Consider the following 57,671-nt stretch of genomic DNA (forward strand, 5'->3'; position numbering starts at 1 on the left):
CGAGTCGTACATCGTCAGCAGGAATCCTTCGATCTCCAGACCGGGGTTCAGACCGGCTTTGACCATCTTGATGGTATTGAGCAGTTTGCCAAGTCCTTCGAGGGCGAAGTATTCGCACTGGACGGGGATGATGACGCTGTCGGCGGCGATCAGCGCGTTGAGGGTGAGCATCCCCAGCGAGGGCGAGCAGTCGATGACGATATAGTCGTAGTCGCCCCGGACGGTGTCGAGCAGGCTTTTCATCCGGAACTGGCCGCCTTCCATGCCGGCGAGCTCGGTCTCGGCTCCCACGAGGTTGATGTTCGAGGGGAGCAGGTGGAGGTTGGCGATTTCGGGCGAGGGGAGGATCGAGGGGATCAGTTCGGCCTGACCGGTCAGCACGGTGTAGGTGTTGAACTCGCCGGGCTCGAAACCGAGACCGGAGGTGGAGTTGGCCTGCGGGTCGGCGTCGACCAGCAGCACGCGTTTCTCCAGTACGGCCAGCGAGGCGGCCAGGTTGATGGAGGTGGTGGTCTTTCCGACACCTCCTTTCTGGTTGGCAAGGGCAACGATTTTTCCCATATCTCTTCTCTTTCCTCTGAATGCAACTAAACGAATGTTCTGACGCGGACGGCGCGGGGGGGCCGATCTTTGTGCTGTGCCGGTTCTCTGTGCTGTGCCGGTGCTCAGCGGGGCGGTTCTCTGCGGGGACGGTGCCCATAAGGGGACGCTCACTCGACGGGGCATCGGCTTCTGTCTCACGGGTTTGAATCCGATACCCGTTCGAACGGCCTGCGGCTCTTTTGGGGGTGTCCGGAGACCTTTTGTGTGCCCGTTCGGGCACTTTCCCAATGCTCTGTTCGCGTTTTCGGGGCACGAAATCGAACGGCTGGCGCGTCGTTGAAAGAACATTTTATTTCAAATTACAAAAATAGCTTTTTTCCCGGACTTCGCGTCTATGCTTTTTTCGTTGGCGGCGAATATGCGTTCCGAACGTTCGGTTTTACAGGGAGATCGGCGTTCGAATGATTTTGTGGAGAGCAGAGCTGAAGACGGAGAGGGTGTAACGGAAGTTGGATTGAGAATTCTTCAACCTCGAGAAACGAGGCTGCGGTTGAAATTTGGGGTGGGGCAGCTCGTCGGGCGATTGTACGGCTTTCTGGACTGCATGGGAAACTTGGGCGCACAACGCAACCAAAACAGAAACAGAACATGACGAAAGAATTTGGGCATGATTGTGTATGGGGGCATAGTCGAGTGTATTGGGATGCTGAAAATTTGTGGGTTTTGTCTCGAGGCGCGTGGCGAAAAGTTACGGTGTCGGATTATCGGACCCCAAAAATATGGGGGGTGAAAAATCAAATTTTTTCGGAGCGGCGTCGGCTGCTCTGATGAATGGCCGCAGGACTTGGAAAATCGGACTGTTTCGGGATTGCGGTGTCGTTCCGGGGGCTTGGAATATTTCCGTTTTTGTGTGCCGTGAAAGGTGAAAGACCTGAATTTTGGTCGAAAAGTCCGGACAGGTTTTCGTACTTTTGCGACAGCAAGCAAAAAACGAAGATGCCGATGAGTTTCGACCTATCGCAACGGTGGGCGGCAATTGTCAACCCCGTGGCCGGCAGCGGCCGGGGACTGACCGACTGGCCGCAGATCAGCGGTCTGCTCCGCGACGAGGGGATCGCCGTGGATGCCATGTTCACGCTGCACAAGTACCACGCCACCGAACTGACCGTAACGGCCATTCGGCAGGGCTACCGTCGTATTATCGTCGTGGGCGGCGACGGGACGATACACGAGACGGTCAACGGCATTTTCATTCAGCAGGAGTGCCCCACGACCGACGTACTGATCGCCGTGATCGCCGTCGGTACCGGTAACGACTGGATCCGGATGTTCGGCATTCCGCGCAACTACCGTGATGCCATTCGCTCGATCAAGGCCGGTCACGCTTTCCTGCAGGATGTCGGTCGCGTGAGCTACTACGAATCGAAGGTGCACCAGGTCCGCTATCAGGCCAATGTGGCCGGCGTGGGCTACGACGCCGCCGTCTGTCGGGGATTCAACCGGCTGAAGGAGAAAGGGTGTCGGGGCAAGTGGATATACGTCTTCAGCGCGTTTCGCGAAGCGGTGCGTTACCGCACGCGCCGGGTGCGGATCGAGGTGGACGGCGAGGAGGTCTTTAATGGAAAACTTTTCACCGGCACGATCGGTATCTGCAAATACACCGCCGGCGGGTTGACCCAAACCCCCAACGCCGTGGCCGACGACGGGCTGTTCGACCTGACTGTGATTCCGGCCATGAACCGGGTGCGGCTCTTCAGCCGTTTCCGCGTGGTCTACACCGGTGACATCTACGATATTCCGCGCATTTCGCTCTTCCGCGGGGGAAACATCCGGATTCATGCCGATCGTCCCATCCGGCTGGAGATTGACGGCGAGATTCTGGGGTATTCCGATTTTGAATTTCAGATCGTGGAACGGGCCGTGCGTGTGGTCGTAAGCGAGAAGTTTATTCGCGATCAGTTGTAAACCCGACCGGGGCGTTGCGGGGCTGTGCGTTTTGCGGAGCCCCGCCGGTGAAAGAGATAGAGGAGAACAACTGGGCGGGGAGAATGCTTGCAGCAGGGGATTCTGAAAGGAGCTTGCGCAACGGGGTAGTGAAGACGCTCTTCGGGGCGTTGTGGGTGGGGAAACTGCCGGTGGTAATACAGTGAGGCTGGTGTGTCTCAACCGTTGTATGTCGAAAACTCGGCGGCTCTTTAATGAGCGGCCCCCCAATGATTAGTCCCCAAGATAATAGTTTGGGATATAGAATAACGCGAACCGGATATGAAAAAGATCGTATGGAGCCTCTGTCTGTTGCTGTCGGCGTGGAGCATGGCGCTTTGTGCCGCCGAGAAGGTGCGCTTTGTGCTTTACACCGATCTGCACCAGGATCTGATTCCGGGGCGAGCCGAGGCGTTGCGCGAGATTGTTCGTGTGGCGGAAAAAAACAGAGCCGATTTTTTGATCGATCTAGGCGATCTGGCCTTTCCGCAGCCTGCGAACCGAGTGATTCGCGAGATTCTCGACTCATCGTCCGTCCCGGTCTATCACGTACTGGGCAACCACGATATGGATCGTTCCGACAAACAGACCTATATGGACTTTTTCAGCATGAGCGCCGCGAATTATGCCTTCGACATCGGTTCGTTCCGCTTCATTGTGCTCGATACCAACTATTTCCTCGACAGCGAGGGACGGGAACACCCCTATGCCAACAGTAACTATTACGGTCAACCGAAACTCGGCCTGGTAGGAGGCGGACAACTGGAGTGGCTGCGCGGCTTGTTGGCCGATACCTCCAAGATTGTCATGATCTTCAGCCACACGCCGCTTAACGACCGTTATGATCATGTCGAGCAGTACGCATTCATCCATCGGATGCTGCTCGAGGCCCGCGACCGGGGGGTGCGGATTGCAGCCGTGGTCGGCGGACACAACCACAGTGACAACCATTTTGAGATCGACGGAATCCACTACCTGCAGATGAACAGCGTCAGCTACATTTGGGGTGGAGAAGCCTTCGCCAGTCGGGAACACTATCCCGATTCGGTCTATCGAAAATACTCCAATCTGCAATATTGTGTGCCGTATGCCGTTCCTTTATATGCGATTTTCACGATCGATACGCGCGGGCGTCTGACGATCGAAGGCGTCGAGGGACGCTACCTGCCCCCGCTGCCCGATACCGCGAAGCTGGCCGAACAGCCCTACTACTATTCGCCCTCGCAAGATGATCGCAAACTGAGATTCTGACCCCCAAAAAAAAGATTTGCCGAACCCCCTGAACCCCATGAGTCACCGTCCCGTATACAAACCCTATCCGCCTCGAGCTTCCTATACGCCACCCGGTCCTGCACCGATCAATCAGCCGGCCGGTCCCGGAGCCGGTCCGCACCGTCCCAGACCGTCGAAGCGGAAAAAAAGAAGACTGAAAAAGAGTGTCAAACGCTTCTTTTGGATTGCCGGGACATTGATTCTAATTCTGATCGTTCGTCCGTGGCGCTGGTTGGCTTCCGAAGAACGGCAGCAGGTGGCCGCGACGCCCCAACCCGTACAGGTCGATCCGGTGCCGTTGAACAAGATTCTCAGCAACGCTGACAGCGAGTTGCCCGAAGCGGTGAAGTTCGACCGGGCCGTGATGGCCTTCCTGCGTAAATGGGATCTGACCGGCGCATCGCTGGCCATCATGAAGGACGGCAACCTGATTTATGCCAAAGGTTACGGGTGGGCCGACCGCGAGGATGGCGAACCGATGGAGGTGCGACACATCCTGCGCGTGGCGTCGATTTCGAAACTGATCACGGCCACGGCGGTCATGAAGCTCTGGGAACAGGGAAAGCTGCAACTTGAAGGGCAGGTGTTTGGCCCGAACGGAATTCTGAATGACGAGCGTTTCAGCCACTATACGGACAAACGGATGGAACAGGTGACGGTCGAGCAGTTGTTGAGGCATCGGGGCGGGTTCTCGGTACGTGCCGGCGATCCGATGTTCAACTGGCAGCTCGTGGAGCGGGTGTTGAAACGCCAGCCCCCATACGATATGAATGATTACGTGGAGTATGCCACCCGCAGCGGGTTGGGTTACCGGCCCGGTGGGCGTACCTATTATTCGAACCTGGGGTATGTGGTGCTGTCGAAGGTGATCGAGAAGGTGTCGGGCGTGCCTTATGAACGGTATGTGCAGGACAGCATTCTTGCGCCGGCCGGTTGCTACGATATGCACATCGGGCGGAGTCGCCACGAGGATAAGTTCCCCAACGAGGTCCGTTATTACGAGACGAAGGAGGCCGAACCGGTGCCTGCCTGCGACGGCTCGGGCCAGATGGTGGCCAAGAGTAACGGCGGCAACGATATTTCGGGGCTGAGCGGTGCCGGTGGATGGGTTGCTTCGCCGACCGAATTGCTGCGTTTTGTGGCGGCCATTGACGGAGACCCGTCGCGGAAGGATATTCTCAAACCGGAGACCGTTCGCCGCATGACGCAGGAGACGAAAGGGATGTTGCCGATCGGGTGGATGCACGCGAAGGCCGACGGAACGTGGTCGCGCACGGGCTCGATGTCGGGAACGAACGCCCTTTTGCGCAAGCAGAGCAACGGGTATGTTTGGGTGTTCGTAACCAATACGAGCAGTTGGAAAGGATCGCGTTTCCACGGTTATATCAGTTCGATGTTGCGTCAGGCATTCGGCAAAGTGGAGGAGTGGCCCGAAAAGGATATGTTCGAGGCCGACAGTCTGATGGGGTCGGAAAACGAGATGCCGTAATTCGAGGGGGTAGTCGGATAGCCTGAAACGGATAGTTCGGAACGGATGGCTTGCGTCAGATGGCTCGCGTCGGATTGTTTGAAAGTGGCGAGGCCGAATTGCTGGCGGAGGGTCCGGAATTGGCTGGCTCGAATGGTTGGAGCGGATAGTCTGGGAATGGCTGGCCTGAATTGATCCTCTGCGCTCTGTTACCGAGAAAAATGAGGAATGTTCTCTACTCCTGATTTGCTAATCTGATTCAGTTTGCTGACGCGGGCTTGTTTTTCCCGGACTTCGCAGTTCTCTTTTAGATAAGTTTTACAATAACGGAGTCGGTGTCCTGTAAACCGCCCGGTGAAAGTGCTTTTTGTCGGTGCAGCTTCAGATCCTGCTACCCGATGACCGGAGAACAATAATATGAGATTATACCTTACGTGAGTGAGGTGAATGATGCGTGAGGTGAATGAAACGAGAGCCCCGAAAGGAATGGTTCCTTTCGGGGCTCTCGTTTTGAATTAAGCTGTTGGTCGTGAAAACAGGCCGCGGCAGGTTATCGTACCGTTTCGACCGGGGTGTAGGTGATGGTCTCGCCGAACGACTCGTTTCGGATGGCCTTCATCAACCGGTCGATCCCGCCTGTCACCATGGCTTCGAAATCCTGCCGGATGGCGGCGCAATGGGGACGGGTCTGTACAAACGAGATGATCTCGTCGGAGGTGTCGAAAAAGACGGCGGCTGCGGCGGCTCCTTCGTTGTCGGTCGTCGGGCGGCAGAGGCTATCGAGGCGTTCGATCGAGCCGGGACCGTTGACCACGGTGCTGCTGGAGAGAAATACGACGCCATTCACGGGCAGCGTCGCGTTCTCGGTCAGGAAATCGGTCACCTGTGTCGCGCCGGTCGAGACGACGTCGCCGGACCACACGAGGGCTGCGGTGTCGGGAATTACGGTGAGAAAATTCTTCAGCCGTGCCTGCATGGCGGTATCGCCGGCAACGCCTCCAAACAGACCGATTCCGGTGGCGGGGCGTCCGGCTTCGTCACAGAGCGACTGGAGGGTCGTGGCGGCCAGCGTACCGGCCGCTTCGTTGTCGGACCCGATATAGAAGCTGCGGCTGCTTTCGGGACAGTCGGAGTCGAAGGTCCCCACCTTGACGCCGGCCTGAACGGCCTTGTCGATGGCAGCACGAACGCCGTCGGCATCGATACAGCTGATGAGAATTCCGTCGACCCCGGCGCTTACCAGCTTCTCGATCAGCTCGATCTGCGATTCGGCAGTGGGGTTGCGCGATACGTCCCAGCGCACCTGGATGTCGTAGGTGTCGCTGGCGGCCAGCGCGACGGCTTTGGCTGCGGCGACCGAGGCGTCGTCCACTTTGGGGACTACGGCGATGGTCGTCTTCTCTTTCGTCCCCTGGAGGCAGGAGACGTTGCCGAGCAGGCATCCTGCCGCAAACAGGCCGACGGTTAGGGCACGGAATCTCATGACGGTATCTCTCTCTTCTATGCTTGCAGTTTGGTGCGGATGATCTCCTGAGCGGCAGCCATGGCGGCTTCGAGACCCTGGCTGTTTTTACCTCCGGCCGTTGCGTAGTGGGGTTGTCCGCCCCCGCCGCCCTGGATCTGTTTGGCGGCTTCGCGGACGATGGCACCGGCGTTGAGTCCCTGGGCCACGGCCGAGTCGCTGAGGGCTACGGTCAGGGTCGGTTTGCCGCCGAAGTTGCTGCCGAATACCACGGCCACGTTTTCGATGCGGTTACGCAACTCGAAGGCGATGTTTTTGACCGATTCGGGTACGATGTCGAGCTGGCGCGAAATCAGACGGAAGTCGCCGACCTGTTCGCCGAAGTCCATCAGTTTTTCGATCATGAAGCTGTCGCGGGCCTGGCGAACCTGTACCATCTGTTTGGCCATTTCGGCGTTTTCGTCGGCGAGCTTCTTGATGGCCGTTACGACCTGGTTGGTGCGCAGGGCGGCCATCATCTCTTTGATGATGTCGTCCTGTTGTTCACTGTACTCTTCGGCGGTGCGGCCGGTGATGGCTTCGATGCGTCGGATGCCGGCTGCGCTCGACTCTTCGGCCACGATACGGAACTGGCCGATGTTGCCGGTGGCGGGAACGTGCAGACCCCCGCAGAGCTCAACCGACTGGCCGTATTTGACTACGCGCACGGTGTCGCCGTATTTTTCACCGAAGAGCATCATGGCGCCCATCTCTTTGGCCTGATCCATGGTGCAGTGGCGGTTCTCTTCGAGCGGGAAGTTGGCGCGGATGGCGGCGTTGACTTTGCGTTCGACCTGTCGGAGTTCTTCGTTGGTGAGCTTCTGGAAGTGCGAGAAGTCGAAACGAAGGTAGTCGGGGGTTACGAGCGAACCTTTCTGTTCGACGTGGGTGCCGAGCACTTCGCGCAGCGCCTGGTGCATCAGGTGGGTGGCGGTGTGGTTGGCTGCCGAGGCCATGCGGCGTTCGGCGTTCACGACGGCTTCGAAGGGTGCCTTCACGTCGGCCGGCAGCGAGGGGGCGATGTGGACGGTCAGGTTGTTCTCCTTCTGGGTGTCGGTAATGAGGGTCTTCTCGCCGTCCGGAGCGATCAGGTAGCCGGTGTCGCCGACCTGGCCCCCCATGTTGCCGTAGAAGGGAGTGTGGTCGAGCACGATCTGGTAGTGGGTCTTGCCTTTGCTGGTGACGCGGCGATAGCGGGCGATGTGGACGTCGGGGCAGGAGGTGTGGTCGTAGCCGACGAATTCGGACTGTTCGACGGGCAGCACTTCAACCCAGTCGTCGGTTTCGACGGCCGAGGCGTTGCGCGAACGGTTCTTCTGGGCTTCGAGCTCTTTTTCGAAGCCGGGGATGTCGACCGTCACGCCCTGTTCCGAGGCGATCAACTGGGTCAGGTCGATCGGGAAGCCGAACGTGTCGTAGAGGGTGAAGGCGTCGCTGCCGCTGATGACTTTACGATCGGCCGGGAGTTTCTTGATGATGCTGTCGAGCAGGTTGATCCCGGTGGCGAGGGTGCGCAGGAACGAACCTTCCTCTTCGGCGATCACCTTCTCGATGAGTTGCTGCTGGGCTTTGATCTCGGGGAACTGGCCGCCCATCTGTTCGACCAGGGTGGGAACCAGCTGGCAGATGAAGGGTTCGGTGAAACCGAGGTAGGTGTAGCCGTAGCGTACGGCACGGCGCAGGATGCGGCGGATGACGTAGCCGGCTTTAACATTGCTGGGCAGCTGGCCGTCGGCAATGGAGAAGGCGATGGCACGCAGGTGGTCGGCAATCACGCGCATGGCGATGTCCTTTTTGGGGTCACTGCCGTAGGCTACGGAGGCCATGCCTGCGATTTTCTGGAGCAGGGGCTGGAAGACGTCGGTGTCGTAGTTCGACTGTTTGCCCTGGATCACCATGCAGAGGCGTTCGAAGCCCATGCCGGTGTCGACGTGTTTGGCGGGCAGCGGTTCGAGCGATCCGTTGGCCTTGCGGTTGAACTGCATGAAGACCAGGTTCCAGATCTCGATCACCTGCGGATGATCTTTGTTGACCAGTTCGGCCCCGTCGATGCGGGCGCGTTCGTCGTCGCTGCGCAGGTCGAAGTGGATCTCGGAGCAGGGGCCGCAGGGACCGGTGTCGCCCATCTCCCAGAAGTTGTCGTGTTTGTTGCCTTTGAGGATGTGCGAGGCGGGCAGGCGTTCGGCCCAGAAGTCATAGGCTTCGCTGTCGAAGGGCACTCCTTCTTCCGGCGAGCCTTCGAAGACGGTGGCGTACAGACGGTCGGTGGGGAGTTTGTAGCGTTCGGTGAGCAGTTCCCAGGCCCAGGCGATGGCCTCTTTCTTGAAGTAGTCGCCGAAGCTCCAGTTGCCGAGCATCTCGAACATGGTGTGGTGGTAGGTGTCGTGGCCCACCTCTTCCAGGTCGTTGTGTTTGCCGCTCACGCGGAGGCATTTCTGGGTGTCGGCCGCGCGGTGCCATTTGGCGGGCTGGTTGCCCAGGAAGATGTCCTTGAACTGGTTCATCCCGGCGTTGGTGAACATCAGCGTGGGGTCGTTCTTGACCACCATCGGGGCCGACGGAACGATCTGGTGTTGCTTCTCGTGGAAAAAGTCGAGGAAGACTTGACGGATTTCGTTGGAGTTCATATATCTTTTTTTCGCTTTTGTCCGTTAATAGAGGTGAAGTTGCAAAATTACGATATTTTTCGATTCCGCAGGAGTTCTCGGCGCGATTTGTCGACGGGACGGGTGCCGCTCGGAAACCGGCGGTCGATGATTCTGTGCCGGAGCGACTCTCTCGGGGAGTCCTGTACCCGTTGCGAACGGCATGCGGAGTGGTTGCCGTCGGCCGATGCAAGAGAAGAGCGGACGAGTTGCCCTCCTGTGTGATCCGGGTGGCTTTCGGAACCGGAATCGGAGAGTTTCGCTAAAAATTGTTATTTTTGCCTGATTGAAATCCCTGTACCGAGGCGAATGGATTCACCGCAGTCGTCATATTATACGCTCTACCACTTCTTCCGCGAGCGGTTCGTGTTGCCCCTGCGGCAATGGCTGTTCCGTTTTGTCCGGATGGTGCTGGTGGTATTCATCGCCGCATCGGTCGTCAATTTCGTCTTCTCCTACTTTTTCTATACGCCCAAGATGCACCGCCTTCGCGAGCAGAACGAGGCCATCGTGCGCGATTATCAGCTGCTCGGCGAACGGGTCGATGCGTCGCTGGCCCAGTTGGCCGAGCTCCGCGAACGCGACCATGCCGTCTATCGGGCCATCTTCTCGGCCGACACGCTGAACATCCCCGGGATCTATACTCCGTATTCGCACGACAAGTACGCCTCGGTAGGGTACGGACGTTACGCTCCGCTCATGACCCAGGTGTGGAAAAAGATGGATGCACTGGGACGTCAGCTCTATCTGCAGTCGATGTCCTACGACGAGCTCGAACAGCTGGCCGTCGACAAGGACCTCATGGCTGAGGTCGTACCGGCCATCATGCCCATCGACCAGAAAAAACTGCGCGGCAGCATCGGTGCCTTCGGCATGCGGCTGCACCCGATCCTGAAACGCTATATCGGCCACGAGGGAATCGACCTTGGGGCTCCGCACGGTACGCCCGTGTATGCCACCGGCACGGGGCTGGTCGCTTACCAAAAACCGCAGTCGGGCTACGGCAAGCAGGTGGTGATCGACCATGGCTTCGGTTACCGTACGCGCTATGCCCACCTGAGCAAGGTGCTTGTCGAGCCGGGACAGCTGGTCAAACGCGGCGAGCAGATCGGCGAGGTCGGCAGCACGGGACGGTCGACAGGTCCTCACCTCCACTACGAGGTGATTTACCGCGGCCGGCCGGTCAACCCCATCAACTACATCAGCCGCAGCATGAGCGAAGAGGAATTCCGCGCCATTACCGAAGCGGCCAAAGCCACTACCTACGAACTGGATGAGTAAACGGACCACATACAACGAATCGGGAGCCTCGCGGCGCTATCCGAGGCTGGTGAAATGGACCTTCCGTTTCTTCAGCGGGATCGCTGTGGCCATCGTTTATTTTATTGTCTTCTCCTTTTTCTTCGACACCCCGATCGAGTACGAACTCAAGAAAAGTACCGAGCGGATTGCGACCGAGTACGAAGCGTTGGAACGACGCTACGACACCCTGCAGCAGGTTCTCAACAACGTATCGGAGCGTGACAAGAGCATCTACACGATGCTTTTCGAGGCGGAGCCCGTCCTGCCCGGCGACGACGATCGGCAGCATCGGCTGGAGTTCCGTGACCGGCTGGAGGAGATGAGCAACCTGGAACTCGGAAACTGGTTCGACGAGCACCTCGGCATGTTGTACCAGCACGTGTCGAACTACAACGCCATGGTGAAGGGACAGCAGGAACGCGTGGCGAAAAACGTCCAGAAGGCGCTGTCGATCCCGGCCATCCAGCCGGTCGACAACAAACAACTGACCCTGCTGACCGCCTCGTTCGGCGAACGGGTGCATCCCTTCTTCAAAACCATGACCCAGCATAACGGAGTCGATTACTCCGTACCCGAAGGAACCGCCGTGTTCGCCACGGCCGATGGAACCGTCCGCAGTCTCCAGACCCGCGGACAGACCTCCGGTCTGACCATGGTGATCGACCACGGGAACGGCTACAAAACCGTATATTCGCACCTCGATAAAGTGGTTGTGCGACCCGGCAGCCACGTCAACCGGGGCGATATTGTCGCCTTCTCGGGCAACTCCGGTCTCTCGTTCGCGCCGCACCTACATTACGAGGTCCACTACCGCGGCAAACCGGTCGATCCGATCAACTACTTCTTCATGGAACTCGACATGCCGAGCATGCGGAAACTGAAAGAGATCTCCCGCATGGGGATGCAGTCTTTCGATTAGCATCACCCGGGGGGGCGAGAGTTGGGACCGAAAAAACGGAGTGAGCCGGGGGCCGGTGAAGAAGAGTGGGGAAGGAAACGGAGCGAATCCCCGGAGGAGCCGGGAGATGGAGAACGGAGTAACGGAACGAAGCGAATGGGCCGAGAGGAAAAGAGGGTGAAAAATCGGAGCGAGCGGATAGGGTGGAGAGATGGGGAAAAACGGCGGGTGAGGAATGAACGGAAATGGATCCGGACGGAGAGGAGAAAACCGGGGAGTGCCGGTAGATGGGAAAACCGCGTAAAGAAGCCCGACTGGAAACTCAGCGTGAAGGCTTCCGAGGCGGTGGCGGGGGAGAAGATGACCTGAAACAGAGATTTATTTTTAACAACCGATATGACCATGAAAAACAAAGTATTGCTGATGATCCTCGACGGATGGGGAAAAGGCGACCACACCAAACGCGACGCCATCTTCTCGGCCCATCCCGAATTCATCAATTCGCTGATGGAGAAATACCCCAACGCCGAACTGCTCACCAGCGGCGAGAACGTCGGTCTGCCCGACGGACAGATGGGTAACTCCGAAGTCGGCCACCAGAACATCGGTGCCGGCCGGATCATCTATCAGGACCTCGTCAAGATCAACCGTGCCTCGAAAGACGGCTCGATCATGCAGAACCCCGAAATCGTCGCCGCCTTCGAATACGCTCAGAAAAACGGCAAAGACGTACACTTCATGGGGCTGGTATCTGCCGGCGGCGTTCACAGTTCGCTCGACCACCTCTTCACCCTGTGCGACATTGCCAAACACTACGGCATTGCCAACACCTACGTGCACGCCTTCATGGACGGCCGTGACACCGACCCCAAAAGCGGTGCCGGCTACCTCGGTCAGCTCGAAGCCCACATGGCCCAGTCGACCGGTAAGATCGCTTCGGTCATCGGCCGTTACTACGCCATGGACCGCGACAAACGCTGGGAACGTGTTAAAGAAGCCTACGACCTGATTACCAAAGGCGAAGGCCGCAAAGCCACCAACGCTGTGCAGGCCGTCGAAGAGTCCTATGCCGAAGGCGTGACCGACGAATTCATCAAACCGATTGCCCTGACCGACGCAGCCGGCCAGCCGATCGGCCTGATTAAGGAAGGCGACATGGTGATCTTCTTCAACTACCGCAACGACCGCGCCAAGGAACTCACCCAGGTGCTCACCCAGTGCGACATGCCCGATCAGGGGATGAAGACCATTCCGCTCTATTACTGCACCATGACCCCCTACGACTCGTCGTTCAAGGGGCTGCACATCCTCTTCGATAAGGAGAATGTCGAAAACACCCTCGGCGAATGGATCTCGAAACAGGGACTCTCGCAACTGCGTATCGCTGAGACCGAAAAGTTCGCTCACGTAACCTTCTTCTTCAACGGCGGCCGCGAACAACCCTTCGAAGGCGAAAAACGTATCCTGATTAACTCGCCGAAAGTGGCTACCTACGACCTGCAGCCCGAAATGAGCGCCTATCTCGTGGCCGAAGCACTCGTGAAAGACATCAAGACCGAGGCTCCCGACTTCATCTGCCTGAACTTCGCCAACGGTGACATGGTGGGCCACACCGGGGTTTACGAAGCCATCGAAAAGGCCGTGAAAGCCGTCGACGCCTGCGTGAAAGAGGTCGTTACCGCCGCCCGTGAAGCCGGTTACACGATCCTCATCTGCGCCGACCACGGTAATGCCGACAACGCCATCAACGCCGACGGTACGCCCAACACCGCTCACTCGCTGAACCCCGTGCCGCTGATCGTCGTATCCGACACTATCAAAGAGGTGCACAACGGCGTGCTGGCCGACCTGGCTCCCACCGTGCTCAAGATCATGGGCCTCGAACAGCCCAAAGAGATGACCGGCAACGCGTTGGTTTAATCTTTGTGCAGAGGGGGGCGGCAGTGTATGTCGATAAAACAGGGGAAGTGAGTTGACAACCCCGTGGCCGTCAGGGCAATGAGTTCCTGCGGACAGTGTCGCTGCCGAAAACGAATTCTCCCCCATTATATCAACCTGTGAGGCGGAGAACCCGATTGTCAAAGGGTTCTCCGCCTCGCTTTTTGTTTATGTGGCTGATTTTTCTTGGGTTGAAACGGTGGGAAAATTTTATCGGGAGACATAAAATTATATTAACGGTTAAAAAAGTATGATAATTTTCCTGAAGGGCACGAGAATTGCATCAGTTAATCAAAATTGAATCCAAACGAACCGATCAGTGATATGAAAAAACAGACCATACTTGTCGTTTTGTCGATGCTTGGGCTGACCGCCTGCTGGCAGACCCAGACTCCGCGCAGTTTTGTGCGTCCCGTCAAACTGAGTCCGGCTCAGTCGCTGAGCAGCTACAGCAAGGATTTCGTGGGCGTTGTCTCGTCCGACCAGTCCACCAATCTGGCATTCCGCGTGGGCGGGCAGGTGATCCGCACCTTTGTTGGCGAGGGTGACCAGGTGCGCGAAGGGCAGGTGCTGGCCAAGCTCGACCCCGGCGACTTCCAGCTGCAACTCGAGGCCGACAAGGCTCAGTTCACCACGGCCCAGTCCATCCTCGAACGGAGCAAGCGGCTGCTGGCCAAACAGGCCATCTCGCAGCAGGACTACGAAATTGCCCAGTCCGACTATCTGCGGGCCAAGTCGGCCTACGAGTACTCCCGGAATCAACTGGCTTATACGCAGCTGAGAGCGCCATTCGCCGGGTCGATAGAAAAGAAGTACGTCGATAACTACCAGAAGGTGCAGACCGGCGAGGCCATCTTCAAACTGATCAACCCCGGCCAGCTCTCCGTGAAGTTCACCCTGCCCGAGAGCGACGTCGAGCTTGTACGGGTCAATAAGAACATCTTTGTCGAGTTCGACAACTACCGCGGCGAGACCTTTAGTGCCGAAATCAAGGACGTGGTCGACGCGTCGGTCGACGGTGCCGGCATCCCCGTAACGCTCCGTATCACCGATCCCCGTTTCGATCCCGCAAAATATGACATCAAGGCCGGTTTTGCCTGTCGTGTGAAGATGCAGATCGAGGGAAACAAGGCTTATCATGCCTATGTCATCGTTCCCATTACGGCAGTATTTAATCCACCGACGGACAAGACGGGAAGTTATGTCTGGGTTTATAATCCTACAACGGCTACGGTCGGAATGCGTAAAGTCCAAACGATGGGATTGATGGGAGATGATCAGGTCATTGTACCCGAGGGGCTCGCGGCCGGCGAACAGGTCGTTTCGGCCGGCGTGTACCAACTGACCGAAGGGCAGAAGGTTAACGTTCTGAAATAGGGGAGGGAGGTACGTCATGAATATTCCGAAATTTGCACTCGACAACCCCAAGATCTTCTATTTCTTTTTCGCCCTGCTGTTGATCGGCGGATTTCTGTCGTTCGGCGGGCTCGAGAAGAAAGAAGATGCGCCGTTCGTCATCAAGAGCGTGGTGCTGGTGACGCAGTATCCCGGAGCGACGCCTCAGGAGGTGGAGCAGCTCGTCACGGAGCCCATCGAACGCGAGGTGCAGTCGATGGCCGGGGTCAGCAAGATCAAGTCTGAATCCTACTTCGGCATGTCGAAAATCAGCGTGGAACTCGACCCCGCCACCTCGCCCGACGCGATTCCCGGCAAGTGGGACGAGTTGCGCCGCAAGGTGCTGAACGTGCAGCCGAAACTCCCCTCCGGAGCGTCGCAGATCAGCGTCTCCGACGACTTCGGCGACGTGTTCGGCATCTACTACGGTCTGGTGGCCGACGACGGCTTTACCTACAACGACATGCGCAACTGGGCGCAGTTCTTCAAAACCGAACTGGTAACTCTGCCCGGCGTGCAGAAAGTAGCTCTGTTCGGCGAGCAGACCGAGGTGGTAAACCTCTTTGTGAACACCGCCACGCTGGCCAATCTAGGGGTCGATCCGAACTCGATCGTGCAGATCGTCTCGAGCCAGAACCAGCTGGTCAATACCGGCGTCAAGGAGGCCGGCGGCATGAACCTCACGATCCGCGCGGCCGGTACGTATGCCGACCTGCAGGACATCCGTAATCAGGTGATTTCGACGCGTGACGGGTCGCAGATCCGGTTGGGCGATATTGCCGTCGTCCAGCGCGGCTACCTCGATCCGCCGAACCAGCTGATGCGGGTCAACGGACAGCGGGCCATCGGCATCGGGGTCTCGACCCTGCCCGGCTACGATGTGGTCAAGACCGGCGAAGGGGTGCGCCGGCAGATCGAACAGGTGATGCCGCAGGTACCCGTCGGCATATCGCTCGTCCCGCTCTACCTCGAAAACGAAATTGCGGCTGAGGCCAATAACGGTTTTATCCTGAATCTGGTCGAATCGGTGGCCATCGTGATTCTCATCATCCTGCTGGTGATGGGATGGCGGGCCGGTGTGCTGATCGGATCGTCGCTGCTCTTCTCGATCGGCGGGACGATGCTCGTGATGCTCTTCATCGGCGTGGGGCTCAACCGAACCTCACTGGCCGGATTCATTATCGCCATGGGGATGCTGGTCGATAACGCCATCGTGGTGACCGACAACGCCCAGGTGGCCATGAAACGCGGCGTGCCAAAGCGAAAGGCGTTGATCGACGGGGCCACCGGTCCGCAGTGGGGGCTGCTCGGGGCTACCTTCATCGCCGTATGCTCGTTCCTGCCGCTCTATCTGGCACCGGCATCGGTGGCCGAAATCGTCAAGCCGCTCTTCGTGGTGCTGGCTCTGTCGCTCGGGCTGAGCTGGGTGCTGGCCCTGACCCAAACCCCGATCTTCGGGAACTTCATCCTCCGCGCGCCGAAATCGGGACAGGCCGAAAAAGATCCTTACGACAATAAATTCTACAACGGGTTCGGGCGGTTGCTCGCTGCGTTGATTCGCAACCGTTGGAAAACGATTCTCTGTGTACTGGCGCTCTTTGTCGGGGCGCTCTACACGATGAGCCGTGCGCCGCAGGGCTTCTTCCCCAACCTGAACAAACCCTATTTTCGGGCCGACTGTTTCCTGCCCGACGGCTATTCGATCCGGGAGTCGGAGCGTGAAATCATGCGGCTGGCCGAGTGGCTGCAACAGCAGCCGTCGGTTCGGACCGTCTCGGTGACCGTGGGGGCGTCGCCGCTGCGCTACTACCTGGCCAGCACGTCGTTCGGTCCGAAACCCAACTTTGGCAATATTCTGGTCGAACTGAACGACATCGACTCGACGGCGGCCTTGGAGCGGCGGTTCTATATCCATGCCAAGGAGAACTCGCCGAACGTACTGGTTCGTTCGTCGCTCTTCAAACTCTCGCCCGCGGTCGAGGCCACCATTCAGATGGGCTTCATCGGCGAGGATATCGACACCCTCGAACGGCTCACCGTACAAGCCCAGCGGCTGATGGCCGAGTGCGATCTGGTGGGCGACATCCGCTCCGACTGGGGCAACAAGATCCCGGTGGTCAAGCCGCTCTATTCGCAGGAGAAGGGGCAGCGGCTGGGCATCACGCGGCAGACCGTGGCGCAGTTCACGAAACTCTCGACCAACGGGCTGTCGATGGGCGAGTATCGCGAGGGAGACCAGTTCATGCCGATCCTGCTCAAGGATGCCAATATCGACAACTTCAACCTGGCCAATCTTGGTTCGCTGCCGGTCTTCGCTCCGAACGGGACGGTCGTTTCGCTCGATCAGGTGGTCGATTCGATCGGCAGTGCCTACCAGTACAGCGTCATCAAACGTTTCAACCGGCAGCGGGTGATGATGGCGCAGTGCGATCCGCTGCTGGGGGCCAATGCCGTCGATGCCTACAAGCAGGTCTACGAACGGGTCGCCGCGATGGAGCTGCCCGAGGGGTATCGGCTGAAGGTGTTTGGCGAGAAGGAGTCGCAGGAGGAGTCGAATGCGGCGCTGGCCAAGAATTTCCCGCTCACCTTCTTCCTGATCTTCACCACGCTGTTGCTGCTGTTCCGCACCTACCTGCGGCCCGTGGTCATTCTGTCGATGATTCCGCTGATCTTTATCGGCGTGGTGCTCGGGCTGACGGTGATGAACAAAACGATGGACTTCTTCGCCATCCTCGGCGTGCTGGGGCTCGTGGGGATGAACATCAAGAATGCGGTGGTGCTGGTCGACCAGATCGACCTCGAACAGAAGGCCGGCCGGGCGCCTGTGGATGCCGTGGTTGCGGCCACGAAGTCGCGTATCGTCCCGGTGACGATGGCCTCCGGAACCACCATCCTGGGGATGCTGCCGCTGTTGCCCGACGCCATGTTCGGCGGCATGGCGGCCACGATCATGGGCGGGCTGCTCGTTGCCACCTTCCTGACGATTCTGGTGCTGCCGGTGGCCTATTGCCTGATTATGCGGATAAAATCGGCTGAGCGGAATGAAAACTGACAATTTACGGAAAAGGCGCCGCCTGCGGATCGCGTATCCCGGGCTGTGCGTAAACGCTGAACATCCTTACGATATGAAGATATGGAAATCAGACCGCCTGCGGTCCGAACAGCAGGAAAATGACGGCCTGTCGGCCGAGACAACCAGCCTGCGGGAGATTTGTCCCGGAGCATGCCTGGGCGATTGCTCCGGAATGTATCCCGAAACTCGATCCGGGAGACGTCTCAGGGGGCGTTTCGGGATGCGTGTGGGGCTGGCCGTGTTGTTATTGTCCGTCGTGGCTGGAATCCCGCGGGTGGAGGCGGCTTCACGACAGGAGGGCGCAACGGAAACGGCTCTTGTGGAAGAAGAGGCAGTGCCGTTGTCGCGTGACGAGTTTCGACGTCGCGTTGTGGAGTACAGCAACCAGTTGAAGATCACGCGCGAGAACGTCGAGGCTGCCGACCTCAAGGTGAAGAAGGTCAGAACCGGCTTTTACCCGTCGCTTGGAGCACAGGCGTCGTTCAACTATCAATTCAATCAACCGGGTGGAACGACCTCCGGGACAACGCTCAAGGATTACAGCTATACGGCGCAGGTTTCGATCATGCAGAATGTTTACACGGGCAATGCGGTGACCAACCAGACCCGTGCGGCAGAGATCGAACGGTCGATTGCCGGATTGCAGCAGGAGATGACCCTCGAAGGGGTGATCTATTCGGCCGATCTGAGTTACTGGGCGATGGCTGCGGCACAAAAGCAGCTCGACATTGCGCGGACGTATGTCCGGATTGTGGACAGTCTGTACCGGATCGTGAACACGCGTTTCGAGGACGGCTATGTGAGCCGTACCGACCTGTTGATGGTCGAAACGCGACTGAACGAGGCCCGTTTGCAGGAGATTGCGGCGCTCAAACTCTACCAGTCGTCGTTGCAGAGCCTCAATACGCTGATGGGTAACCGCCAGCCGCAGGCTTACTTGGCGGCCGATACCATTGCACAGCCGGTCGAGATGCCCGGCGTACTGCCGTTGGAACGCATCCTGGAGTTGCGGCCCGACTATCGGATTGCCGAGCAGCAGTTGGAACTCTCGAACCAGAATGTGCGTGTGGCGCGGTCGTTCTACAACCCGCAGCTGACGGTGGGGGTGCAGGGCGTGTACGGGACGCTGCAGCCCAACGTGACGGGCGAGGGGAAGGTGTACGGGCTGGCGCTGGCGCAGTTGAACGTGCCGATTTTCCGCTGGAACGAACGCCGGCACGAGGTGAATATGGCGCGGGCAGCCGTGCGCGGGTCGGAGTGGGCCCTGGTCGATGCCGAGAACACGGTGAACGGCGATCTGGCTGTGGCGCGAACCAACATGGAAAGGACGCGGGAGGCGGTCGAGATGGCCGAAGTGAACCTGAACGTGGCGCTCGACAACTTGATGCTCAATACGTTCAGTTACAGCGAAGGGCGTCTGCCGATTCTCGACGTGCTGTCGGCTCAGCTGGCCTGGATTCAGTCCTACACGGCTTTCGTGAACTCCAATTACGAGTACAAAGTCTCGATCGCTGACTACTGCAAGGCGCAGGGAACGCTCACCCTCCAGTTGGGGGATTGACGCCTACCAGGTCTGAGGGGCGTATGATGAAACCGGGGGTATTGCAGCGCTTCGGATAGAGAACGCTGCAATACCCCCGGTGTCGTTTGCGGGCGTTATCGGGCAGACCGAGCGGAACGGGCGGGATTATTGTCCGCCGCCGCTTTGCTGTTGTTGCGAACCGCCGGACTTCACGTCGTCGTTCTGGATGCCGCGGCGTGCCTTCTTGATTTGGGCCTGCACTTTGCCGAAACGCCAGGTCAGGTTGATGCGGAAACTCCGGTAGGGGTTGTCGCTGCGTCCCCACTGGCTGTATTCGGGGCTGAAGCCCTTGTATTTGTAGGTAAAGTGCCCTTGGAACGGGTTGCTGGCCGAGAGGCTCAGAATCAGTTTGCGGTCCCAGAAGCCGTGCGACACGCCGATGGAGTGGTAGCCCCCCATCGAACCGCTGCTCTGAAGCCCCGTGTATCCGCTCCACAGGCCGCCGCTCACGTAGACGTTCCCGTTTTTCCACGGTTGTGCGTTGATGTTCAGCGTCCCGTAGTGGGCCCATCCTTCGTTGCGCAGACCGGTTCCGTTGCCGGCGTCGTACTTGTTGTAGCCTGTGCCGGCGTTGAGGCTGATGGTCAGTTTGTTCTGCAACAGGCGCAGCGAACCGTAGAGCGAGAGGCCGAAGTACTGCCGTTTGCCAATGTTGGCATAGGTGCTGAAGAGTGCGCCGGACTCCAGGGTCGAGGTGAGCTGCTCGATGGCGTTGTCGGTGAGGTTGGCCGTGAGGCTGGCGCTGATGTTGAACAGCTGGCTGAAGTTGCTGTACGTCAGGTCGAAATTGTGGCTGATTTCGGATTTCAGATTCGGATTACCGGTCGAGATGTGGAGCGGATCGAGGTCGTCCACGTAGGGGTTCAGGTACCAGATGCCGGGACGCGACAGACGCTGGGTGTAGCCCAGTCGCAGGGTCTGCTGCTGGGTGGGCTGCCAGCCGAGGGTTACGTAGGGAATCAGGTCGAAATACTTGTTGTCGAGCGGGTGGTCGCCGTCCTGCTGGTGGAACGTGCCGTCGTTAATGGTGTATTCGGCACGGGCGCCCACCTTGATGCTGTATGCCTTGAGTTTGAGTTGGTAGCTGGCGTAGGCGGCGGCGATGTGCTGGCGGTAGTCGAGCGAGTTCTGGCGGTTCTCCTGCAGGATCCACTCTCCACCGGGGTCGCGCTGGTAGGTTTCGGGGTCGCTGGAGTTGGGACGCAGGATGTATTTCAGTCCGGTCTCGATCTGGTGTTTCGGGGTGATGGGGTCGATGTAATCGATCTGTACGGTGTGTTCGTATCCGCGGGCACGGTTGTCGGAACGCTGGTCGTAGCTCGGATAGTTCAGCAGCCCGGTGATCGTGCGGTCGAAACGGCTGTTGTTGGGCGAGTAGTCGAATTTGTACGAGGCGGTCAGTATCTGGTCCGGCTTGCGGAAGGTGCGCTGGTAGTCGATGTTGCCGGAGACGGCGCCGTAGTCACCCTCCGAGCTGGAGAGGGTGCTGTAGCTTTGGGTCAGCACGCGCAACTGGTCGTAGATCTCGTCGTTGCGCATCGATTTCGATTTGTAGTCGCCCAGGTAGCCGTTGAACGAGAGCGAAATCAGGTTGAAGGTGTCGATCTCGTAACCGGCTTCGAACGAAAAGCCGTTGCCCTGTCCGTTGCTTTTCGAGGTGGAGTTGTTGCTGAGGTAGTGACTCTGTTCGATGTTATAGTTCTCGGTCTGGCCGGATGAGGTCGACTCGGGCGAGCGGAAGTAGTTGCCGAAGTAGTTGGCCGACAGGCTGAATTTGCCCATCGATGCGGCGATGTAGGCGTTCCCGTTGACCCCGCCCCAGGTGTTGGTGCCGAGGCTGAGGCTGCCGTTGAAACCCACCGGGGTGCTGCGGTTGGTGATGATGTTGATGATGCCGCCGATCCCTTCGGCGTCGTATTTGGCGGGCGGGTTGGTGATCACTTCGATGCTCTTGATCGAGTTGGCGGGCATGGATTTGAGCACATCCTTGTAGTTCTGGGCCATCAGGGTCGAGCTCTTGCCGTTGACCAGTATCTTGAAGTTGCTCTGTCCCTTGAGCTGGATGTTGTCGTCGCCGTCGACGGTGAGCATCGGCACTTTGCGGATCATCTCGAGGGCCGTGAGGGTCGGCGTCTCGGGATCCGAGGTGGCGTTGTAGGTAATTTTGTCGATGTCGGCGGTGACGATCGGGCGCTGGGCCGTGACGGTGACCGCATCTGTGGTAATGCCTGCCTGGAGCTCGATGTCGCCGACTTCCAGCGGCACGGCGGACGATTCGACCCGGATCGGTCGGCTGACGGCCGTGTAACCCGCGAAACTGAGGTGGAGGTTGTAGGCGCCAGCTTTTCCGATGGTGAGCGTAAAGTGGCCGGCGTCGTCGGTGATGGCTGCCGTCAGGGGCTGGGCGGTGCTGTCGGCGGTCAGCGAGGCGGTGGCGTAGGCGATCGGCTGGCGGGTCGAAGCATCGATGGCCCTGCCGCTTATACGATATTTCACGGTCTGTGCGGTGGCGTTGCCGTTTTGAGGCGGGGCGGATTTCTGTGACCGGCCGGGCTGTGGGCACAGCATCAGCAGCAGAGCGGCGATCAGGGTGAGGGTGGGTTTCATGCGGTGGGGGTATGGTTTGTTTTGGTGTATTATGTCACTATTACACTGCAAAGGTATTCCTTATTTTGAAACAAGCAACGCTTCGGCAGTTTTTCCGGCCGCATATTCCGCGAAATGTTGCGAGTGTATGTCGTCTCGCCGGGTCTGCTGCGGGCGAGCCTTCTCTTTGTAAGGCACTGGCTGGCCGTTATGCCGGGTGCAGAGTGTTGCCTGTCAGGTGTCGGTGTTAGTGTCGCGCGCCGGAGGCGTAACCGGTCGGAAATGGATCTTCGTGGCGTTGCAAATGTCGCGTCGGGAGTGGGTGGGTCTTCGTGGCGGGGTATAAAGGAGGGTGAGTGGGTTTGTTGTCAATGGTTCTCGAGGTGTAAAGATAATAACTGTGTTTTTAGTTTCATCGTGATGCGTCCATTTTTTCGTATCTTTGATGATATTTAAAAATTTGGGAATGACGAGTCGGAAAGAGGCGGAGAGGGAATTTTCCGTGTTCGTCGGGCGTTTTGCCCCCTCAGGCCAAAGCCGCGTCGAGAGTATCGCGTGATAAAGAGCGGCCGCAGACGGCAAAATCGTAGTCCGGAGTGTGTGTGGTTGTCAGTGTCGCTGCCTGTGTTGCAGTCAGTGCCGTCCCGCGAGTCATTCCGTAATCAGCGTATATGGGCAGTGTCAAGATACTGAAGGCATCGGCCGGGTCGGGGAAGACCTACCGGCTGGCCTATGAATATATCAAAGGGGTCGTGTGCGACCCGCTTCTCTATCGGGGAACGCTGGCGGTGACCTTCACCAACAAGGCGACCGAAGAGATGAAGCGGCGCATTGTCAAATGTCTGCACGCACTGGCTTCGGCGCCCGAATGGGAACCCGAAGGGGGCGACCGGGTGACCTACCTCGACGACCTGATTCGGGAGACGGGTCTCTCGCGCAGCCGCATCATCCGCAACGCGGCGCAGGCCCGCACCCTCATCCTGCACGACTATTCGCGGTTTGCCGTATCGACCATCGACAAGTTTTTCCAGCGTGTGGCGCGTGCATTTTTCCGGGAACTGGGGCTCGAACTCGACTACACGGTTGAGATCGACCGCGACTGGGTGCTTTCGGCGGCGGTCGACCGGCTGCTCGAGCGCACGGCGACCGATGCGCCCCTGCGAGACGCCGTGCGGCGTCTGCTCGACGAGCGGGTCGAGGAGGGGAAGGGCTGGGACGTCCGTTCGGACATCGTTCGGATCGGCGCCGAACTGTTCAAGGAGGATTATCTCCCCAATCCGAACCCCGCCGATCGGATATGGAGCATCTATACCGAAATCGTCCGGGATTTGAGCGCCCGTTTTGCAGCCGTGAAGCAGACCGCGCAGCGTGCCGTGTCTGTGATTGAGTCGGCCGGGCTGAGCCTCGACGACTTCCCCTATAAACGGCAGAGCTTTGCTGCCTATCTCTACCAGATGGCCGCGGCCGACGGCCCGATCCCGTACAAACCGCGTTTCCAGCAGGCTACCGAGAGCTCCGATGTGTGGACTGCGAAACGATCGCCTCTGCGCGATCGGATACTGGCCCTGGAGGGAACGCTGATGCCGCTGATGCGCGAGGTGCGTGACGGTGTCGATGGGCTGGTGCGTGACTGCAATTCGCGCGATCTGGTGCGCGAAAAGCTGGGACGCAGCCTGCTGCTGGCCCAGTTGGGCGCCGAGGTGCGGGCCGTCTCGGCCGAACGCAACCTGGTGATGATCAACGAGACGGCGGCTCTGGTCCACCGGCTGGTGACGGGCAACGACGCGCCGTTTATCTACGAAAAGGTCGGCAATGCCTATGCCCGCTACATGATTGACGAATTTCAGGATACCTCCGAGAAACAGTGGCAGAATTTCGTCCCCCTGCTGGACAACGCGTTGGCCGAAAACAGCGGCGAACCGGTGATGCTGATCGGCGACGTGAAGCAGTCGATCTACCGGTGGCGCGGCGGCAACTGGCGTATTCTGGGGAGCGAGGCCGAGACCCATTTTGCGGATGCGCTGGCCGAGCCGGTGCCGATGGATACCAACTGGCGCAGCGAACGCCGTGTGATCGAATTCAACAACGGGCTGATGCGTCGCGTGATTGAGCATGATGCGGCCAATCTGGCGGGCTTTCTGGCAGCCGCACCGCGTCAGCTGCAACCGTTGGCCGACATCCTGAGCCATTCGTACGAAGGGTTCGAACAGAAGCCGGCGCCGGGCAAACTCAAACGTGAACCGGAGGGGTATGTGGAGGTGATTCCCGCCCTGCGCGAACAGATCGGGCCGCTGGTTACCGGTCGCGTGGCCGACCTGCTCGGGAGGGGCTATGCCCTGCGTGATATTGCCGTGTTGGTGCGTACCAACGGCGAGGCGCGGCGTGCGGCCGATGTGCTGCTCGAAGCCGGATATGCCATCGTGAGTCAGGAGGCGCTGCTGCTGAGCGGTTCGCCCGTGGTCGATTTCGTGATGGCGATCTACGCGCTGGCCGCCGTGCCCGAAGACTCCGTGGCGCTGGCCCAGTATAACGCATTTCTGGAGCGTCCCTACGGACGTGCGCTCTCGACCGAAGAGCAACAGTTTATGGCCAGCTTGCTGCGCTGTGCGCTGACCGAGAGTTTCGAACGGATCCTGGCGCGGTACGGCCTGGGCGAGCGGAGCGATGCGGTTTCCTACCTGCAGGCGCTCTATCAGGTCATTATCTCGTACAGCAAGCAGACCATCTCCGATATTCCGCTGCTTCTGGAGTGGTGGAGCGAAAATGGCGGGAAAAAAACCGTCTACCTCCCCTCCGAACAGGATGCCATCACCATCATGACCGTCCACAAAGCCAAGGGGCTGGAGTTCCCGTGCGTGCTGATTCCCTTCTGTGATTGGGAACTGCTCCCGCAGGCAAACGGCGGCGGGACGACCCTGTGGGTCGAGGCCCGGGGCGAGGAGGCCGGTCGTTTTGCCGAACTGGGACCCGTGCCCGTGGCGTACAAGAAGCAGATGGCGGACTCGCACTTTGCGGTCGATTACTACCGTGAGAGCGTCTATTCCCATGTCGATAACCTGAACCTGCTCTACGTGGCCCTGACGCGGGCCGAACGCGAACTCTACGTCATGTACGATACCACGCGGACCGGAACGCGCGTCTCGAAGCTGATCGATGCCGTGCTGCCCGGGTTCGAGGGATTGGAGGAGTGCGAAGACGAATTGACCGACGGCAGTACTGTGACCTGTTATACGTATGGTGCAAAAGCCCCTGCTCCGTGTCGGGACAACCGCTCGGACGAGGGGAAGGAGCGGCAGGTGGTGCTGACCTGTTTCCCGTCGAACGACGCCGGGCAGCAGATCCGTGTCCGATGGTCGTCGGATCGTTACTTCGGTCAGGATCGGGATGCCGTGTCGCCCCGGCGCTACGGGGTGCTGATGCACAAACTGTTCGAACTGCTCGGTGCGCCCGACCAGCTGGACGAAGTGCTGGATCGGATGCGTGTGAACGGGGATATTGCTTCGGACGCCGAGCGGGACAAGGTGCGCGATCGTGCCCGGCGGGCGCTGGCCGATCCGATGGTGGCCCGCTGGTTTTCGTCCGAGTGGGAGGTGGTGCACAGCGAGCGTGACATCATCGCGGGCGGCGGTGTGCGTCGGCCCGACCGGGTGATGACCGACGGAAACGACCGCGCCGTGGTGGTCGATTACAAATTCGGCGCCCTCCACAAGGCCGAATACCGCACCCAGGTGAGCGAATACATGGAACTGTTGCGGCAGATGGGCTATCGTCAGGTCGAGGGATACCTTTGGTTCGTCGAACTGGGTGAGGTGGAGCAGGTGGAGTAGTCGTGTGTCCACTCGGGGTGAAGTGTTTCGCCCCCGAAGGAGCGTATTGCCGGAAGGGGGTGCATGCCGAAGCGGTTGGAAACCGTGAGGGATACAATCAAAAATCCTGTCTTGAAGCTAAGATTGAGAAGAATACGATTAATTGACACGATATGAGAAAATTTCGACTTGCAACTGTGATGGCGTGTGCCGGGGTGATGCTCGGCATGCCGCTGGCGCAGGCACAGAAAAAGACCTTGGGGCAGGATGCCTTCCACGGATGGCGGCAAGTGGCCGCTCCGCAGATCAGCGACAACGGCCGGTGGGTCGTTTACGGGTTGAATCCGGCTCGCGGCGACGGCCAAAGTGTCGTTTATGATGCCGAGACCCGCCGTAGCGATACCCTCCACCGGGCCTCCGGTGCGCGGTTGTTCGGCCCGGCAGCGACCCCGTGGGTGGCCGCCAAAGTGATCCCCACCTATGCCCAGCAGCGGCAGGAAAAGATCAAAAAGACGAAGGCCGACAAGAAGCGGCCCGATACGCTGCTGGTGGTTTCGCTTGCCGGTGACGGGCGGTTGGCCGTGCCCCGGTTGAAAAGCTTTCAGACCGCCGACCGCGAGGGGAGTGGCATGATCGCCTACCTCTACGAAGTGCTGCCCGCAAAAGCGGCCCGGGATACGGCCGACAGCGTGAAAAAGGCGACGAAAACGCCGAAATTCAACCGTTTGGTACTGTGGGATGTCGTTTCGGGGGGCGACAGCATCGTGATGGACAGCGTGGAGAGCTACGCCCTTTCGCGTAACGGGCGGATGTTGCTCTACAGCCTCAAGGGCGACAGCCTGCGCAGCGTGTGGGCCTGCGTCGACGGCCGGCAGACCGAGCTCTATCGGGCAAAGGTCGGCAAAACCGGGTCGCTGGCCGTGGACGAGCAGGGTACGCAGGGAGCCTATCTCGTGACGCCCGACACGACCGAAACCGGTGCTCAGTATCAGCTCTATCACTTCACCGCCGCCGATCTCCAGCCGCAGCGCATTGCCGGGCAGGGGGCGCCGAACGGCTTTACGGTGAGCGAATACGGCTCGTTGAAGTTCTCGCGCGAGGGCGGGCGCTTGTTTTTCGGCATGAACCGTCCACCGCGCGTGGTGCCGAAAGATACCCTTTCGGACGACGAGAAGAGTACCTACGACCTGTGGAGTTATACCGATACGCTGCTGATGACCCAGCAGCTGGCGATGGCCAAGCAGATTCGTCAGCAGAGCTTCCGTGCCGTCTATGACACCCGGAGCGGAGAGTGGGTTCTGCTGGGCGACAAGTATCTGGCACGGGTGGTGATGCCCGAAGACGACGCGGCGCAATATGCGCTGGGAATCGACGAACAGCCCTACGAGTGGGCCAGTACGTGGGAGTCGCCCGGGACCAAAGACCTGTATGCCGTCGATCTGACGACCGGCACTCGGCGCAAGGTGGCCGTAGCAGCCAAGGCCGAAGCGGCGATCTCGCCCGACGGGAAATACATTGTGTGGTACGATGCGCCGCGTGCCGAATGGAAAGCCGTGGCGACCGCCGTCGGCAAACGCGGCGATACGACGGCTGCCGTGTCGCTGACGGCCGAGATTCCCTACCGGATGGATGTTCAGAACTTCGATATGCCCGACTACCCGTCGGCCGAAGGGATGGCCGGGTGGACCACCGACGGCCGGGTGGTGATCTATGACAACTTCGACCTCTGGCTGACCGATCCGTCGGGTCGGCGCGCGCCGGAGTGCCTGACCCGCGGCATCGGACGTCGTGACAGCATCGCGTTCCGTTGCGTGCAGCTCGATCCCGAAGAGCGGGCCATCGACCTCTCGCAGCCGATGCTGCTGTCGGCTTTCGACCGCGGTACGAAGGCGGCCGGATACTACCGGATGCCGGCCGAGGGTGGTGAACCCGAGAGACTGATCGCCGGAGACTATAAATATACCTTCGTGGCGAAGGCCCGCGAGGCCGACGAACTGCTGTGGCAGCGCGAGAATTTCCGCGAGTATCGCGACCTGTGGCGGTCGGACTGCTCGTTTGCCGATGCGCGGCAGGTGAGCGATGCCAACCCGCAGGCTGCACAATACCGCTGGGGAACGGTGCGGCGCGTGGCCTGGGAGGATATGAACGGACGCCCGACCGAGGGGTTGCTCTACCTGCCCGAGGATTACGACTCGACCCGCCGCTACCCGGTGATCGTCTATTTCTACGAAACCCACACGGACGACATTCATAAACACCTCCACCCGCAGCCCAGTTGGTCGATTGTGGTTCCGGTAGTCTGCACCTCGCAGGATTACGTGGTCTTCATGCCCGACATCCACTACCGGATCGGCTATCCCGGCCAGTCGTGCTACGATGCGGTGGTGAGCGGTGCCAAGATGTTGATCGACCGCGGTATCGCCGATCCCCGCCGGATCGGGCTGCAGGGACAGAGTTGGGGCGGCTATCAGATTGCCTATCTGGTGACGCGCACCGATATGTTCCGTTGTGCCAGCCCCGGTGCTCCGGTGTCGAACATGACCTCGGCCACGGGCGGTATCCGTTGGGGCTCCGGGTTGCCGCGCATGTTCCAGTACGAACACGGTCAGAGCCGTATCGGCGGATCGCTGTGGGAGAAACCGATCGAATATATCGAAAACTCGCCGCTCTTTTTTGCCAACAAGGTCCACACGCCGATGCTCATGCGCCACGACGATGCCGACGAAGCGGTGCCCTGGTACCAGGGAATCGAGTATTTCCTGGCCCTGCGTCGCCACGGGGTGCCGGTGTGGATGCTGAACTACAACGGCCAGCCTCATAACCTCAGACGATATGCCGACCGTCTGGACTGGGACCGTCGGATGATGCAGTTTTTCGACCACTACCTGAAGGATGCTCCGGCACCGCGCTGGATGCGCGAGGGAATCCCCGTGACGGATAAGGGGATCGATCCCAAACTGGACTACTGATAGTCAATCATGCTCTCGAAATTGTTGCGGGCGACACCTTCATTTGCGGGGTGCCGCCCGCAACGTGTTTACACGCGGGATAGTTCGCCCGGAATGGCCATTGGGCGGGTTAAGTGTCGATTGATCATTGATTTGCACGCAATCCATTCCGACAGGGAGTTAACAATTCCGTAACGTTAAATTAATATAATCCTAAGGGCATGTTAAGCAGACGTTAACATACGCGCTCTATGTTTGCATCGTAGAAAAAAGGCAAGGACAAGATTGCACCAACGATATGATGCTTATGAAAAGAAATGTGAAATGGATGGCTTTTGCCATGATGGCCCTTGCGGGAACGAATGCCTGGGCAGCCGAAACCGATGCCAAAGATGCGGCGACCAAAGAGGTGGCACCCAAAGTCGAAGACGGCGGTCTGAAACTCCGCTTCGGCGAGAAGGGGGGAACCCTCAAAATCTCCGGTTACCTGCAGGCACAATGGCAGCTCGCCCAGCAGGACGGAATCGCAGCCTTTACCGATGGCGGCTCGTTCAGTGACAACAGCGACAACCGCTTTATGATCCGTCGCGGCCGGGTGAAATTCACCTATGATCTGGGCGTGATGCAGGTGGTCTTCCAACCCGACTTCTCGGAAAAAGGAGTTTCGGTCAAAGACGCCTACATCAAACTGACGGCTCCCTCGCAGATTATCGGAGGTCAGGCCGGTATCTTCGATCGTCCCTTCGGTTACGAAATCAGCTACTCCTCGTCGAAACGCGAAACTCCCGAACGGAGCCGCGTCTACCTTTCGCTCTTTCCCAACGAACGCGACCTCGGCGCGATGCTCTCGCTCTGCGGCCGGAAAGGAACCCTGCTGAATCGCTTTACGCTGAACGGAGGTCTGTTCACCGGAAACGGCATCGGTTCCGAGACCGATTCGCGAAAAGACTTTATCGGCCGTCTGGCCTATCTCCATGCCTATAAGACCGGCGAATGGGGTGCTGCCTTCTCTTACTATAACGGCGGAGTGCTCAACCCGGTCAATGAAAAGTACAAGTTCGTCGAAAACCAGGGCTATGTAAAACAGGAAGGGGTCGAAGGCGACTACTCCAAACGTCAGTATTTCGGTTTTGCCGCCCAGTGGGCCCAGCAGTGGGCGCTCGGTACGACCCGCATCCGGGCCGAGTACCTCTGGGGCAAACAACCCGGCACGAAGAACAAAAATGCCGATCCGGGTGGAACGTCGTTCGGTGCGGGGAGCGATCCGCTCTACCTGCGCAGCTTCCGCGGTGCCTATGTGTACTTCATTCAGGATATCGGCAAGTCGAAACACTCGGTGGTCTTCAAGTACGACAACTACGATCCCAATACCAAAATCGGCGCCGATCAGATCGGCAAACTGACCGGAACCGGTCTGGCCGACGTGGCTTACAACACCTTCGGGGTGGGCTATCAGTTCCGTTGGAACAAATACCTGACCCTCTCGGCCTACTACGATTTCGTGAACAATGAAAAATGCGCCAACCTCGGCAGCAGCGACCCGTTGCAGGATTTCGCCCGCAACATCAAGGACAATGTGCTGACGCTCCGCATCCAGGCCAAATTCTAATCCTATACGGTGGGGACCGTCGCAAGCGCTCCGTGTCTCTGCCGGATCTGCAAATCACAACCAACTCAGCAAATAATCAACACAAGTACAAAGGAATATGAAAAAGATTGTAATGCTTCTCTCGGCGCTGGTCCTGATGAACGGCGCAGCCATGGCTCAAAAACTCAAAGGGTCGGACTCGGTCCTGCCGCTGGCCCAGAAAGAGGCTGAAAACTACCTCAAAAAGAATACTTCGGCCGATGTGACCGTCACCGGTGGCGGTTCGGGCGTGGGTCTGGCCGCGCTGATCGACAATACGACCGACATCGCCATGGCCTCGCGTAAGATCAAAATCGACGAACGCATGAAACTCCAGAACGCCAAACGCCCGGTGGTCGAAAAGATCATCGCCTGGGACGCCCTGGCCGTGGTCGTCAACCCCAAGAACCCCGTCTCGCAGCTGACCCGCGAACAGCTCGAAGGCATCTTCACCGGCAAGATCACCAACTGGAAACAGGTCGGCGGTCAGGATATGAAAATCGTGGTTTACTCGCGTGAAACCAGCTCGGGTACCTACGAGTTCTTCAAAGAGAGCGTCCTGAAAAACAAAAACTACATGGCTTCCGTACTCTCGATGCCCGCTACCGGTGCCATCATCCAGTCGGTGTCGCAGACTCCCGGTGCGATCGGTTACGTGGGTCATGCCTATGTGAACAGTGAAGTGAAAGCCCTGAAGGTTTCGTACGACGGCAAGAACTTCGTGGAACCGACCTACGCCAATGCCAAGAACAAGAGCTATCCGGTGGTTCGCCCGCTCTACTTCTACTACACCAAAGACCGCGAAGCCAAAGTGAAAGCCTTCATCGACTACGTAATGTCGGCCGAAGGGCAGAAATGGGTCAAAGAGGTCGGTTACATCGACGTGCTCTAATCCCCCCGTAAACGAACAAATCAAGAGATCAAATCGTTCGCTGCGGCAGGTTGCATCTCGCCGGACTGAAAAGCTGGGAAATTCCCCGACTGCACCCGCTGAGAAGAAAACCGCGATCGGAGGAAACAGCACGGTCGGTACGGGATGCGAAGCTGGAGCGAACCTTTAGACAAGACAAATGAACAGACGATTCAGAAGAGTAGTCGAACTCATTGCCGAAAAGGTACTGATGGTCAGCGGAGGAGTCACCTCCGTGACCATCATCCTTATCGTCTTTTTCCTCTTCAAGGAGGGAGTCGGGTTGTTCGGCAGTCCGGCCGTCGAGCAGGGCTATGTGGTGGCGGTCAACGACCAGAATACGGTGCGCTCGCTGACCCCCGTACAGCTCAAGGAGATCTTCGACCAGGAGGTCACCAACTGGAGCGAACTGGGCGGAGCGGACGAACCGATTGTGGTTTTCCGTCTGAACGACATCGAACAGTATGTGAGCTACGAGGAGCTCGGCGACGAGCTGCAGTACATTCCGCAGTGCCTGAGCCGGGTGATTGCCGAGCATCCCGGAATGATTGCCTTCTTCCCCGACACCTACCTGGCCGAAGATTTTGCCGGTCGGGTGATCGACAAACGCAACATCACGCCGGGAGAGTTTTTCCTCGGCGACGAATGGTTCCCCACGGCCACGCCGGCACCCCTGTTCGGTATCGTGCCGCTGGTGATGGGTACCCTCTGGGTGTCGCTGGCTGCCATCCTCTTCGCCCTGCCGCTCGGTATGGCGGTGGCGATCTACATGGCCGAACTGGCCAACGACAAGGTGCGCAAGGTTCTCAAACCGGTGATCGAGTTGCTGGCCGGCATCCCCTCGGTGGTGTACGGTTTCTTTGGGCTGGTGGTGATCGTGCCGCTCATCCAGCAGGTCTTCGGGCTGCCGGTCGGAGAGACGGCGCTGGCCGGGAGTATCATTCTGGCCATCATGGCCCTGCCGACGATCATTACGGTGGCCGAAGACTCAATCCGCAACGTGCCGCGTGCCGTGAAGGAGGCTTCGCTGGCCCTTGGCGCCACCCAGTGGCAAACCATCCGGCGGGTGGTGCTGCCGTACTCCGTGTCAGGGATCATGGCAGCCGTCGTGCTGGGTATCGGGCGCGCCATCGGCGAGACGATGGCCGTGCTGATGGTCACCGGTAATTCGGCCATCATTCCGCACGGTCTGCTCGAACCGGTCCGCACCATCCCGGCCACCATTGCGGCCGAGCTGGGCGAGGCGCCCAACGGTGGTGTCCACTACGAGGCACTCTTCCTGCTGGGGTGTATCCTCTTCGTGATTACGCTGATTATCAGTATCACGGCTGAAATGATGGCGGCTAAAAAGCCCAAACAACAGATTTAGTTTTAATTGTTCTTTTTTCGGATCGGGGTATAACGAGGCGCGTGCAGGCTGGATATTCCATCGAAATGTATATTCGGCCTCGCGCCGCCCCCCCCGACGGCAGAATGCCGTCCGGCGCAGAGGCCGACGGGTTGCAATTGCAACCCGCAGCGGGAGTACAGTCCGGCCTGAAAAAGAACCAACAACAGATAAATGAGTACCTTAATCAATACGAAATTCGATCGGAAAAAACGCCGCACCCAAAGCGTCGCGTTCTGGATCTTCCGGCTGATGAGCCTGGTTGTGGTAGCCATTCTGGTTTGGATCCTGGGTTTTCTGATCGTCAAGGGGATCGGGGTGGTGAACTGGGAGTTCCTCACCACCATGCCCGAAGACGGAATGACCCGGGGCGGTATCCTGCCTGCGATTGTCGGGACGCTCTGCCTGATGGTCGGCAGCATGATCTTCGCCTTTCCGATCGGCGTCATGTCCGGCATCTACATCAACGAATATGCGCCAAACAACTGGCTTGTGAAGTTCATCCGCGTGATGACCAACAACCTCTCGAGCATCCCTTCGATCGTCTTCGGTCTGTTCGGGATGGCGCTCTTTGTCAATACGCTCGGCTTCGGTGACTCGATCATTGCCGGGTCGCTGACGCTGGGACTGCTGGTGCTGCCCGTCGTGATCCGCACCACCGAAGAGGCCCTCAAGTCGATCGACAACAGCTACCGCAACGCCTCGCTGGCGCTCGGGGCCACGAAGTTGCAGACCATTCGCAAGGTGATCCTGCCGATGGCCTTCCCGAACATCATCACCGGGCTGATCCTCTCGATCGGCCGCGTGTCGGGCGAGACGGCGCCGATCCTCTTCACGGTGGCCGCCTACTTCCTGCCCAAACTGCCCTCCAGCATCTTCGACCAGGTGATGGCCCTGCCGTATCACCTCTATGTGCTGGCCACCAGCGGTACCGACATCGAAGCCGCACGTCCCATGGCCTACGGCACGGCGCTGGTGCTGATTCTGATCGTGCTGCTGATCAACCTGCTGGCCAACGGTCTGCGGGCCTGGTTCGGCAAAAAAGTGAAAACCAACTAATCAATTCGGATACGTTTTGGAAAAGAAAACAATCATCTCGGCGCAGAACGTCAACTTCTGGTACGACGATTTCCACGCACTGCGCAATATATCGTTGGACATCGAAGCCAACACCGTGACGGCCTTTATCGGTCCGTCGGGATGCGGTAAATCGACCTTCCTGCGGCTGCTGAACCGCATGAACGATCTGGTGGATGGCTCGCGTCTCGAAGGCCAGATCCTGATCGAAGGCGAAGACATCTATGCTCGTGGCGTGATGGTCGACGAGCTGCGCAAACGGGTCGGCATGGTGTTCCAGAAACCCAACCCCTTCCCGAAAACCATCTTCGAAAACATCGCCTATGGCCTGCGTGTCAACGGCGTGCGTGACAAGGCCTTCATCGAACAGCGGGTCGAAGAGTCGCTCAAGGGGGCGGCCCTGTGGAACGAAGTGAAGGACAAACTGAAAAAATCGGCCTTCGAGCTCTCCGGCGGACAGCAGCAACGACTCTGTATCGCGCGTGCGCTGGCCGTACAGCCCTCGATCCTGCTGATGGACGAACCGGCATCGGCCCTCGATCCCATCTCGACCTCCAAAATCGAGGAGCTGATCTACGAACTCAAGAATGACTACACCATCGTGATCGTGACTCACAACATGCAGCAGGCTGCGCGTGTGTCGGATCGGACGGCTTTCTTCTACCTCGGCGAGCTGATCGAGTACGGCGAAACGAAACGCATTTTCCTCAATCCCGAAAAGGCTCAGACCCAGAACTACATCACGGGGCGTTTCGGTTAGTAGTCCCTGCGGGGTGGAGCGGGGTGGTGCCGATCCTGCGACTGTTGTCTCTCGGAACGCATGCAGCCAGTTGGTCGGCCTTCCGTCTCTGTTGATTGTACCGCTTCTCCTGCCCAAAGCTCCGAATTTTGCATCCGGACGTTAATCCGATACCAAACATTGAACCTATGAAACAGACCGAAATAGAAATCAAAGAACTGAAAGGCCATCTGGCACAGATGTGGTCGCTGGTCGATCAGCAGGTGCGCAAAAGTTTCGACGCGGTGACCACCTTCGACCGGGACCTCGCACACGAAATCATCTCGCGCGAGAAGAGCGTCAATGCCCAGGAACTGGTTGTCGACCACCACTGCGAAAACTTCATCGCACTGTTCAACCCGGTGGCTGTCGATCTGCGTTTTGTGCTGTCGCTGCTCAAGATCAACAACAACCTGGAACGCATCGGCGACTTTGCCGAAAGCATCGCCCTGTTCGTGGCGCATCACCAGAGCAAGGCGCTCGCTCCCGAACTGGTCAAACAGCTCCAGCTCAAAAAGATGTTCGACACGGTGCTCAAGATGATGGAACAGGCCTGCACGGCACTGGCCAAGGAGGACAGCCGTCTGGCCAGCCGCGTGTTGGGGCTCGACGACGTGGTCGATATGATCCATCGTGATGCGGTTCCGGTGCTGGCCGCCTACATCACGGCCCATCCGGACGAGACGATGGAGGTGATGGGCATCCACAACGTGGTGCGTCGCATCGAACGTATGGGCGACCGCCTCAGCAACATCGCCGAGGACATCGTATTCTATGTCGATGCCAAAGAGTTGCGCCACACGGCCTACACCCAGCTCCCGAAGGAAGAAAAATAGGGCTCCGGCAGTCGAACTGGGGGGAAAATGATTATATTTGCGTTTCCAAAATCAGACATAGAAACCAAATAAAATTCATACCATGAAAAAACTGTTTATCTTGGCAGCAGCCTTGACCGCCTCGATGGCAACGCTGACCTCTTGTGGCCAGGGCAACGCCAAACTCGCCACCGACATGGACTCGCTGGCTTATGCAATCGGTACCGACCTCGGTAGCATGGCATTCCAATTCGACTCGACCATGAATCCGCAGATCCTGGCAGCCGCCGTAGTGGACGCGTTCAACAAAAACGGGAAGATGACCCGCGAAGAAGCCGGTGCGTTTATCCAGGAATATATGACCGTAGGGCTGGCACGCAAAAATGCTGCTGCCGGTAAGAAATTTATCGAAGACGCCATTGCTGACGGTGCCGATACCCTCGCAAGCGGTCTGGCTTACAAGATCGAAACTCCGGGTACCGAACCCAAAGCCGCTCTGGGCGATACGGTTTACGTAAAATATACCCTTTCGTTGCCGAACGGTCAGGTAATCAGCGAAACCGGTGATACCCCGACCTCGTTCCTGCTGCAGGAAGGCTCGCTGATCAAAGCGTGGACCCAAGGGGTGCCGTTGATCGGTGTAGGTGGTAAAATCACCCTTTATACTCCGGCCAGCCTCGCTTACGGCGAAATGGGCTTCCAGGGCATCGGTCCGAACCAGGCGCTCAAATTCGACATCGAACTGGTGAAAGTCGCTACCCCGGCTGCTCCGGCAACCAAATAAGTCGGGTGACTGTTAATCCATAACTGCGGGTTCCCGTACCGTCGGTACGGGAACCCGTTCTTTTTCCGGCCGGCTTGCGATTCCCCCGGAAAAGGGCTATCTTTACACACTGCAAACATTTCTAAAACGAAACCGATGAGAAAAGCTGAAATACATACCGAGAAAGGGGTGATGAAGGTCGAATTCTACGAACAGGATGCACCCGGAACCGTCGAAAACTTCTGTAAACTGGCCAAAAGCGGCTTCTACGACGGACTGACCTTTCACCGCGTGATCCCGAACTTTGTGATTCAGGGCGGCTGCCCGAAAGGCGACGGTACCGGCGGACCCGGTTATACCATTCCGTGCGAAACCTCTGGCGGTCACCAGTACCACGATCGCGGGGTGCTGTCGATGGCACATGCCGGTCGCAACACCGGCGGTTCGCAGTTCTTCATCTGCCACAACCGCGAAAATACGGCCCACCTCGACCGTGTACACACCTGCTTCGGCCGCGTGTACGAGGGGCTGGATGTGATCGACGATATCCGGCAGGGCGATGTGATCGAGAAGATCGTCATTATTGACGACGCCGAGTAAACAAACCGTGTGAATGTCTAAATATTAAGGAAACGACCAGATATGGATTTGGAATTGACTGTCAACATGCTGCTGCCGCTGGCTTCGGGAACGAGCGCGCGCGGCGAGTGGAAAAAACAGGATGTGATCTTCGACATGCCGGGTGAGTTCAACCGCAAACTCTGCGTAGGTTTTTGGAACGACCGTGCCGTCGAAGCCGCTGCGCTGCGTCCCGGCGACCGGGTGGCGTTGAGTGTGAACGTCGAATCGCGGGAGTATAACGGACGGTGGTACACTGAAGTACGCGCCTGGCGCATGACCCGTCTCGATGCTCAGGCGGGTGCTCCTGCCGGAGCTTATCCGCCGCCTTATCCGCCCGCAGGTGCTCCGCAGGGTGGATATCCGCAGCAACCGGCTTACCAGCAGCCTCAATATCAGCAGGCGCCGCAGCAACCTGCAGCTCAGCCGCAGGCTCCCACCTCGGCATCCGAAGTGGACGACCTGCCCTTCTAACAGTGTGGCGCTGATAGCGCTGAAGTTATGATTCCCTTATAAGCCGATAGCGGCGGTGGAGAATTCTCCATCGGCCGCTATCGGCTTTTTTTGAATACGTGATACGGGTACTGCGAGTAATCGACCGGTGTACGGACTTACGAACGGCGTTTCGACGGAGGGTCGATCCCGGCGGCTTCCCGTTGCCATTTGGGCAGTGAGGCGGCAGCCAGGGCGTGCGAGTGGTCGATCAGTTCGCGGATTTGCACATCGGTCAGGTACGGGCCGTTCAGGTGCAGACCGTTCCAGTGGCGTTTGTTCATGTGCCAGCCGGGTTCGATCTCGTCGGGGTAGCGGTCGCGCAGTTCGATCGCACGGTCGGGATCGCACTTCAGCAGCAGGTAGTCGGGGCGTTCCAGTGCGCAGAGGGCAAAGATCCGTCCGGGATGGGACGGGGTGTCGCCCACGCGGAAGACGATCGTTTCGTCGTCGAACGGAAAAGCTTCGGTGGCATGTGGCAGGCTCAGGCAGTAGTCGCGTATCTCTTCGATGTTCATGGGAGTCTCGGGGGATAAAAAAGCGAGAGACGAAACTCGTCTCTCGCTTGTGTAATGAACGTATGGTGCGTGCGGGGTAGTTCGTTTAACGCCGCCCCCGCTCCGCTGTCCCGTCCGTTGTTTAGCGGGTGTGTTCCTTGATCCATTCGCGGGCGTTGACGAAGACTTCGATCCACGGGGTCACTTCGTCTTCGCGACGCGGTGCTTCGCTGGGATAGTAACCCCAGTTCCAGGGACGCATGGCGCGTTCGATGTGGGGCATCATGGCCAGGTGGCGTCCGTCGGCCGAACAGATGGCGGCGGCGTTGTAGTCGCTGCCGTTGGGGTTGGCCGGGTATTCGGGGTAGAGGTACTTCATCGGGATGTGGTAGTGCTCTTCGGTGTAGGGCAGGTGGAATTTGCCTTCGCCGTGAGCTACCCATACACCAAGTGTTGACCCTTCGAGCGAACGGAGCATAATGCTCGGTGAGGGATGGATGGTGACGCCGAGGAAGCGCGATTCGAGCTTGTGAGAGTCGTTGTGGAGCATCTTCGGCTTTTCGTCGTCGGTTTTGGGGGCGATCAGACCGAGTTCGACCATCAGCTGGCAACCGTTGCAGATCCCGATCGAGAGGGTGTCGTGGCGGGCGTAGAAGCGTTCGAGGGCCTCTTTGGCCTTGGGATTGTAGAGGAAGGCGCCGGCCCATCCTTTGGCGGAACCGAGTACGTCGGAGTTCGAGAAGCCGCCGACGAAGGCGATCAGGTTGACGTCTTCGAGGGTTTCACGGCCGGAGATCAGGTCGGTCATGTGTACGTCCTTGACGTCCATACCGGCCAGGTGCATGGCCCATGCCGTTTCGCGGTCGCACTGGCAGCCCTTTTCGCGGATGATGGCGGCACGGATGCCGGTGCGGTTCTTGCGCTTGGGATCGATGCCGTACTGGGCGAGTTTGCCGGTGAATGAGGCGGGGAAGTTGTAGTAGAGGGGCTGTTTCTTGTAGTTTTCGTAGCGGGCCAGGGCGAGTTGTGGGGTGCTCTGGTTGCGGTCGAGCAGGTAGGAGGTCTTGTACCACACGTCGCGCATCTGGTCAATGTCGAGGGTCATCTTTTCGCAGCAGCCGTGGCGCAGGGTGAACTTGCGGGTGTCGTTCACGGTGGCGATCTTCTGTGCGGCGACGCCGTATTTGTCGAGTTCGGCCAGAATGGCGTCGGCATTGGCGACTTGCAGCAGCAGGGCGGGTTTTTCGCTGAAGAGCAGTTTGACGAGGTCGTCGTTGCGCAGCGGGTTGAGGTCCACGTCCAGACCGGCGCGGTTGCCGCCGAAGGCCATTTCGAGCAGGGCGGTGATCAGACCGCCGCCCGAGATGTCGTGGCCGGCCAGAATATGGCCCTGTTCGATGAGCTGCTGTACGGCGTTGAATGCTTTGGCAAAATATTGGGCATCCTGAACGGTGGGTACGTCGGCCGACGAGCCTACGGCGTTCACTACCTGGGCGAAAGCGCTACCGCCGAGCAGGAAATCTTCGCCGCCGGTCATGTCGACATAGATGAGCGAGCTGCCGGTGGAGCAGTAGTTTTCGTCGAGGGCGGCGTGAACGCATTTTTTCACGTCGGTCACTTCGCCTGCGGAGGTGATGATCACGGTGCCGGGGGCGAGGACGGTCTGTCCGTCGGGATATTTCTGGGTCATCGACAGGGAGTCTTTCCCGGTCGGGATGTTGATCTTCAACTGGAGGGCAAAGTCGCTGGCGGCCTGAACGGCTCGGTAGAGGCGTGCGTCTTCGCCTTCGTTTTTGCAGGGCCACATCCAGTTGGCGCTCAGCGATACGCCTTCCAAACCGCCGGTGATCGGGGCGAAGACGATGTTGGTGAGGGCTTCGGCGATGGCCAGCACGGAGCCTTTGGCGGGATCGGCCATGGCTGCGGCGGGGGCGTGTCCCAGTGCGGTGGCGACGCCTTGTTTGCCCTGGAAGTCGAGGGCGATGGCGGCGCAGTCGTTCAGGGGCAGCTGAAGCGTACCGGCGGTCTGCTGCATGGCTACGCGGCCGGTCACGGAGCGGTCCACTTTATTGGTGAGCCAGTCTTTGCAGGCGACGCCTTCGAGTTGGAGCACGTCGGTGAGGTACTGGGCGATCTTTTCGGCGTCGTATTCGGGGGCTTTGTAGCTGTCGATGACGGTGTGGTCGGTCATGACGGTGCGGGGAGCTTCGCCGAACATGGCGCTGAGCTGAAGGTCGATCGGTTTTTCGCCGGTGCGGTTGTCGACAAAGGTGAACTGCATGTCGCCGGTGGTTTCGCCGATGACGTACATGGGCGAGCGTTCACGGTCGGCGATGGCTTTGAGTTTGTCGATGTGTTTTTCGTCCATCACCAGACCCATGCGTTCCTGCGATTCGTTGCCGACGATCTCTTTGTCGGAGAGGGTGGGGTCGCCGATGGGCAGTTTGTCGATGTCGATGCGGCCGCCGGTGGCTTCAACGAGTTCGGAGAGGCAGTTGAGGTGACCGCCGGCTCCGTGGTCGTGGATCGAGATGATCGGATTCTCTTTCTCTTCGCTCAGGGCGCGGATGGCGTTGTAGGCGCGCCGTTGCATTTCGGGGTTCGAACGCTGGATGGCGTTGAGTTCGATGGCGTTGGCGTATTCGCCGGTGGCTACCGACGAGACGGCGCCGCCGCCCATGCCGATGCGGTAGTTGTCGCCGCCGAGCAGCACGACTTTGTCGCCCTTGACGGGTTCGTCTTTGAGCGAGTCGGCTTTTTTGCCGTAGCCGATACCGCCGGCCAGCATGATGACTTTGTCGAAGCCGAAGGTTTTGCCGTTTTCCTGATGTTCGAAGGTGTAGAGCGAGCCGGTAATGAGCGGCTGGCCGAATTTGTTACCGAAGTCGGAGGCGCCGTTCGAGGCTTTGATCAGAATGTCTTCGGGGGTCTGATAGAGCCACGGGCGGGCGGGGATGTTCTTTTCCCAGTTGCGACCGCCGTCCAGACGGGGGTAGGCGGTCATGTAGCAGGCGGTGCCGGCCATGGGGAAGGCACCTTTACCGCCGGCGATACGGTCGCGGATTTCACCGCCGGTACCGGTGGCGGCGCCGTTGAAGGGTTCGACGGTGGTGGGGAAATTGTGGGTTTCGGCTTTGACGGAGATGACGCTTTCGAAGTCTTCGGTTTCGAAGTAGTCGGGACCTTCGTGCGAGGCGGGGGCGAACTGTTCTACCACGGAGCCTTGCAGGAAAGCGCAGTTGTCCTTGTAGGCCGATACGACGCGACCGGGATTGGTGGTCGTGGTTTTCTTGATGAGTTTGAAGAGGGTCTCGGGTTTCTCTTCGCCGTCGATGATGAACTGGCCGTTGAAGATTTTGTGGCGGCAGTGTTCGGAGTTGACCTGCGAGAAGCCGAACACTTCGCTGTCGGTCAGCGGGCGACCGATTTTCTTGGCCAGGTCTTTGAGGTATTGGATCTCGTTGCTGTTCAGCGCGAGGCCTTGTTCCTGGTTGTAGCTCTCGATGTCTTCGATGTAGACGATCGGTTCCGGTTTCTTGTCGACGGTGAAGACTTCGCCGTCGATGGTGCGGTACATCCGGTTGAGCATTTTATCGTACTGTGCCGTTTCGCTGTCCACGATCCGGAACTCTTCGATGCGGGTGATGCCGTTGATGCCCATGTTTTGGGTGATTTCGACGGCGTTGGTGCTCCACGGGGTGATCATTTCGCGGCGGGGGCCGACGAAAATGCCGCTCACGGAGGTGACGTCGAGCCATTCGGCGCCGCCGAACAGCCAGCGCAGTTTGTCAATGTCCTGCTTTCCGAGTGCCGTGGTAGCCTGCACGGCGTAGATGGTGTTGTCGCTACGGAACAGTAGTATCATGTGTGGATATAATTTTCAGTCTCCAAATATACGGTTTTTTCCGGATTCTGCGGCAGGATCGTCGCTTCCGAGCGGCATGGAGTGTTTTTACTGCGTCAAAACGGGAATTTGGAGGGGCAAAATGGTTGTGAAACGGCCGATTGAGCGGCTGCCGGGGGAGAAAACAGCCGGGTGGCCGGGTAATTTTCGGGGTGGCTGCCCTTTTTCGGAAAATTTCGGAGAGCGGGATAAATCCATGCAGGATTATTGGAACGCCCGGATTGCGGGAAATGTTTCCTGTGGAAACGGGGTGGAATCAGATTGGCTCGAAGCGGGACAGTATGACGCAGGAGTAGGTCCCGGCACTGGTAGCTGATATACAGCATGCGCCCGACCTTTAGGCGGGCGCATGCTGTTCGGGCGGTGTACTTTTTCGAGCATCCAGGTGAGGCGCGGGGCTTTGAGGTATCACGCGAGGACGATTCCTGCGAAAAGCTGGAGTCGGAACCAGTGGAACGGGGTGTAGTGGTCGACGATGCGTAGCACGGAGAAGATGTTCAGCAGCAGGCAGACTGCCACGAAGAGTGCGGTGTCGGATTTCAGTCCGATCTGTTGCTTCGAGCGGGCCAGCTTCCGAAAGAGTTGGTAGCTCCACTAAACGATCTCTCTGAGCATGTTCGGGATAAAGGTGGAACGGGGTACGGCAGGCCAGGCAGGGTGCGGCAGATGGAGGGCGGCGGAAGGCTTGGCGGAGGTGTGGAAAACTGGACCGGGTATGCCGGGAGGGGGCAGGCTATTTGACGCGCAGGCGTTGTCCGATCCGCAGGGTGCTGTTGCGGTCGATGCCGTTCAGCTGGCAGATGCGGGTGATGGTGGTGCCGTAGCGGATGGCGATGCGGCCCAGAATGTCGCCCTGTCGCACCGTGTGGTAAACGGCGGTGGTGGCCGGTTTGGGTTGTGCGGCGCGGATGGTGGTCGAGTCGTCGGCTTCGGCCAGCAGAGTGTTGGCGATATCCTCTTCGGGATCATCCTCTTCGAGCAGTTCGGAGGCGCGGGAGTGGATGTTGAAGAACGAACGTTCAAGGGCGAAGGTCTGGTAACGGAGCATGCCGTTCTCGAAGTCGAACAGGAATTCGGGGTCGAAGCTCTGGTCGCAGTAGCGGGTTTCGAAGTGGAGATGGGGGCCGTAGGCGCGACCGGTCGAACCAATGTAACCGATCACCTGGCCGGTCTTGACATAGTCGCCGACCTTGACGTTCAGTTTCGAGAGGTGCGAGTGCCAGGTTTCCAGTCCGTTGGGGTGGCGGATGATGACCAGATTGCCGAATCCGCCGGTGTTGTACTGCGAGTAGCGCACTTTGCCGTCGAAGGCGGCCAGAATCGGTTCACCGGTTTTCATCGGAATATCGACGCCGTTGTGGTTGCGGCGGCGACGGGGTCCGTATTTCGAGAGGACTTTGCCCTGAACGGGGCAGCAGAACTGACTGATGCTGTCGATCAGTTTAAGTTCGATGACGGGCGGCAGGTCCTTGATCTCGATGTTGCGGTACGAGAAGACGGACGAGGTGTCCCAGTTGTTGCGGTAGACGGGCAGGTTGTCGAGGCGGCTCAGCGAGGGGCGGTAGTACTCCCACGTGTTATTGCTGTAGATGATGACCTTGGTCTCGGGGTCGGGCGTGGCGATGGTGTCCATCGGGTGGCGGGGTAGGTCTTCGAGCTTGGGGGCTGTCGGGGTGCTTCGGCGGCGCTGGGCGTTGAGCGGTGCGAGGGTCGTGAGCAGCAGAAGCGGTATGATGAGGGTGAGCCGGGTGAGTTTCATGGAGGGGATGTGCGGGTTCGTTTACCGGTCGGTAAACGAATGGGGTGGGCGGTTTATTGTTTTGTTGCGAATCTTTTTTTGTTGTGGGGTTTTATTTCGATTCGGGGAGCGTGTCCCCTGCTCGGAATAGGTTCTGCGCTCCGGCGGTGGTGTGTCGGAGGCGCAGAACGGAAGTCCGGGGGATTTGTCAAAAGTCGTTTAATGAATGGAATCGGTGGAGCGAAGCGGCTGGATAAGGCTGGGTGCTGGAGGTACCGCTTAGCCGTTTCCTCCCCGTTTTCTACCCGTCGGCCTCTGGGGCTAAAAACTCCGGAGCCAGCGCAGCAGTTCTTCGTGCCACTGGGTCTTCCGGCGGAAGTCGGTGTTGAATCCCCAGCCGTGCCCGCCGTCCGGATAGATGTGCAAGCTGGCCGGAATGTGATGTTCCTGCAGGGCCCGGAAGTAGCGGAGCGAGTTTTCGACCGGGACGGCGGTGTCGTCGCCCGAGAGGACGATGAATGCCCGCGGGGTGCGGTCGGTAACTTGCAACTCGTTGCTGAACTCCCGGATGTCGGCTTCGCTCGGCGAACCGCCTAGCAGACTGTAGCGCGATCCGCCGTGGGTGATCGTCTGGTCCATGCTGATGACGGGGTAGAGCAGAATCTGGAAGTCGAGGGCGGTATCGCCGACGGAGTGGGTGGCCAGAGTCGAGGCGAGGTGGCCGCCGGCCGAGCTGCCCATGATGCCGATCTTTTCGTATCCGCCCCATGTGTCGCGGTTTTGGCGGAGCAGGCCGAGGGCTTCGGCCGCATCGCTACGCGGAATGCGCGAGTCGCCGTTCGGAAGACGGTAGCGGAGCACGACGCCTGTGATGCCGTTGTTGCTGAGCCAGTGGGCGATCTGTGTTCCTTCGTGTTCGGTGGCCACGATGGCGTAGGCGCCGCCGGGGCAGATCAGAACGGCTTTATCGGTCCGGCCCTGTGTGGCAGGATAGACTTGGATGTAAGCCCCTTCATGGCTCAGGGCGATGGTCTGCGGGTTGAGGTAGCGGTACAGATCGTAGATCTTGTCGCTCCACAGCCGCGCAAGGCGTTCGGCGCCCTGTTTGTTGGGGTGGAGGTAGAAGGTTCCGGCAAAACCGGCTTCGGGGGTCAGCAGGGTCTCTGCATGGTTCTGAAAGAGTTCCCATCCCTGGGTGGCTCCCAGGTGAACGTAGCTCTTTTTCTGACGCTGGTAGGCGTCGACCAGAGAGTCGATGCCGGGGAGGTAACTGCGCAGCCGGTTCTGTCCCTCTTGCAGGTATCGTGCGCCGTTGTAGGTGTTGGCCGAGTACCACAGCGGGTGGTGGAGCATGAAGTGGGCCTGTGGGTAGCGGTGCGACAGGCTGTCGATGATTCGGGTCAGGTTGGCCAGGTAGCGGCTCTTGCTGACGGGGGCTCCGTTGGTCCCTTCGGCGGCGCTGTCATTGGTGCCGAGCATGATGGAGAAAAGGAGGGTGCCCTTTCGGTCGGCAAACCGGTCGCCGGCTTCGATGGCGCGCGGGAAGAGACTCCCGCTTTCGGGCAGCCAGTCGAAGGTGGTCGAACCGCTCACGCCGATGTTGGCAACTTCGACCTGCCCCATGCCGGGTTTCTGTTGGAGCAGTCGGCCGGTGACCACGGGCGGCGCTTCGGTCTTGGGGTCTTGCAACAGGGCTCCTTCGGTAATGCTGTTCCCGATAAAGATCAGGTTCAGGTCGGCCGATTGCTGGGCGTGAAGGGCGGTATGTCCGGTCCAAAAAGTCATGGATAGCAGCAGAAGGTATCGGAATGGATGTTTCATGGGGTGGTGTGTTTGGGTAGCTGGGTGGGGTTTGCAGCGGTATTCGCTCTGTCATGCGGAATCGATGCCCGGTGCGGGGTGAAATTCGCTGCGGGATGGGAAAAAGGAGCGCCCGGTGGGTCCGGGCGCTTGCGGAGTGGGCGGACAGAGGGGCCGGTTCCGACGGTGTGGGTGTCGGACGGGGCGGCCTCCCGACTCGTCCCCGTGTATCATGCTCGGGCGGAACTATCGGAGGTGTTCGGCCAGTTGGTCGAAAGGTACGTTCTCCTGCTGGCCGGTGACGATGTTCTTGACGGTGGCGGTGCGGCTGGCGATCTCGCTCTCGCCGACGAAGACCATGTAGAGGATGCCGCGTTTTTGGGCGTAGTCGAACTGCTTTTTCATCTTCACGGCTTCGGGGTAGATTTCGGCGGCGATGCCGGCCCGGCGTACCTGGGTGAGCAGCCGGAGGGCTGCGGTCTCTTCGGCGGCACCGAAGTTGACGAAGAGTGCGCGGACGCTCTGGGTGGTTTCGGCGGGGAAGAGGTCGAGGCCGAGCAGCACGTCGTAGATGCGGTCGGCGCCGAAGCTGATGCCGACGCCGGAGGTGTCGGGCAGACCGAAGATACCGGTCAGGTCGTCGTAGCGTCCGCCGCCGCAGATGCTGCCCATCGGGAAGTCCATGGCTTTGACTTCGAAGATGGCGCCGGTGTAGTAGTTGAGGCCGCGGGCCAGCGACAGGTCGAGTTCGACAGGGAGGGTGACCTCCAGCGCGTCGATGTAGTCGAGGATGGTGGTAACCTCTTCGATCCCTTTCATCCCGGTGGCCGAGTGTTCGCCGATGATGGCGGTGATGGCGGCCAGTTTCTCACGGTTCGTGCCGCTCAGGCTGAGGATCGGCTGCAGCCGATCGATGGCTTCGGGGCTGAGGCCGCGGTCGGCGAGCTCGGCGTTGACGGCCTCCAGACCGATCTTGTCGAGTTTGTCGATGGCCATGGTGATGTCCATCATCTTGTCGGCGTGGCCGATGGTCTCCGAGATGCCGTAGAGGATCTTGCGGTTGTTGATCTTCAGCGTGACACGGATCCGGAGCGCGGCGAATACGTCCTGTACGATCTGGATCAGTTCCACTTCGTTGAGCAGCGAGCGGGTGCCGATCACATCGACGTCGCACTGGTAGAATTCGCGGTAACGTCCTTTCTGGGGCCGGTCGGCACGCCATACGGGCTGGATCTGGTAGCGTTTGAAGGGGAAGGTGAGTTCGTTCTGGTGCTGGACCACGTAGCGTGCGAAGGGTACGGTGAGGTCGTAGCGGAGCCCTTTTTCGCAAATCTTGTTGCCGAGCACGACGGGGTTGTCGCTCTCGACGGCGGACTGCATCTCTTCGGGGTCGATGCCGCGCAGGAAGTTGCCGGAGTTGAGCACTTTGAAGAGCAGTTTGTCGCCTTCGTCGCCGTATTTGCCGAGCAGTGTGGAGAGGTTCTCCATGCTGGGGGTTTCGAGCGGGGCGAAGCCGTAGCGGCGGAAGACGCTCTTGATGGTGTCGAACAGGTAGTTGCGGCGTGCCATTTCGACGGGCGAAAAGTCACGGGTGCCTTTGGGTATGGAGGGTTTCTGAATGGCCATGGTGTATGTTAAATGTTCGTTTTTTTGATATTTCGGGGTCAGGAGCCGTGTTGTCTGATGGGGTTGTGTCTCTGGCAAAGTTCGCCACTTGGAACGGATGCTCAAAAGATCGCCTTTTGCTGCTCATACGTGGCGCAGCGGCTACATTGTCAGCACGAATTGTGGCAAGGCGGTCGCGTTTGCACAAACGGTCGGGTGCTGCTCCAGTGGGTGCCCACGTCCGGTGTGTTGCCGGACTGCCGGCGGAGAGAGGCACGGACTGTGGTTACTCCATCAGTTTGCGGTACTTGATGCGGTGGGGGGTGGTGTCTCCGAGGCGTTTGCGTTTGTTCTCTTCGTACTCGGAGTAGCTCCCCTCGAAGAAGACCACCTGCGAGTCGCCTTCGAAGGCGAGGATGTGGGTGGCGATGCGGTCGAGGAACCAGCGGTCGTGGCTGATGACCACGGCGCATCCGGCGAAGTTTTCGAGACCCTCTTCGAGTGCGCGCAGGGTGTTCACGTCGATGTCGTTGGTGGGCTCGTCGAGCAGCAGTACGTTTCCCTCCTCTTTCAGCGCGAGGGCCAGGTGGAGTCGGTTGCGCTCACCGCCCGAGAGGACGCCGCACTTCTTCTCCTGGTCGCCGCCCGTGAAGTTGAAACGGGAGCAGTAGCCGCGGGCGTTCACCTGCCGGCCGCCGAGGGTCAGCAGTTCGCTGTTCTGCGAGATCACTTCGTAGACGGTTTTTTCGGGGTCGATCGAGCTGTGCTGCTGGTCGACGTAGGCGAGTTTGACGGTTTTACCCACTTTGAAGTCGCCTTTGAGGGGCTTTTCGAGTCCCATGATCAGGCGGAAGAGGGTGGTTTTCCCGGCGCCGTTCGGGCCGATCACGCCGACGATCCCGGCGGGGGGCAGCGTGAAGTTGAGGTTCTCGTAGAGCATCCGGTCGCCGTAGCCCATCGAGACGCCGCGTGCTTCGATCACGACGTCGCCCAGACGGGGACCGTTCGGGATGAAGATTTCGAGTTTCTCCTCTTTCTGCTTGGTATCTTCGTTGAGCATCTTGTCGTAGGCGGCCAGACGGGCTTTGCTCTTGGCCTGACGGGCTTTCGGGGCCATGCGGACCCATTCGAGCTCGCGTTCGAGAGTCTTGCGCCGTTTGGACTCCTGTTTCTCTTCCTGGGCCAGCCGTTTGGTCTTCTGGTCGAGCCACGAGGAATAGTTGCCTTTCCACGGAATTCCCTCGCCGCGGTCAAGTTCCAGAATCCAGCCGGCCACGTTGTCGAGGAAGTAGCGGTCGTGGGTAACGCAGATCACGGTCCCTTTGTACTGCGAGAGGTGCTGTTCGAGCCAGTCGATCGATTCGGCGTCGAGGTGGTTGGTCGGTTCGTCGAGCAGCAGCACGTCGGGCTCCTGAAGCAGCAACCGGCACAGGGCTACGCGGCGGCGCTCACCACCGGAGAGGGTGGTGACGCTCTGCTCGGGGTCGGGACAGCGCAGCGCGTCCATGGCGCGTTCGAGTTTCGAGTCGAGCTCCCAGCCGTTCAGATGGTCGATCTGTTCGGTGAGCTCGCCCTGACGCTCGATCAGGCGGGCCATCTCGTCGTCGCTCATGGGCTCCATGAAGCGGGCATTGACCTCTTCGTACTCCTTGAGCAGGGCCACGACGTCGGCGCATCCCTCTTCGACCATTTCGCGGACGGTCTTGGCGGGGTCGAGTTGCGGATCCTGTTCGAGGTAGCCTACGGTGTAGCCGGGCGAAAAGACCACTTCGCCCTGGTAGCTCTTGTCGATCCCGGCGATGATCTTCATCAGGGTCGATTTACCGGAGCCGTTCAGACCGATGATCCCGATCTTGGCGCCGTAGAAGAACGAAAGGTAGATGTTGTTCAGTATCTTTTTGTTATTGTTGAGGACTTTGCTGACCCCAACCATCGAAAAGATGATTTTCTGATCGTCTGCCATGTTGCTGGTTCGTTATGTCGTTTCTTGCAATGGTTATACGGTGTGTGGCCCCGTTGTGTGCTTGCGGCCGTTCATTCGGCGGTTCCTTCGGGCTGTTTCGCCTGTCGGGGAATGCTTTTCGGCGCTCCGTGCAGAAGGGTGAAAAACAGGCTGTGGGGCTTAAATGAACAAAGGTACGAAAAAACCTGCACCTTTCGAGGGGTGCAGGTTGTGTTTGTCGTCCTAAGGAATTGTGCAGGACGGTCTCTATTTCATGTCGCAGACGATGTAGGCGCTGACCAGCCAATGGTTCATGGCGTTGCCTACGGCCTTCTGGGCGTTGGGAATGCTGACCGTGATTTTGTGCGTGCCGGGGGTGAGGTCGGGCAGGGCGACGCTCTCGGGCACGATGCAGGAACCGGGGCACCAGTTCGAGCGGCTCAGGTCGGACGAGGCCAGCGACTCTTCGATCTCTTTGACGTGGTATTCGTCGTCATCGCCGATGTAGGGGGCTTCGCGTTTGATGAGCCATACGCCGGAGCCGGGGTTGAAACGGCGGAACGAGGCGCAGTCGTCGCGCCACGGGATGAAGTCGATGACCGGTTCGCCGTCCACGAAGACGATGTTCTGCTGTTTGGTGAATTCGTCGCCGCCCGAGTGGCCGCCGTGGCCGGTGGTGATGTAGTAGAGGCGTGCGTTGCGGGCTCCTTTGGGGATGGTGACCTCAGCGGTCAGGTCGCGGTGGGCGAACGAGGTCGAGAGGCTCTGTGAGCCGATATAGGGAACGGTGTTCACAACGGGAATCACAACCGTCGGAGTGGCTTTGTCGCAGGAGAGGGGACTCTCTTCGAGGGTGATGTCAAGCGATACGACGTAGCCTTCGGTAGTCCAGCTGTCGATCCAGATGCCGACCCAGGCTTCGCCCTGAAGGGTCGAGATCAGTTGCGAGATGTCCTGGCTCCAGGCCACCTGTTTCTCCCAGAAGGGGATGTAGACCGGTTTGCGGTGGAGCTGGTCGTCGCTGAAGTGGCCCACGCCGAAGGGGGTCATGAAGCGGAGCAGCTCGATATAGGGGGCTTTGCCGCCCTGCGGGGTGACGCCGAGGAAGGCGCTGTCGGCACCGGGTGCCAGCGGAGCCTTGCCCTGGATCATCTTCAGCGGATCGTCGCACGCGGGGATCACGAAGCACGAACCCGATTTGTCCCACCGGTCGCCGTTCGAGGCCAGCGTAATGTTGATGGTGGCGCGGGTGGTGCGTTTGTAGGTCGGGAAGTTGACCTTCTTGAAAATGTAGCGGCCGGTACCGGCGTGGAGTACGCCGGCGCTGTCGGGCTTGAACTCTTCGTACGAGCCGAAGGCATGGACTTGGGTGTGGTCGAAGATTTGGATCTTCTGGGCCTGTGCCGCGAAAGCCGTGAGGGCGGCTGCGGCAAAAAGGAGCAGTTTTTTCATCTATGTAATCGGTTTTTGTTGCGGGTGGAGGCAGAGCTGCGGCGGTGCCGGGTCAAAGGAATAGGGCCTTTTCTGCACCATATGTTCTTCCGAGAACGGGCTTGTATGCCGATTCCGCGGGAGTCGTGCGGTGATTGGGAGTTCCTCCCTCCGTGTTTCTGTTCTGCGGCTTATGCGGTGCAAAAATACGAAACGACCCCGGTTTCCCAAAAGGAAACGCGGGGTCGTCTGCTGGTGTGTCGCAATCCGACGCGAACCGTCGGGGGCTTTCTTTCGATCTGCTCCGGATGGCTCCGGACCGTGCGGCTGGCGGAGTGGAGCGTGACGCGGCGGAGGGTTAGTATTTGTATCCGGTCAGCCGTTGGATGTCGGTGCCGCTTTTGACCGGAACGAGGGTGAAGCCCCAGCTGTAATCGTTTGAGGCGGGCAGCTGGTACTGTTTGTAGGGTTGTGCGCCCCAGCTGTCGTCGCCGCCCACGCCCATCATCTTGTAGTCGAGGTTCAGTTCGACGAAATCACGCGGGGTGATGTCGTTGATATGGGTCTGTTTGGGCTTGATGTTGCGACCGGCTGCTTCGGAATGGTCTTCGTCGGGGGTGCGGTTGGCCCACTGGTAGGGCTTGTCGGACTCCTGCCCGTCGTAGTCTTCGATCGAGTTGCGCAGGGCGTTGAACTCCATCAGTTCGTCGGCTTCGACCAGCAGCCCCTGTCCTTTCGAGCGGTTCAGGGCGAGCCAGCGGGTGTCGGTGTGGTGGCCGGTCTCCTGCGGGCGGACGTAGTCGAACGCTTCGATACCGACGTTGCTGCGGTAGAGACCGACGTTGGTGCCGTAGTTGCGGTCCTGGTAGTTCTCTTCGGGACCGCGGCCGAAGTATTGCAGGTTGGTCATGTCGGCCGGCAGTCGCATCCGCATGCCGAGGCGGGGCATCTGGCTCTTCGATTCGGGATTGCCCTGGAAGTTGTAGGCGACGTTCACCACGCCGGTCGGATAGACTTTGTAAGTCACGTTCAGTGCGCACCCTTCGGGCAGACTGTAGCTGGCGGTGACCAGTGCGGTGTTGCCTTCGGTGGTGGCGGTCACGGAGGTGGCTTTCAGATCACGCGAGGCCTCTTTCCAGATCTGCAGACGGCGGGGCATGCCGCTGCCGTAGTCGTTGTCGGTCGGGGCGCGCCAGAAGTTGGGTTGCAGACCGAAACCGTCCTGTACGTACTCGAGGCTGCCGATGCGGTAGGAGGTGATGTTGCCGGTCGTTTTGTCGATGGTCAGCCCGAAGTTCGAACCGATAATGTCGACTTCGGTCGAGGTGCTCTCCATGTTCACGTCGCCCTGGGCACGGTAGGTGCGTTTCTGGCCCTGAAGGTGGTCCAGTTCGAACTGTTCGGTGGCCACAACGGTGCCGGCCTTGAGCAGCCCGTCGGCGGCCTTGAGGCTCACGGTGAAGTTGACAAAGTATTCGGTGCCGGCCTGTGCGGTGAGGCCGCTCAACGGCACGGTGACGGTGCGCGATTCGCCGGGAGCGAGGTTCAGCGTCGTGAAGGTGCCCTGTTTGACCACGCGGTTATTGGCCGTCACGGTGTATTTGACGTTGTACTTCGAGAGGTTGGTGAAGTCGTACAGGTTGGTGACTTCGAATTTGCCGGTGGCCAGATCGACCGGACGGAACCAAACGTACTGATACATCTTGCGCACTTCGGCGATGCCGGGGTGGGGCGTACGGTCGGGGCTCACCAGACCGTTGCAGAGGAAGTTGCCGTCCGAGGGACGGTTGGTGCCGAAGTCGCCGCCATAGGCCCAGAAGAGGTTCCCTTCGGCATCTTCGACCAGCAGACCCTGATCGACCCAGTCCCAGATGAAACCGCCCTGGAGGTTGGGATATTTGTAGATGGCTTCCCACATGTCGCGGAATCCGCCGCCGGAGTTACCCATCATGTGGGCGTATTCCGAGGGGATGTAGGGGCGGTCGGTCTCCATCTCGCCCCAGCGGGTCAGCAGCGCGGCCGAGGGGTACTGGGGACAGAAGATGTCGGTGTTCCATTCGAGGATGGCGCGTTCGTACTGTACGGGGCGTAGGGTGTCCATCTCCTTGAGCCAGAGGTAGGTCTCGTAGAAGTTGTATCCGTTGCCGGCTTCGTTGCCGAGGCTCCAGAACATCACGCAGGGGAAGTTTTTGGTTTGGTGGTACATGTTCTGGGTGCGGTCCATGTGTTTGACAAGCCATTCGGGGTTGTTGCCGAGGGTGCGGCCTTGGCTGAGGTCGTAGCCCATGCCGTGCGACTCGATGTTGGCTTCGTTGCAGAGGTAGAAGCCGTACTGGTCGGCCAGTTCGTAGAAGCGGCGCTGCTGCGGGTAGTGGGCCAGACGGATGGCGTTGATGTTGTTGGCCTTCATCAGCCGGAAGTCTTCGAGGATGGTGGCTTCGTCGAGCACGTGGCCGTTGACTTCGTGGTGTTCGTGGTAGTTGACGCCCTTGATGAAGACGCGCTTGCCGTTGACGTAGTACTGGTTGCCTTTGACTTCGCTGGTGCGGAATCCGACCTTGGCGCTGGTGTACTCCACGAAGCGGCCGTCCACCCGGATCTTCAGCACGAGGTTATAAAGATACGGATCTTCGGCGCTCCATTTGTGCACGTTCTGGTAGGCGTGTTTATTTTGCAGGGCGGTGCGGCGGAAACGGACGGTGTCGCGGCCGTAACCGTCGAGTTCGATCTCTTTGTACGAATAGTCGACCATCGTGCCGTTGGCGTCTTCGAGTTCGAACCATACCTGCACGGGGCCGGTCGGTTTGACGAAGTTGTTGACCATGGCGATGTCGAGGTTAAAGAGCCCGTCGGTGTAGGTCGAGTCGAGGGTCGAGACTACGTAGAAGTCTTCGATGTGGGTGCGGGGCTGCGAGTAGATGTACATCTCGCGTTCGATGCCGCTCAGACGCCAGAAGTCCTGGCATTCGAGGTATGATCCGGTGCTCCAGCGGTAGATTTCGAGGGCCAGCAGGTTGGTGCCGTCGGTGAGGTAGTCGTTGAGCTTGAATTCGGCGGCCGATTTGGAGTCTTCGCTGTAGCCGATCTTGTGGCCGTTGAGGTAGATCAGAACGCCCGATTTGGCTCCGCCGATATGGAGATATACGTCGCGGTCCTTGAGCAGCAGGGGCGCTTCGAAGGTGGTGCGGTAGAGACCCACTTCGTTGGCTTCGGGCAGCTGCGGAGGCTGCGGATTGTGGGGGGCGAATTCGTAGGGGTGGTTGGTATAGATGGCATCACCGAAGCCGCGCACCTGCCAGGTGGCGGGTACCGAAAGGGTGTCCCAGGTCGAGTCGTCGAAGTCCAACTCGTAGAAGTCGGTCGGGCGTTGACGGTGGTCGGAATACCACTGGAATCGCCAGGGTTTGTTGAGTGAAATGTAAAAGTCCGAGGTGGTATAGTCGTTGGCTGCGGCGATGTCGCGGTTGTCGTAGGACATGAAGTAGGCGCGCGGCGTTTCGCGGCCCACTTGTGCGATGGAGTGATTCTGCCATTCGGGAATCGCAGGGCCGGAGGTCATGCTGTCGCGGTCGGCCTGGCCGAACTGCCATACGGTGGGCGGAAGCTGGCCGTAGGCTGTGTTGCCGAGCAGAAGGGCACAGGCACTGGTGGCGAGCGCCGCAGTCAAGGTTTTTCTGAGTTTCATCTCGATATCGGGTTCGTGGTTGGGTTATTGGTAGTATTCGATCTTGCGTTCGGTGAGGATGGCTTTCTTCATCGTTTCGTTGTAGGCGATCCGGCGGATCCAGTTCCCCTGTGCGTCGTATTCGTAGGTGTAGGTGGTGCGGGTCTCTTTCGGGGTGGCCTGTTCGTCCTGTACGGTGGCGCTGGCCGGAAGCCCGTTCCCCTGATAGGTGTAACGGGCAACACGGTGGCGGTTATTGTCCGTGTAGTGGTAGGTGTCGCGACCGGTGACTTCGCCGGCCCGGTTGTATTCATAGGTTTCGCGCATCTGAAGCACGCCGTGGCCGTTGAAATAGCTGGTCTCCTTGCGGTGGCCGCGGCTGTTGAGGGTGTAGTCCTCCTTGGCGGTCGGGGTGCCGTTGGCCAGGGTGGTTTCGGTGCCGATCAGCCGGTCGTCTTTGTCGTACCGGTATTCGGTGCGCGACAGCTCGGTGGTGTCGTGCATCCGCACGGCGGTGGCTTTGCGGGGGCTGCCGGCGGTGTATTCGTACCGGATGGTGTAGGTGGTGCTGTCGTCGATGGTGTGGGTCTCGGCGGTCAGTTCCCCGCTCAGGTTATAGGTATTGACGATGTGCTGTATCTGGCCGGCCGTGGTGTCCTTGAACCATTCGCCGGCGTTGGAGTGGGCCGGATAGGTGGCGATGTGCAGGGTCTTGGGACGACCGTGGAAAATCTCGGCTCGCGTGGCGTCGGTGGGCAGCGGCTCGGTCGCTGTGTTGCAGGAGTTGATGCTGAAGAGGGTTGTGAGGGCCAGAAGGTTCACAAACGTGTGTTTCATCGGGGTGTGGTTGGTTATTTTTGTCGGAAGTAAATTTGCATGGGTACGCCGTGGAAGTCCCACTGGTCGCGGATCCGGTTCTCGAGGAAGCGGCGGTAGTTGTCCTTGACGTACTGGGGCAGATTCACGAAAAAGGCGAATTGCGGAGTGGGGGTGGGCAGCATCATGGCGTATTTGATACGGATGTATTTGCCTTTGATGCTGGGCGGCGGGGTCTGCTCGATGATGGGCAGGATGAAGTCGTTCAACTCGGAGGTGGGGATACGCCGTTTGCGGCTTTCGCACACCTGAAGGGCGGTCTTCAGTGCGTCGAAGATGCGCTGCTTTTCGATCACGGAGGTGAAGATGATGGGTACGTCGTTGAACGGGGCGAGCTTTTGCCGGATGTTTTCGGCGTACTCTTTCATCGTGTTGCTCTGTTTGTCGGGCACGGTGTCCCACTTGTTGACGACGATGACGCACCCCTTGCGGTTCTTGACGATCAGGTGGAAGATGTTCATGTCCTGTGCGTCGACTCCCTGCGAGGCGTCGAGCATCAGGATAGCGGTGTCGCAGTCTTCGATGGCGCGGATGGTGCGCATCACGGAGTAGAACTCCAGGTCGTCAGTCACTTTCTGTTTCTTGCGCAGCCCGGCCGTGTCGACCAGGTTGAATTCCATGCCGAACTTATTATAATAGGTATGGATAGCGTCGCGGGTGGTGCCGGCGATGGGGGTGACGATGTTGCGTTCCTGGCCCAGCAGGGCATTCGTGAGCGACGATTTGCCGACGTTGGGTCGGCCGACGATGGCGATTTTCGGAATCGCTGACTCTTCGGGTTTCTCCTCGGGGCTCTCTTCGGGCAGCGAGGCAACCACGGCGTCGAGCAGGTCGCCCGTACCGGAGCCGGTCATGGAACTGATGGTGATGGGGTCGCCGAGCCCCAGGGCGTAAAATTCGTAGGAGTCGGTCTGCCGGGCCGTATTGTCGACTTTGTTGACGACCAGGTGGACCGGTTTGGTCTGTTTGCGGAGCAGGTTGGCCATGGTTTGGTCGAGGTCGGTGATGCCGGTTTCGACGTCGACCAGAAAGACCAGTGCGTCGGCCTCTTCGATGGCCAGTTCGACCTGTCGGCAGATGGCCTGTTCGAATATGTCTTCGGAGTTGACGGTGAAACCGCCGGTGTCGATGACCGTGAACTCACGGCCGTTCCAGTCGGTGGTTCCGTAGTGGCGGTCGCGGGTGGTTCCTTCGGTGGCGTCCACAATGGCTTGACGCATCCCGACCAGACGGTTGAACAGGGTGCTTTTGCCCACATTCGGGCGGCCCACTATCGCTACTATGTTTCCCATGGTTTTCTCTTTTTGTTGATTTTCAGTGTAATATGTGTTTCGAGTGCCGGCTCTCGACGGCCCGAAGGGCCTGAGTGTGCGGCTCTTAAACAGCGTGTAAAGGTAATACAATTTTTTCGGATATGGGGATAGTTGTCTAATCTATTGAAAATGAGAATAATATAAATTAGATATTAAAATTATTTAAAAAATTATCGAAATTATTTTGTAATTCAATTTTCTTGCCTTACCTTTGTGACATCGATTTAGGGAGGATAGCAGTTTGGCACACAAATTGCTTCTTTTCATAAAAGAGTTTGGGTTAGTAGCTGAGGGGGTGGTTCCCCGAAGCAAAAAAAGGACAGGCCGTGACGGACTGTCCTTTTTTTATGTGCTGAGGCGTAGGGTAAATGAATGAGTTAGGCGGGTGTTGTGTGGATGGTGCGGGGCTGGGGGCAAATGAGGAGCGGTTGAATTTTCGGTGCGGAGATGTCGGGTGTGGCGGTCGCGAAGTGAGGCGGTACATGGTAATGACGGAAATGGATGGATGAAATTGATTCTGTAAAAATTTTTTTATTGTTTGTGGCTGTTTTTCCTGAAGAGCGTGGAGCGATCGGTAAAAAAAATGTGCAGGGGGGAGAGGTCGGGAAGTAAATGTTACGACATAGATATATAAAGTAGCGAAGGAGGCTGTCCGAATCACGGGCAGCCTCCTTCGCATATTTTGCACGTTCGAAAGGGCTAACGGGTGGTGGAGGTGTGGTCGACGGGCAGTTCGACGGTGAAAACGGTGCCTTGTCCGCTGGTGCTGTCGAAGGTGATGCGTCCGCCGAGCAGTTCCACGATTTTGCGCGAAAGTGCCAGTCCTAAACCGCTGCCGCTGCTTTTGGTCGTGAAGTTGGGGACGAAAATCTTGTCCCGAATGTCGTCGGGAATACCGGGACCGTTGTCGCGGATGGTGACCAGAACGTGGTCGCCGGTCGTTCGGAGGGTGATGTCGATCCGGGCATCCTCCTGGCCGCTCATCGCCTGGACGGCGTTCTGACAGATGTTGACGAATACGCGGGTCAGGTGGTCGGGGTCGGCCGTTACCCAGACGGGTGAGACGTTTTCCGCTTCTGCGGCAGCTGCGTCGGTCGGTGTGTCCGGAGCCGGGGGGTGGGGAAGTTCTCCGTCGCCGGGGACGCCGAAGTGAAGCCGGACGCTGACATTGTCATAATCGGAGTAGAGCTGTGCGACGTTGCGGATGATCGGAACGAGGTCGATGCGGGTGGGGTGGCCTTCGCCGAGTTTGGCGAAATCCGAAAATTCGCTGGCAATCTTGGTCAGCAGGTCGATCTGGTCCAGCAGCAGGGCCAGCGTCGATTCCACCTTGGGGCGCAGTTCGCTGTCGCTGTCGTTCCGCATGGAGCGTTGCAGCATCTGGACCTTGAGCCGCATCGGCGTGAGCGGGTTCTTGATTTCGTGGGCCACCTGGCGGGCCATCTCGCGCCAGGCCCCTTCGCGTTCGCTGCGGGCCAGCTGGCGGTAGCTCTC

35 protein-coding genes (2 of these 35 only partly in view) are annotated in these 57,671 nt (G+C 59.0%); 20 read left to right on the forward strand and 15 right to left on the reverse strand.

Annotation, left to right across the window (positions count from 1 at the left end):
• Positions 1-561: the 5' portion of a ParA family protein gene (locus tag BQ5379_RS10525; RefSeq protein ID WP_071135395.1), read on the reverse strand. The gene continues 207 nt to the left of window position 1, outside the view; 561 of the gene's 768 nt are visible here — the first part of the coding sequence; it begins with the start codon at positions 559-561; its stop codon lies off the left edge, out of view.
• 984 nt (positions 562-1,545) lie between these two features.
• Here BQ5379_RS10525 and BQ5379_RS10535 point away from each other — a divergent pair.
• From BQ5379_RS10535 to BQ5379_RS10545, 3 genes are all read left to right on the forward strand, one after another.
• Positions 1,546-2,508 (forward strand): diacylglycerol/lipid kinase family protein, encoded by a 963-nt coding sequence (locus BQ5379_RS10535; protein WP_071135397.1) that lies wholly within the window; start codon positions 1,546-1,548, stop codon positions 2,506-2,508.
• Positions 2,509-2,808: 300 nt separating this feature from the next.
• Entirely contained in the window at positions 2,809-3,777 is a 969-nt protein-coding gene (locus BQ5379_RS10540; protein WP_071135398.1) for a metallophosphoesterase family protein, read from the forward strand.
• A gap of 37 nt (positions 3,778-3,814) precedes the next feature.
• Positions 3,815-5,287, forward strand: coding sequence for a serine hydrolase domain-containing protein (locus BQ5379_RS10545; protein WP_083377717.1), 1,473 nt, complete (start codon positions 3,815-3,817; stop codon positions 5,285-5,287).
• A gap of 529 nt (positions 5,288-5,816) precedes the next feature.
• On the opposite strand, the gene BQ5379_RS10550 is transcribed toward BQ5379_RS10545, so the two are convergent.
• Positions 5,817-6,749, reverse strand: a complete 933-nt coding sequence (locus BQ5379_RS10550; RefSeq protein WP_071135399.1) for a substrate-binding domain-containing protein — start codon at positions 6,747-6,749, stop codon at positions 5,817-5,819.
• A gap of 17 nt (positions 6,750-6,766) precedes the next feature.
• Entirely contained in the window at positions 6,767-9,394 is a 2,628-nt protein-coding gene (alaS, locus tag BQ5379_RS10555; RefSeq protein WP_071135400.1) for an alanine--tRNA ligase, read from the reverse strand.
• A 327-nt stretch (positions 9,395-9,721) separates the two neighbouring features.
• Here alaS and BQ5379_RS10560 point away from each other — a divergent pair, with 327 nt between their 5' ends.
• The 6 genes from BQ5379_RS10560 to BQ5379_RS10590 all read left to right on the forward strand — a co-directional run bounded on the left by BQ5379_RS10560 (position 9,722) and on the right by BQ5379_RS10590 (position 19,579).
• Positions 9,722-10,693, forward strand: coding sequence for a M23 family metallopeptidase (locus tag BQ5379_RS10560; protein WP_071135401.1), 972 nt, complete (start codon positions 9,722-9,724; stop codon positions 10,691-10,693).
• Complete coding sequence (locus BQ5379_RS10565) at positions 10,686-11,633, forward strand: M23 family metallopeptidase (protein ID WP_071135402.1); 948 nt, start codon at positions 10,686-10,688, stop codon at positions 11,631-11,633. Before BQ5379_RS10560 ends, BQ5379_RS10565 begins: the two co-directional genes overlap by 8 nt.
• A gap of 381 nt (positions 11,634-12,014) precedes the next feature.
• Positions 12,015-13,532, forward strand: coding sequence for a 2,3-bisphosphoglycerate-independent phosphoglycerate mutase (gpmI, locus tag BQ5379_RS10575; protein ID WP_071135631.1), 1,518 nt, complete (start codon positions 12,015-12,017; stop codon positions 13,530-13,532).
• 342 nt (positions 13,533-13,874) lie between these two features.
• On the forward strand, positions 13,875-14,927 hold the full coding sequence (locus tag BQ5379_RS10580; RefSeq protein ID WP_071135404.1) for an efflux RND transporter periplasmic adaptor subunit: 1,053 nt from the start codon (positions 13,875-13,877) through the stop codon (positions 14,925-14,927).
• A gap of 16 nt (positions 14,928-14,943) precedes the next feature.
• Positions 14,944-17,997 (forward strand): efflux RND transporter permease subunit, encoded by a 3,054-nt coding sequence (locus BQ5379_RS10585; RefSeq protein ID WP_071135405.1) that lies wholly within the window; start codon positions 14,944-14,946, stop codon positions 17,995-17,997.
• Positions 17,998-18,070: 73 nt separating this feature from the next.
• Positions 18,071-19,579 (forward strand): TolC family protein, encoded by a 1,509-nt coding sequence (locus BQ5379_RS10590; RefSeq protein WP_159431248.1) that lies wholly within the window; start codon positions 18,071-18,073, stop codon positions 19,577-19,579.
• A gap of 126 nt (positions 19,580-19,705) precedes the next feature.
• Here the strand turns inward: BQ5379_RS10590 and BQ5379_RS10595 are convergent, their stop codons facing one another.
• Complete coding sequence (locus tag BQ5379_RS10595; protein ID WP_071135407.1) at positions 19,706-22,207, reverse strand: outer membrane beta-barrel family protein; 2,502 nt, start codon at positions 22,205-22,207, stop codon at positions 19,706-19,708.
• Between the two features lie 650 nt (positions 22,208-22,857).
• Here BQ5379_RS10595 and BQ5379_RS10600 point away from each other — a divergent pair.
• The 11 genes from BQ5379_RS10600 (at position 22,858) to BQ5379_RS11080 (ending at position 37,389) form a co-directional block, all read left to right on the forward strand.
• Positions 22,858-26,013 (forward strand): UvrD-helicase domain-containing protein, encoded by a 3,156-nt coding sequence (locus BQ5379_RS10600; protein WP_071135408.1) that lies wholly within the window; start codon positions 22,858-22,860, stop codon positions 26,011-26,013.
• A gap of 152 nt (positions 26,014-26,165) precedes the next feature.
• Positions 26,166-28,961 (forward strand): S9 family peptidase, encoded by a 2,796-nt coding sequence (locus BQ5379_RS10605; protein ID WP_143039461.1) that lies wholly within the window; start codon positions 26,166-26,168, stop codon positions 28,959-28,961.
• Between the two features lie 286 nt (positions 28,962-29,247).
• On the forward strand, positions 29,248-30,549 hold the full coding sequence (locus tag BQ5379_RS10610; protein WP_143039462.1) for a hypothetical protein: 1,302 nt from the start codon (positions 29,248-29,250) through the stop codon (positions 30,547-30,549).
• Positions 30,550-30,646: 97 nt separating this feature from the next.
• Positions 30,647-31,459: a phosphate ABC transporter substrate-binding protein gene (locus tag BQ5379_RS10615; protein ID WP_071135411.1), complete on the forward strand. Its 813-nt coding sequence runs from the start codon at positions 30,647-30,649 to the stop codon at positions 31,457-31,459.
• 178 nt (positions 31,460-31,637) lie between these two features.
• Positions 31,638-32,846: a phosphate ABC transporter permease subunit PstC gene (gene pstC, locus BQ5379_RS10620; protein ID WP_071135412.1), complete on the forward strand. Its 1,209-nt coding sequence runs from the start codon at positions 31,638-31,640 to the stop codon at positions 32,844-32,846.
• A gap of 192 nt (positions 32,847-33,038) precedes the next feature.
• Entirely contained in the window at positions 33,039-33,923 is an 885-nt protein-coding gene (gene pstA, locus BQ5379_RS10625) for a phosphate ABC transporter permease PstA (RefSeq protein WP_071135413.1), read from the forward strand.
• A gap of 16 nt (positions 33,924-33,939) precedes the next feature.
• Positions 33,940-34,701 (forward strand): phosphate ABC transporter ATP-binding protein PstB, encoded by a 762-nt coding sequence (gene pstB / locus BQ5379_RS10630; protein ID WP_143039463.1) that lies wholly within the window; start codon positions 33,940-33,942, stop codon positions 34,699-34,701.
• A gap of 167 nt (positions 34,702-34,868) precedes the next feature.
• On the forward strand, positions 34,869-35,555 hold the full coding sequence (gene phoU / locus BQ5379_RS10635) for a phosphate signaling complex protein PhoU (protein WP_071135414.1): 687 nt from the start codon (positions 34,869-34,871) through the stop codon (positions 35,553-35,555).
• An 82-nt stretch (positions 35,556-35,637) separates the two neighbouring features.
• The gene (locus BQ5379_RS10640) at positions 35,638-36,318 is read left to right on the forward strand and encodes an FKBP-type peptidyl-prolyl cis-trans isomerase (protein WP_071135415.1); all 681 of its coding nucleotides are present in this window, start codon (positions 35,638-35,640) and stop codon (positions 36,316-36,318) included.
• 135 nt (positions 36,319-36,453) lie between these two features.
• Complete coding sequence (locus BQ5379_RS10645) at positions 36,454-36,897, forward strand: peptidylprolyl isomerase (RefSeq protein ID WP_071135416.1); 444 nt, start codon at positions 36,454-36,456, stop codon at positions 36,895-36,897.
• Between the two features lie 42 nt (positions 36,898-36,939).
• A complete protein-coding gene (locus BQ5379_RS11080; RefSeq protein WP_083377719.1) occupies positions 36,940-37,389 on the forward strand; it encodes a DUF3127 domain-containing protein in 450 nt (149 codons plus the stop codon).
• Between the two features lie 137 nt (positions 37,390-37,526).
• On the opposite strand, the gene BQ5379_RS10655 is transcribed toward BQ5379_RS11080, so the two are convergent.
• The 11 genes from BQ5379_RS10655 to BQ5379_RS10705 all read right to left on the reverse strand — a co-directional run.
• Complete coding sequence (locus BQ5379_RS10655) at positions 37,527-37,925, reverse strand: MmcQ/YjbR family DNA-binding protein (RefSeq protein ID WP_071135417.1); 399 nt, start codon at positions 37,923-37,925, stop codon at positions 37,527-37,529.
• A gap of 121 nt (positions 37,926-38,046) precedes the next feature.
• A complete protein-coding gene (gene purL, locus BQ5379_RS10660; protein WP_071135418.1) occupies positions 38,047-41,769 on the reverse strand; it encodes a phosphoribosylformylglycinamidine synthase in 3,723 nt (1,240 codons plus the stop codon).
• A gap of 772 nt (positions 41,770-42,541) precedes the next feature.
• Positions 42,542-43,567 (reverse strand): peptidoglycan DD-metalloendopeptidase family protein, encoded by a 1,026-nt coding sequence (locus BQ5379_RS10665; RefSeq protein WP_071135419.1) that lies wholly within the window; start codon positions 43,565-43,567, stop codon positions 42,542-42,544.
• 300 nt (positions 43,568-43,867) lie between these two features.
• Positions 43,868-45,367, reverse strand: a complete 1,500-nt coding sequence (locus BQ5379_RS11170) for a GDSL-type esterase/lipase family protein (RefSeq protein ID WP_143039464.1) — start codon at positions 45,365-45,367, stop codon at positions 43,868-43,870.
• Between the two features lie 225 nt (positions 45,368-45,592).
• Positions 45,593-46,972, reverse strand: coding sequence for a histidine--tRNA ligase (gene hisS, locus BQ5379_RS10675; protein WP_071135421.1), 1,380 nt, complete (start codon positions 46,970-46,972; stop codon positions 45,593-45,595).
• A 265-nt stretch (positions 46,973-47,237) separates the two neighbouring features.
• Positions 47,238-48,914 carry an energy-dependent translational throttle protein EttA gene (gene ettA, locus BQ5379_RS10680; protein ID WP_071135422.1) on the reverse strand — a complete coding sequence of 559 codons (1,677 nt, stop codon included), beginning with the start codon at positions 48,912-48,914 and terminating at the stop codon, positions 47,238-47,240.
• Positions 48,915-49,160: 246 nt separating this feature from the next.
• Positions 49,161-50,345 carry a peptide-N-glycosidase F-related protein gene (locus BQ5379_RS10685; RefSeq protein ID WP_071135423.1) on the reverse strand — a complete coding sequence of 395 codons (1,185 nt, stop codon included), beginning with the start codon at positions 50,343-50,345 and terminating at the stop codon, positions 49,161-49,163.
• A 337-nt stretch (positions 50,346-50,682) separates the two neighbouring features.
• On the reverse strand, positions 50,683-54,009 hold the full coding sequence (locus BQ5379_RS10690) for a glycoside hydrolase family 2 TIM barrel-domain containing protein (RefSeq protein ID WP_083377720.1): 3,327 nt from the start codon (positions 54,007-54,009) through the stop codon (positions 50,683-50,685).
• 24 nt (positions 54,010-54,033) lie between these two features.
• The gene (locus BQ5379_RS10695; RefSeq protein WP_071135424.1) at positions 54,034-54,825 is read right to left on the reverse strand and encodes a hypothetical protein; all 792 of its coding nucleotides are present in this window, start codon (positions 54,823-54,825) and stop codon (positions 54,034-54,036) included.
• Between the two features lie 14 nt (positions 54,826-54,839).
• A complete protein-coding gene (gene der, locus BQ5379_RS10700) occupies positions 54,840-56,156 on the reverse strand; it encodes a ribosome biogenesis GTPase Der (protein WP_071135425.1) in 1,317 nt (438 codons plus the stop codon).
• A gap of 720 nt (positions 56,157-56,876) precedes the next feature.
• Positions 56,877-57,671, reverse strand: partial view of a sensor histidine kinase gene (locus BQ5379_RS10705; RefSeq protein ID WP_071135426.1) — the end only. Its footprint extends 2,580 nt past the window's final position; only the last 795 of its 3,375 coding nucleotides appear in the window; its start codon lies off the right edge, out of view — the gene reads right to left on this strand; the stop codon is at positions 56,877-56,879.

Source organism: Millionella massiliensis (genome assembly GCF_900104655.1).
In the GTDB taxonomy this organism is placed as follows: Bacteria; Bacteroidota; Bacteroidia; order Bacteroidales; family Rikenellaceae; genus Rikenella; species Rikenella massiliensis.

Bases quoted from the DNA above. Each gene is read 5' to 3' on its own strand.
- BQ5379_RS10535 (WP_071135397.1), top strand. From the start codon at position 1,546: ATGAGTTTCGACCTATCGCAACGGTGGGCGGCAATTGTCAACCCCGTG.
- BQ5379_RS10540 (WP_071135398.1), top strand. From the start codon at position 2,809: ATGAAAAAGATCGTATGGAGCCTCTGTCTGTTGCTGTCGGCGTGGAGC.
- BQ5379_RS10545 (WP_083377717.1), top strand. From the start codon at position 3,815: ATGAGTCACCGTCCCGTATACAAACCCTATCCGCCTCGAGCTTCCTAT.
- BQ5379_RS10550 (WP_071135399.1), bottom strand. From the start codon at position 6,749: ATGAGATTCCGTGCCCTAACCGTCGGCCTGTTTGCGGCAGGATGCCTG.
- alaS (WP_071135400.1), bottom strand. From the start codon at position 9,394: ATGAACTCCAACGAAATCCGTCAAGTCTTCCTCGACTTTTTCCACGAG.
- BQ5379_RS10560 (WP_071135401.1), top strand. From the start codon at position 9,722: ATGGATTCACCGCAGTCGTCATATTATACGCTCTACCACTTCTTCCGC.
- BQ5379_RS10565 (WP_071135402.1), top strand. From the start codon at position 10,686: ATGAGTAAACGGACCACATACAACGAATCGGGAGCCTCGCGGCGCTAT.
- gpmI (WP_071135631.1), top strand. From the start codon at position 12,015: ATGAAAAACAAAGTATTGCTGATGATCCTCGACGGATGGGGAAAAGGC.
- BQ5379_RS10580 (WP_071135404.1), top strand. From the start codon at position 13,875: ATGAAAAAACAGACCATACTTGTCGTTTTGTCGATGCTTGGGCTGACC.
- BQ5379_RS10585 (WP_071135405.1), top strand. From the start codon at position 14,944: ATGAATATTCCGAAATTTGCACTCGACAACCCCAAGATCTTCTATTTC.
- BQ5379_RS10590 (WP_159431248.1), top strand. From the start codon at position 18,071: ATGAAGATATGGAAATCAGACCGCCTGCGGTCCGAACAGCAGGAAAAT.
- BQ5379_RS10595 (WP_071135407.1), bottom strand. From the start codon at position 22,207: ATGAAACCCACCCTCACCCTGATCGCCGCTCTGCTGCTGATGCTGTGC.
- BQ5379_RS10600 (WP_071135408.1), top strand. From the start codon at position 22,858: ATGGGCAGTGTCAAGATACTGAAGGCATCGGCCGGGTCGGGGAAGACC.
- BQ5379_RS10605 (WP_143039461.1), top strand. From the start codon at position 26,166: ATGAGAAAATTTCGACTTGCAACTGTGATGGCGTGTGCCGGGGTGATG.
- BQ5379_RS10610 (WP_143039462.1), top strand. From the start codon at position 29,248: ATGAAAAGAAATGTGAAATGGATGGCTTTTGCCATGATGGCCCTTGCG.
- BQ5379_RS10615 (WP_071135411.1), top strand. From the start codon at position 30,647: ATGAAAAAGATTGTAATGCTTCTCTCGGCGCTGGTCCTGATGAACGGC.
- pstC (WP_071135412.1), top strand. From the start codon at position 31,638: ATGAACAGACGATTCAGAAGAGTAGTCGAACTCATTGCCGAAAAGGTA.
- pstA (WP_071135413.1), top strand. From the start codon at position 33,039: ATGAGTACCTTAATCAATACGAAATTCGATCGGAAAAAACGCCGCACC.
- phoU (WP_071135414.1), top strand. From the start codon at position 34,869: ATGAAACAGACCGAAATAGAAATCAAAGAACTGAAAGGCCATCTGGCA.
- BQ5379_RS10640 (WP_071135415.1), top strand. From the start codon at position 35,638: ATGAAAAAACTGTTTATCTTGGCAGCAGCCTTGACCGCCTCGATGGCA.
- BQ5379_RS10645 (WP_071135416.1), top strand. From the start codon at position 36,454: ATGAGAAAAGCTGAAATACATACCGAGAAAGGGGTGATGAAGGTCGAA.
- BQ5379_RS11080 (WP_083377719.1), top strand. From the start codon at position 36,940: ATGGATTTGGAATTGACTGTCAACATGCTGCTGCCGCTGGCTTCGGGA.
- BQ5379_RS10655 (WP_071135417.1), bottom strand. From the start codon at position 37,925: ATGAACATCGAAGAGATACGCGACTACTGCCTGAGCCTGCCACATGCC.
- purL (WP_071135418.1), bottom strand. From the start codon at position 41,769: ATGATACTACTGTTCCGTAGCGACAACACCATCTACGCCGTGCAGGCT.
- BQ5379_RS10665 (WP_071135419.1), bottom strand. From the start codon at position 43,567: ATGAAACTCACCCGGCTCACCCTCATCATACCGCTTCTGCTGCTCACG.
- BQ5379_RS11170 (WP_143039464.1), bottom strand. From the start codon at position 45,367: ATGAAACATCCATTCCGATACCTTCTGCTGCTATCCATGACTTTTTGG.
- hisS (WP_071135421.1), bottom strand. From the start codon at position 46,972: ATGGCCATTCAGAAACCCTCCATACCCAAAGGCACCCGTGACTTTTCG.
- ettA (WP_071135422.1), bottom strand. From the start codon at position 48,914: ATGGCAGACGATCAGAAAATCATCTTTTCGATGGTTGGGGTCAGCAAA.
- BQ5379_RS10685 (WP_071135423.1), bottom strand. From the start codon at position 50,345: ATGAAAAAACTGCTCCTTTTTGCCGCAGCCGCCCTCACGGCTTTCGCG.
- BQ5379_RS10690 (WP_083377720.1), bottom strand. From the start codon at position 54,009: ATGAAACTCAGAAAAACCTTGACTGCGGCGCTCGCCACCAGTGCCTGT.
- BQ5379_RS10695 (WP_071135424.1), bottom strand. From the start codon at position 54,825: ATGAAACACACGTTTGTGAACCTTCTGGCCCTCACAACCCTCTTCAGC.
- der (WP_071135425.1), bottom strand. From the start codon at position 56,156: ATGGGAAACATAGTAGCGATAGTGGGCCGCCCGAATGTGGGCAAAAGC.